57 protein-coding genes (2 of these 57 only partly in view) are annotated in these 57,671 nt (G+C 41.1%); 21 read left to right on the plus strand and 36 right to left on the minus strand.

Annotated features, from left to right (window positions below; genetic code table 11):
- Positions 1 to 521: the beginning of a sigma-54 dependent transcriptional regulator gene (locus MHO82_RS05870; RefSeq protein ID WP_239182921.1), read on the minus strand. It extends 964 nt beyond the left edge of the window; the window shows 521 of its 1,485 coding nt (coding positions 1-521); its start codon is at positions 519 to 521; the stop codon falls past the left edge of the window.
- Positions 522 to 803: 282 nt separating this feature from the next.
- On the opposite strand from MHO82_RS05870, the gene MHO82_RS05875 reads away from it, so the two are divergent.
- Genes MHO82_RS05875 through MHO82_RS05895 form a run of 5 tightly spaced genes read left to right on the plus strand, consistent with a single transcriptional unit; the run spans position 804 to position 5,383 of the window.
- On the plus strand, positions 804 to 1,619 hold the full coding sequence (locus MHO82_RS05875; RefSeq protein ID WP_239182922.1) for a substrate-binding domain-containing protein: 816 nt from the start codon (positions 804 to 806) through the stop codon (positions 1,617 to 1,619).
- Positions 1,620 to 2,318 (plus strand): ABC transporter permease, encoded by a 699-nt coding sequence (locus MHO82_RS05880; protein WP_239182923.1) that lies wholly within the window; start codon positions 1,620 to 1,622, stop codon positions 2,316 to 2,318. It abuts the gene before it with no gap.
- A gap of 11 nt (positions 2,319 to 2,329) precedes the next feature.
- Complete coding sequence (locus tag MHO82_RS05885) at positions 2,330 to 3,040, plus strand: energy-coupling factor ABC transporter ATP-binding protein (RefSeq protein WP_239182924.1); 711 nt, start codon at positions 2,330 to 2,332, stop codon at positions 3,038 to 3,040.
- Positions 3,018 to 3,602 (plus strand): molybdenum cofactor guanylyltransferase MobA, encoded by a 585-nt coding sequence (mobA, locus tag MHO82_RS05890; RefSeq protein WP_239182925.1) that lies wholly within the window; start codon positions 3,018 to 3,020, stop codon positions 3,600 to 3,602. The genes MHO82_RS05885 and mobA overlap by 23 nt, the downstream gene beginning before the upstream one ends.
- On the plus strand, positions 3,599 to 5,383 hold the full coding sequence (locus MHO82_RS05895; protein WP_239182926.1) for a bifunctional molybdopterin-guanine dinucleotide biosynthesis adaptor protein MobB/molybdopterin molybdotransferase MoeA: 1,785 nt from the start codon (positions 3,599 to 3,601) through the stop codon (positions 5,381 to 5,383). Before mobA ends, MHO82_RS05895 begins: the two co-directional genes overlap by 4 nt.
- Positions 5,384 to 5,457: 74 nt before the next feature.
- On the opposite strand, the gene MHO82_RS05900 is transcribed toward MHO82_RS05895, so the two are convergent.
- The 6 genes from MHO82_RS05900 to MHO82_RS05925 all read right to left on the minus strand — a co-directional run bounded on the left by MHO82_RS05900 (position 5,458) and on the right by MHO82_RS05925 (position 12,765).
- A complete protein-coding gene (locus tag MHO82_RS05900) occupies positions 5,458 to 7,086 on the minus strand; it encodes a FapA family protein (RefSeq protein WP_239182927.1) in 1,629 nt (542 codons plus the stop codon).
- Between the two features lie 518 nt (positions 7,087 to 7,604).
- Complete coding sequence (locus tag MHO82_RS05905) at positions 7,605 to 8,024, minus strand: SRPBCC family protein (protein WP_239182928.1); 420 nt, start codon at positions 8,022 to 8,024, stop codon at positions 7,605 to 7,607.
- Between the two features lie 97 nt (positions 8,025 to 8,121).
- The gene (locus MHO82_RS05910) at positions 8,122 to 8,502 is read right to left on the minus strand and encodes a VOC family protein (protein WP_239182929.1); all 381 of its coding nucleotides are present in this window, start codon (positions 8,500 to 8,502) and stop codon (positions 8,122 to 8,124) included.
- Positions 8,503 to 8,710: 208 nt separating this feature from the next.
- Positions 8,711 to 9,619: an N-acetylglucosamine kinase gene (gene nagK, locus MHO82_RS05915; RefSeq protein ID WP_239182930.1), complete on the minus strand. Its 909-nt coding sequence runs from the start codon at positions 9,617 to 9,619 to the stop codon at positions 8,711 to 8,713.
- 185 nt (positions 9,620 to 9,804) lie between these two features.
- On the minus strand, positions 9,805 to 10,554 hold the full coding sequence (locus MHO82_RS05920) for a tRNA-uridine aminocarboxypropyltransferase (protein WP_239182931.1): 750 nt from the start codon (positions 10,552 to 10,554) through the stop codon (positions 9,805 to 9,807).
- Positions 10,555 to 10,725: 171 nt separating this feature from the next.
- Complete coding sequence (locus MHO82_RS05925; RefSeq protein WP_239182932.1) at positions 10,726 to 12,765, minus strand: methyl-accepting chemotaxis protein; 2,040 nt, start codon at positions 12,763 to 12,765, stop codon at positions 10,726 to 10,728.
- A gap of 149 nt (positions 12,766 to 12,914) precedes the next feature.
- Here MHO82_RS05925 and MHO82_RS05930 point away from each other — a divergent pair, with 149 nt between their 5' ends.
- On the plus strand, positions 12,915 to 13,400 hold the full coding sequence (locus tag MHO82_RS05930) for an NlpC/P60 family protein (protein WP_239182933.1): 486 nt from the start codon (positions 12,915 to 12,917) through the stop codon (positions 13,398 to 13,400).
- 16 nt (positions 13,401 to 13,416) lie between these two features.
- Here MHO82_RS05930 and MHO82_RS05935 read toward each other — a convergent pair whose 3' ends face one another.
- The 4 genes from MHO82_RS05935 to MHO82_RS05950 form a co-directional block, all read right to left on the minus strand.
- A complete protein-coding gene (locus MHO82_RS05935; RefSeq protein ID WP_239182934.1) occupies positions 13,417 to 15,285 on the minus strand; it encodes a response regulator in 1,869 nt (622 codons plus the stop codon).
- A 9-nt stretch (positions 15,286 to 15,294) separates the two neighbouring features.
- Positions 15,295 to 16,134: a phosphate/phosphite/phosphonate ABC transporter substrate-binding protein gene (gene phnD, locus MHO82_RS05940; RefSeq protein WP_239182935.1), complete on the minus strand. Its 840-nt coding sequence runs from the start codon at positions 16,132 to 16,134 to the stop codon at positions 15,295 to 15,297.
- Between the two features lie 272 nt (positions 16,135 to 16,406).
- A complete protein-coding gene (locus MHO82_RS05945) occupies positions 16,407 to 16,745 on the minus strand; it encodes a DUF3802 family protein (protein WP_239182936.1) in 339 nt (112 codons plus the stop codon).
- Between the two features lie 254 nt (positions 16,746 to 16,999).
- Entirely contained in the window at positions 17,000 to 18,130 is a 1,131-nt protein-coding gene (locus tag MHO82_RS05950; RefSeq protein ID WP_239182937.1) for a DNA alkylation repair protein, read from the minus strand.
- Between the two features lie 107 nt (positions 18,131 to 18,237).
- On the opposite strand from MHO82_RS05950, the gene MHO82_RS05955 reads away from it, so the two are divergent.
- From MHO82_RS05955 to MHO82_RS05980, 6 genes are all read left to right on the plus strand, one after another.
- Positions 18,238 to 18,597 carry a glutathione S-transferase N-terminal domain-containing protein gene (locus MHO82_RS05955; protein WP_239182938.1) on the plus strand — a complete coding sequence of 120 codons (360 nt, stop codon included), beginning with the start codon at positions 18,238 to 18,240 and terminating at the stop codon, positions 18,595 to 18,597.
- A gap of 78 nt (positions 18,598 to 18,675) precedes the next feature.
- Positions 18,676 to 20,052, plus strand: coding sequence for a multicopper oxidase family protein (locus MHO82_RS05960; protein WP_239182939.1), 1,377 nt, complete (start codon positions 18,676 to 18,678; stop codon positions 20,050 to 20,052).
- Positions 20,053 to 20,244: 192 nt separating this feature from the next.
- Positions 20,245 to 20,631, plus strand: a complete 387-nt coding sequence (locus MHO82_RS05965; RefSeq protein ID WP_239182940.1) for a DUF2170 family protein — start codon at positions 20,245 to 20,247, stop codon at positions 20,629 to 20,631.
- An 11-nt stretch (positions 20,632 to 20,642) separates the two neighbouring features.
- Positions 20,643 to 21,329 (plus strand): PspA/IM30 family protein, encoded by a 687-nt coding sequence (locus MHO82_RS05970; RefSeq protein ID WP_239182941.1) that lies wholly within the window; start codon positions 20,643 to 20,645, stop codon positions 21,327 to 21,329.
- Between the two features lie 43 nt (positions 21,330 to 21,372).
- Positions 21,373 to 22,398: an ion channel gene (locus MHO82_RS05975; protein WP_239182942.1), complete on the plus strand. Its 1,026-nt coding sequence runs from the start codon at positions 21,373 to 21,375 to the stop codon at positions 22,396 to 22,398.
- 3 nt (positions 22,399 to 22,401) lie between these two features.
- Positions 22,402 to 23,037, plus strand: coding sequence for a YjfK family protein (locus MHO82_RS05980; protein ID WP_239182943.1), 636 nt, complete (start codon positions 22,402 to 22,404; stop codon positions 23,035 to 23,037).
- A 111-nt stretch (positions 23,038 to 23,148) separates the two neighbouring features.
- Here MHO82_RS05980 and MHO82_RS05985 read toward each other — a convergent pair whose 3' ends face one another.
- The gene (locus MHO82_RS05985; RefSeq protein ID WP_239182944.1) at positions 23,149 to 23,844 is read right to left on the minus strand and encodes a transporter substrate-binding domain-containing protein; all 696 of its coding nucleotides are present in this window, start codon (positions 23,842 to 23,844) and stop codon (positions 23,149 to 23,151) included.
- Between the two features lie 382 nt (positions 23,845 to 24,226).
- Between MHO82_RS05985 and MHO82_RS05990 the strand changes: the two genes are divergently transcribed.
- The gene (locus tag MHO82_RS05990) at positions 24,227 to 25,126 is read left to right on the plus strand and encodes a DMT family transporter (protein WP_239182945.1); all 900 of its coding nucleotides are present in this window, start codon (positions 24,227 to 24,229) and stop codon (positions 25,124 to 25,126) included.
- Positions 25,127 to 25,248: 122 nt separating this feature from the next.
- On the opposite strand, the gene MHO82_RS05995 is transcribed toward MHO82_RS05990, so the two are convergent.
- On the minus strand, positions 25,249 to 25,929 hold the full coding sequence (locus MHO82_RS05995) for a DJ-1/PfpI family protein (RefSeq protein ID WP_239182946.1): 681 nt from the start codon (positions 25,927 to 25,929) through the stop codon (positions 25,249 to 25,251).
- Between the two features lie 127 nt (positions 25,930 to 26,056).
- On the opposite strand from MHO82_RS05995, the gene MHO82_RS06000 reads away from it, so the two are divergent.
- Positions 26,057 to 27,007, plus strand: a complete 951-nt coding sequence (locus MHO82_RS06000; RefSeq protein WP_239182947.1) for a LysR family transcriptional regulator — start codon at positions 26,057 to 26,059, stop codon at positions 27,005 to 27,007.
- Positions 27,008 to 27,133: 126 nt separating this feature from the next.
- Here MHO82_RS06000 and MHO82_RS06005 read toward each other — a convergent pair whose 3' ends face one another.
- The 4 genes from MHO82_RS06005 to MHO82_RS06020 form a co-directional block, all read right to left on the minus strand.
- Complete coding sequence (locus MHO82_RS06005) at positions 27,134 to 28,135, minus strand: GTP-binding protein (protein WP_239182948.1); 1,002 nt, start codon at positions 28,133 to 28,135, stop codon at positions 27,134 to 27,136.
- Between the two features lie 124 nt (positions 28,136 to 28,259).
- On the minus strand, positions 28,260 to 29,594 hold the full coding sequence (locus tag MHO82_RS06010; protein ID WP_239182949.1) for a dihydroorotase: 1,335 nt from the start codon (positions 29,592 to 29,594) through the stop codon (positions 28,260 to 28,262).
- Between the two features lie 106 nt (positions 29,595 to 29,700).
- Positions 29,701 to 30,153, minus strand: coding sequence for a transcriptional repressor (locus MHO82_RS06015; RefSeq protein ID WP_239182950.1), 453 nt, complete (start codon positions 30,151 to 30,153; stop codon positions 29,701 to 29,703).
- Between the two features lie 124 nt (positions 30,154 to 30,277).
- A complete protein-coding gene (locus MHO82_RS06020) occupies positions 30,278 to 30,922 on the minus strand; it encodes a hypothetical protein (RefSeq protein WP_239182951.1) in 645 nt (214 codons plus the stop codon).
- A gap of 123 nt (positions 30,923 to 31,045) precedes the next feature.
- Here MHO82_RS06020 and MHO82_RS06025 point away from each other — a divergent pair, with 123 nt between their 5' ends.
- Complete coding sequence (locus tag MHO82_RS06025) at positions 31,046 to 32,218, plus strand: quinone-dependent dihydroorotate dehydrogenase (RefSeq protein ID WP_239182952.1); 1,173 nt, start codon at positions 31,046 to 31,048, stop codon at positions 32,216 to 32,218.
- A gap of 90 nt (positions 32,219 to 32,308) precedes the next feature.
- Here the strand turns inward: MHO82_RS06025 and MHO82_RS06030 are convergent, their stop codons facing one another.
- The 7 genes from MHO82_RS06030 to brnQ form a co-directional block, all read right to left on the minus strand.
- Positions 32,309 to 33,004: a VC0807 family protein gene (locus tag MHO82_RS06030; RefSeq protein ID WP_239182953.1), complete on the minus strand. Its 696-nt coding sequence runs from the start codon at positions 33,002 to 33,004 to the stop codon at positions 32,309 to 32,311.
- A 740-nt stretch (positions 33,005 to 33,744) separates the two neighbouring features.
- Positions 33,745 to 34,008 carry a hypothetical protein gene (locus tag MHO82_RS06035; RefSeq protein WP_239182954.1) on the minus strand — a complete coding sequence of 88 codons (264 nt, stop codon included), beginning with the start codon at positions 34,006 to 34,008 and terminating at the stop codon, positions 33,745 to 33,747.
- A gap of 20 nt (positions 34,009 to 34,028) precedes the next feature.
- Positions 34,029 to 34,676, minus strand: a complete 648-nt coding sequence (locus tag MHO82_RS06040; RefSeq protein WP_239182955.1) for a hypothetical protein — start codon at positions 34,674 to 34,676, stop codon at positions 34,029 to 34,031.
- Between the two features lie 71 nt (positions 34,677 to 34,747).
- Positions 34,748 to 35,038 (minus strand): hypothetical protein, encoded by a 291-nt coding sequence (locus tag MHO82_RS06045; RefSeq protein ID WP_239182956.1) that lies wholly within the window; start codon positions 35,036 to 35,038, stop codon positions 34,748 to 34,750.
- 95 nt (positions 35,039 to 35,133) lie between these two features.
- Positions 35,134 to 35,670, minus strand: coding sequence for a DUF6882 domain-containing protein (locus MHO82_RS06050; RefSeq protein ID WP_239182957.1), 537 nt, complete (start codon positions 35,668 to 35,670; stop codon positions 35,134 to 35,136).
- A 459-nt stretch (positions 35,671 to 36,129) separates the two neighbouring features.
- Positions 36,130 to 36,597, minus strand: coding sequence for a hypothetical protein (locus MHO82_RS06055; protein ID WP_239182958.1), 468 nt, complete (start codon positions 36,595 to 36,597; stop codon positions 36,130 to 36,132).
- A gap of 223 nt (positions 36,598 to 36,820) precedes the next feature.
- Positions 36,821 to 38,140, minus strand: a complete 1,320-nt coding sequence (gene brnQ, locus MHO82_RS06060) for a branched-chain amino acid transport system II carrier protein (protein WP_239182959.1) — start codon at positions 38,138 to 38,140, stop codon at positions 36,821 to 36,823.
- A gap of 534 nt (positions 38,141 to 38,674) precedes the next feature.
- On the opposite strand from brnQ, the gene MHO82_RS06065 reads away from it, so the two are divergent.
- Entirely contained in the window at positions 38,675 to 39,535 is an 861-nt protein-coding gene (locus MHO82_RS06065; RefSeq protein WP_239182960.1) for an alpha/beta hydrolase, read from the plus strand.
- Positions 39,536 to 39,621: 86 nt separating this feature from the next.
- On the opposite strand, the gene malE is transcribed toward MHO82_RS06065, so the two are convergent.
- The 5 genes from malE to MHO82_RS06090 all read right to left on the minus strand — a co-directional run bounded on the left by malE (position 39,622) and on the right by MHO82_RS06090 (position 44,995).
- Positions 39,622 to 40,800, minus strand: a complete 1,179-nt coding sequence (gene malE / locus MHO82_RS06070; protein WP_239182961.1) for a maltose/maltodextrin ABC transporter substrate-binding protein MalE — start codon at positions 40,798 to 40,800, stop codon at positions 39,622 to 39,624.
- 296 nt (positions 40,801 to 41,096) lie between these two features.
- Positions 41,097 to 42,878 carry an alpha-amylase family protein gene (locus MHO82_RS06075; protein WP_239182962.1) on the minus strand — a complete coding sequence of 594 codons (1,782 nt, stop codon included), beginning with the start codon at positions 42,876 to 42,878 and terminating at the stop codon, positions 41,097 to 41,099.
- 133 nt (positions 42,879 to 43,011) lie between these two features.
- A complete protein-coding gene (locus MHO82_RS06080; RefSeq protein ID WP_239182963.1) occupies positions 43,012 to 43,773 on the minus strand; it encodes a PhzF family phenazine biosynthesis protein in 762 nt (253 codons plus the stop codon).
- Entirely contained in the window at positions 43,748 to 44,491 is a 744-nt protein-coding gene (locus MHO82_RS06085) for an NUDIX domain-containing protein (protein WP_239182964.1), read from the minus strand. The genes MHO82_RS06080 and MHO82_RS06085 overlap by 26 nt, the downstream gene beginning before the upstream one ends.
- An 18-nt stretch (positions 44,492 to 44,509) precedes the next feature.
- Positions 44,510 to 44,995 carry a GNAT family N-acetyltransferase gene (locus tag MHO82_RS06090; protein WP_239182965.1) on the minus strand — a complete coding sequence of 162 codons (486 nt, stop codon included), beginning with the start codon at positions 44,993 to 44,995 and terminating at the stop codon, positions 44,510 to 44,512.
- A 226-nt stretch (positions 44,996 to 45,221) separates the two neighbouring features.
- Between MHO82_RS06090 and MHO82_RS06095 the strand changes: the two genes are divergently transcribed.
- From MHO82_RS06095 to MHO82_RS06105, 3 genes are all read left to right on the plus strand, one after another.
- The gene (locus MHO82_RS06095; RefSeq protein ID WP_239182966.1) at positions 45,222 to 45,638 is read left to right on the plus strand and encodes a DUF350 domain-containing protein; all 417 of its coding nucleotides are present in this window, start codon (positions 45,222 to 45,224) and stop codon (positions 45,636 to 45,638) included.
- An 8-nt stretch (positions 45,639 to 45,646) separates the two neighbouring features.
- Entirely contained in the window at positions 45,647 to 46,285 is a 639-nt protein-coding gene (locus tag MHO82_RS06100) for a DUF1190 domain-containing protein (RefSeq protein WP_239182967.1), read from the plus strand.
- 78 nt (positions 46,286 to 46,363) lie between these two features.
- Positions 46,364 to 47,530: a glutathionylspermidine synthase family protein gene (locus MHO82_RS06105; protein ID WP_239182968.1), complete on the plus strand. Its 1,167-nt coding sequence runs from the start codon at positions 46,364 to 46,366 to the stop codon at positions 47,528 to 47,530.
- Between the two features lie 68 nt (positions 47,531 to 47,598).
- On the opposite strand, the gene MHO82_RS06110 is transcribed toward MHO82_RS06105, so the two are convergent.
- The 5 genes from MHO82_RS06110 to MHO82_RS06130 form a co-directional block, all read right to left on the minus strand.
- Positions 47,599 to 48,609 carry an alpha/beta hydrolase gene (locus MHO82_RS06110; protein ID WP_239182969.1) on the minus strand — a complete coding sequence of 337 codons (1,011 nt, stop codon included), beginning with the start codon at positions 48,607 to 48,609 and terminating at the stop codon, positions 47,599 to 47,601.
- A gap of 309 nt (positions 48,610 to 48,918) precedes the next feature.
- Positions 48,919 to 49,686 carry a DeoR/GlpR family transcriptional regulator gene (locus MHO82_RS06115; RefSeq protein WP_239182970.1) on the minus strand — a complete coding sequence of 256 codons (768 nt, stop codon included), beginning with the start codon at positions 49,684 to 49,686 and terminating at the stop codon, positions 48,919 to 48,921.
- 174 nt (positions 49,687 to 49,860) lie between these two features.
- The gene (gene glpK / locus MHO82_RS06120) at positions 49,861 to 51,375 is read right to left on the minus strand and encodes a glycerol kinase GlpK (RefSeq protein WP_239182971.1); all 1,515 of its coding nucleotides are present in this window, start codon (positions 51,373 to 51,375) and stop codon (positions 49,861 to 49,863) included.
- A gap of 52 nt (positions 51,376 to 51,427) precedes the next feature.
- A complete protein-coding gene (locus MHO82_RS06125) occupies positions 51,428 to 52,282 on the minus strand; it encodes an MIP/aquaporin family protein (RefSeq protein ID WP_239182972.1) in 855 nt (284 codons plus the stop codon).
- A 250-nt stretch (positions 52,283 to 52,532) separates the two neighbouring features.
- On the minus strand, positions 52,533 to 54,989 hold the full coding sequence (locus tag MHO82_RS06130; RefSeq protein ID WP_239182973.1) for a cation:proton antiporter: 2,457 nt from the start codon (positions 54,987 to 54,989) through the stop codon (positions 52,533 to 52,535).
- Between the two features lie 200 nt (positions 54,990 to 55,189).
- Between MHO82_RS06130 and MHO82_RS06135 the strand changes: the two genes are divergently transcribed.
- Entirely contained in the window at positions 55,190 to 56,056 is an 867-nt protein-coding gene (locus MHO82_RS06135; protein WP_239182974.1) for a fructosamine kinase family protein, read from the plus strand.
- Between the two features lie 164 nt (positions 56,057 to 56,220).
- Here MHO82_RS06135 and MHO82_RS06140 read toward each other — a convergent pair whose 3' ends face one another.
- Positions 56,221 to 56,373, minus strand: coding sequence for a hypothetical protein (locus tag MHO82_RS06140; protein WP_239182975.1), 153 nt, complete (start codon positions 56,371 to 56,373; stop codon positions 56,221 to 56,223).
- A gap of 479 nt (positions 56,374 to 56,852) precedes the next feature.
- On the opposite strand from MHO82_RS06140, the gene MHO82_RS06145 reads away from it, so the two are divergent.
- On the plus strand, positions 56,853 to 57,056 hold the full coding sequence (locus tag MHO82_RS06145; RefSeq protein ID WP_239182976.1) for a CPXCG motif-containing cysteine-rich protein: 204 nt from the start codon (positions 56,853 to 56,855) through the stop codon (positions 57,054 to 57,056).
- 119 nt (positions 57,057 to 57,175) lie between these two features.
- On the opposite strand, the gene MHO82_RS06150 is transcribed toward MHO82_RS06145, so the two are convergent.
- Positions 57,176 to 57,671, minus strand: partial view of a riboflavin synthase subunit alpha gene (locus MHO82_RS06150; RefSeq protein ID WP_239182977.1) — the 3' portion only. 116 nt of this gene lie beyond the right edge of the window; 496 of the gene's 612 nt are visible here — the last part of the coding sequence; its start codon lies beyond the right edge, outside the window — the gene reads right to left on this strand; the stop codon is at positions 57,176 to 57,178.

Genomic DNA, 57,671 nt, shown 5'->3' on the forward strand with positions numbered 1-57,671 from the left:
GAAGGGGCTATTTGCGACATGAGCTGTTTCATGGCCAAGGTTTTGGGCGCATCACCAATAATATCGACCGGGTAAGTACGCTCAACATCGCGCTCTAAAGCGAAGTTACGACGCTCCATTAAACGTTTATCCATACAACGCTGCACAGATTGCATCATTTGTTCTAAGTTAAACGGTTTGAGAATGAAATCAGACGCTCCCGCTCGTAAAGCTTGAATAGCCGTATCAAGATCGGCGTACCCCGTCATAAAAATCACATCACTACGACGACCATTCGGTTCAAAAGCTTCATGCCATTCGATTCCCGATCGCCCAGGAAGATTGATATCCAGAATCAACAAATCAAAATGAGAGACTTTTCTAAGTTCTTCTGCCTCTTCGATGCTGCCAGCTGTATCAACTTGTGCAAAACGCTTACCCAGCGCTTTTTTTAAAATGGCCTGCATGCCTGGCTCGTCATCAACAACAAGGACAGAAAACGCGCTCCACGAAGAAGCCGCTGATGGGGTATCTAATGACATATCTATTCTCAAGCTTTAAAAAGAAGTGAGTCAAAATGGTGGGTCAAATTGTCTCAGGCATTGAGTCTATCAATTGTTTATCTGTGTGTGTTGATTAGTATGAGACATTTTGTCCCAGCTCAAGTTTTTCTGACAATTATATGAATAACATTCAAAAAACACGTGACATTAGTGTTTATAAACAGTGATTTATCTTTACTCATTTTATTTCGGAACCAATTGTCACTTGGCATTAATATTGCTCTACGAGGGTAATTAACGATCCTAACAACGGACATTATAATGAAAACAATAACAGTTGGCTTACTTACTCTTACCGCCATCAGCGCGACCAATGTTTACGCCCAAGATGAGCAACAAACCATTCGTTTAGCCACCACAACCAGTACATACCACTCTGGTTTACTGGATTACCTTCTACCTGAATTTAAGAAAGACACAGGTTACGAAGTGCAGGTTTTGGCGGCGGGTACGGGTAAATCACTTCGCATGGGACAAAATGGCGATGTGGATTTAGTCATGACCCACGCCCCAAAAGCAGAAGCGAATTTCGTTGAAAAAGGTTACGGTGTACTGCCTCGCAAACTCATGTATAACGATTTTGTGGTTGTAGGGCCAAAAGCAGATCCAGCAAAAGTGGATGGTTCAAACGATGTGGCTGACGCTTTCTCGAAAATCGCTAAAATCAGCGCCACTTTTGTGTCTCGTGGTGATGACTCAGGCACTCACAAAAAAGAGCTGAACCTGTGGTCTCAATCTAATATCGAGCCAAACTTTGGCGGCTACAAATCCGTAGGACAAGGCATGGGCCCGACGTTGAACATGGCGTCTGAACTGCAAGGTTACACCATGACAGATCGCGGCACTTGGCTGGCTTACCAAAATAAAGTTAAGTTAAGCGTTTTAGTTCAAGGCGATAAACGTCTCTTTAACCCATACCAAGTGATTTTAGTAAATCCAATCCGTTATCCAGACATTAACTACCAAGGAGCAAAGGAGTTCAGCGACTGGTTAGTGAACCCTCGTGGCCAAGCTTTGATCAACAACTTTAAGCTAGCCGGGCAGCAACTGTTTACTGCGAATGCGGAAACCCACTAAGTGGATATTTGGCAGACAACTCAAGACGCCATTCAGCTACTCCTTAGTGGCGATACTGCTCTTTGGGGAATTGTAGGCGTCTCGTTTTCTGTCTCTATGCTGGCAATCAGTCTTGTGCTGTTGCCAGCGTTGCTGCTTGCATTTTTACTCGCCTATTGCCAATTTCCAGGGCGATGGTTATTACTCTCTATTATTCATACTCTGCAATCAGTACCTACCGTCGTCATTGGTTTACTGCTGTATATGATGTTTTCACGTGCTGGCCCACTGGGTGATTGGCAGTTGTTGTTTACTCAAAAAGCCATGATCGCAGGCCAAGTGCTGATCTGTTTCCCTATTCTCGTTTCGATGATGCACGGCGCTTTTCAAAACAGCGATCGCCGCGCCTGGGAAACTGCCTATACTCTCGGCGCTTCAATTCCTCGTGCTTTTTGCAGCATAATGTGGGAGACCCGCTTTCCTCTTCTTGCCGCAGTGATTGCTGGCTTTTCCCGAATCATTACCGAAGTAGGATGTTCAATGATGGTGGGAGGAAATATCTTTAATGCCACTCGCAATATTCCTACCGCCATTGCCATGGAAAGCCAAAAAGGTGCGTTTGCTCAAGGTGTGGCTCTGGGCATGGTTTTACTCTTACTCGCCCTTTCACTGAACTTTTGCCTGTCGGTTGCTCGGGGTAAAGGCCATTTACGTACATAACGGTGACTCTTATGACCATTCAATTGCAAGTAACGAATTTATCTATGCGATTCAAGGATCGAGTGCTGTTCCATATCCCACATTTAAGCTTAGGGCCAAGCGAATCTGTGTACCTAAAGGGCACCAATGGCATAGGTAAAACCACGTTATTAAAGATTTTATCAGGCTTACAAGCACCAACGACAGGCGAACTGAATATTGGGAAAAAAAACTGGTTTAAACGACTGCTTGGCTTATCTGGCAATAAAAATGTCATTTATTTACATCAAAGCCCCTATTTATTTGACGGAACCGTGTATGACAACGTCAACTATGGCTTAAAATACCAATCTCTAACTGCGAGAGAAAGACGCGCAAACATTATTAACGCATTACGCTTAGTGGGGCTGGAAACCCTTGCCGATGAACATATCTCAGTGTTGTCTGGCGGAGAAAAACAACGTGTCGCAATGGCAAGAGCTTGGGTACTCAAGCCCAGTATTTTATTGATGGATGAGCCAAGTGCTAGCCTAGATCAAGAGTCCATCGAGCTTTTAGTCGTGCTCGCGAAAGACTTATTAAAGCGAGGCTCAAGCCTTGTGATCACCAGCCATCAACGTAATGCCTTAACAGATTTATGCCGTCGCCAATGGGTTTTATCAGACAGAAAACTGATTGATTCAACCCCACTGCAACTTGTCGATGAGGAACAACAACATTATGCCTACGCCACAGCAAACTAGCTGGGTTATCTTAGCTGGTGGCCAAGCAACCCGCATGGGTGGAAACGATAAAGGCTTGGTAACACTTGCCGGTCGACCAATGATTGAACACGTGATTGAACGCTTATCCCCCCAAACGGATGCCATTTCAATCAATGCCAACCGTAACCACGATGCCTATGCCAAATACGGTTCTGTTTTTCAAGATGAGCTGGCCGACTTCCCTGGCCCACTCGGAGGCATGCACGCAGGACTAAAACAAGCCAATACCGACTGGGTAGGCTTTGTACCCTGTGACTGTCCACAGATCCCTTTAGATTTGGTTGAACGTATGTGCGCTGCCTGTGATGACAACACCGACATCGCAGTTGCCCATGACGGAAAATACCTTCAACCAGTGATTACTTTGATCCACAAACGCATTTTACCCAAGCTTAATGACTTTCTTGCCAATGGCGACAGAAAAATAATTTTGCTTTATGACTTCTGCAACACCATCAACGTTGATTTTAGTGACCAACCGGACGCATTCATTAATTTAAATGCCCCACATGAATTAGAAAAGTTTGGAACCCTTGTATGAGCCAGCCCCACTCTCAATTACCTCTCTTAGGCTTTGCTGCGTATAGCGGCACGGGAAAAACCACATTACTGGAAGCAATGCTGCCAAAGCTGACTGAACGCGGACTGCGTGTTGGCGTGATCAAGCATGCTCATCATAACTTCGATATCGACCAAGAAGGCAAAGACAGTTACCGTCTACGCAAGGCGGGCGCCTCTCAAATGCTGATTTCATCCCGCTACCGTAATGCCTTGGTCACGGAAACCCCAAACGAAGAAGCCACCTTTCAACAGCTATTAGGGAAGCTAGATCAAAGCCAACTGGATTTAATTTTAATTGAAGGCTTTAAAAAGCTCTCTTTCCCAAAAGTTGAGCTGCACCGAGAAGAAGTTGGCAAACCTTGGCTTCACCCTGAAGATAAGAACATTATTGCTATTGCCGCGAACATTTCAGCCGACTCTGCATTACCTCAATTAGACATTAATGATTTAAACGCCATTACCGATTTTGTTGTGGGCTACTCAAAACAACAAAATCAAGGCAGTGCTGCTGCCTCTTGCGACATTTTGTCCCCTGCTTTTTTATCGGTAGCCCAAGGCCGACAACAAATTTTGGACAGTATTCATACTGCACCAGCCACAAACCATACACCTTTACTTCAAGCCGCCAATAAAATTTGTGCTGAGGATGTTCTTTCTCCGATTCATGTTCCTCAGCAAACCAACTCAGCCATGGATGGATTTGCGATTCGCAGTGATGATCTAGAACATACTCACTACCATGTGGTGGCAGAAGTCATGGCGGGTTACAGTTACGATAAGCCACTGGAAAAAGGCCAAGCGGTTAAAGTTATGACGGGGGCACCTGTTCCTTCCAACGCCGACACCGTCATCATGAGAGAACAAGCTCAAACAAGTGAGCACGGCTCAGAAACTTATGTGTGTTTTGATACCTCAAAAGGTGCAATCAAAGCAGGCCAAAATGTTCGCTTAGCTGGTGAAGATCTCAAAAAAGGTCAGATAACCGTCTCCGCAGGCACTCGAATTACTGCGCCTGAACTGGGAATGTTGGCGTCATTAGGGGTAAATACACTGCCTGTTTATCGTTCATTAAAAGTGGCTATTTTTTCGACTGGTGATGAAGTTCAAGAACCCGGAGAAGATTTAAAAACAAACTGTATCTACGATTCTAATCGCTACTCTTTACACGCATTATTAACTAAACTTGGCTGCGAAGTCATTGACTTAGGCATTATTGAAGACAACCAAGAATCCCTCGAAAACACCTTACTCAGCTCAGCCGAACAAGCCGACTTAATCTTATCATCAGGTGGAGTTTCAGTAGGTGATGCAGACTACATTAAACACGCCCTAAATCGTTTAGGGAACATTAACTTCTGGCGAATTAACATGCGTCCGGGTCGCCCTCTGGCGTTTGGGCATATTAATGATACCCCTTTCTTCGGGCTGCCTGGTAACCCTGTCGCTGTCATGGTGTCGTTCTTACAGTTTGTTGAACCTACTATTCACAAACTACAAGGGGATACGAACTGGCAACCAGAACAATTAACTGCCATTGCTACTGAATTTTTACGCTCACGCTTAGGCCGTACTGAATACAGCCGAGGGTTTTATTCAATCAATGCAAACGGACAACTGGAAGTAAAAACGACAGGGAAACAAGGTTCAGGCATTTTGCGATCTATGAGTGAAGCTAATTGTTTAATTGAAATTTACCCAGAACAAGAAAGCATTGAAGTAGGTGGTAAAGTAAACATCATTCCACTGAGTTCGCGTCTATAGTTAATCATACTAATTAAGAGCTCTTTAAAACAAAACAGCAGCTATTATCAAAGCTGCTGCTTTTGTGGTACCAATCAGTTCAGTAATGGGTCAATGTTAATATCATGGCCATCGAACATGATTCTGCTTGGGCTATGCTCTCTTTTTGTCATGATCCTAGTATCAGCAAAAGACACATTCACCATAGGGTACACTCTGTTTTTTACCGTGATGACTTTTTTACCCAATAGCTCTTTAAGCTTATTTTGTTGCTCTTCCAATTTCTTTTGAGCAATGGATAATGGATCTGAAATGGTGCCCGCCTCTTCATACGATTCCACATCCACAAAGTTAGTATCATCACTCATCACATCTTGCATTTGCTCATAATAAGTACGCTGATACGACACCAATGCTTTTTTGTGTTCGCTGTAATCACTAAAGGCTTTGATGCTGGTTGGGATACACGCCACAGCACCAAGATCGACTAAGGTAATTGCCCCTTTCACCTCAATGTTGCCGCCACACAAGGTGCCACTTTTTTCAAATTCATCAACCACACTTAAATCACCACCACAGTAAATATTACAATTGATGGCATGCAAAGACAGCGCAATGTCTCCACCCGACTTCAAATCTACATACTGGGAGAAACGCGATTTTATCGATCCTTTAGCTTTAACATAGCACGTCATTTCTTCATCATGATCAACAACATGGCCGATAATACCCTGCCTTGATATGACATCTCCCCCAGCTTGAACATGAGCAGATTCAATAAAGCCACACACCAAAATAGAACCTGTTGCTTCTACTTTCATACCGTAGGTCACATCTCCAAACACGACTACACTGCCAATGTAATTAATGTGCCCAGAGCCAATATCCACTTTGTCTAAAAATAACACTTCATCCACTTCTGCACTGTCATTTTTAATAAATGGGGTGCCATTAATAGCAGCGACCAAAAGGTTTGGATCAGTCGGGCTAAATATGGTGCCTTTGCCTGCTTTCAGCGTGAACTTTTTCCCATCTTCTGCCTCTAACTCTGTGCCCGTAATAGTAAAGCCGGGTATTCCTTTTGTTTCAGGAATACGCTTCATTACAGGGTCACCTTTTGCAACCGTGATCGTATCCCCTAAATCCCGCATATCAACCTTATCTCCCGCTCCTTCTTCTAGTTGAGGGCATAAGATTCGCTCATGAATTTTATCCACTAAAGGCACCAATTGGGCATCTGTGCCATCAATTGGTAGGCGACCTTGGGCAATTTCCACTGAAAAAGATTCTCCAGGCAACAAGGTTTTACTCCAAGGTAAAAGCTCTTGTAAAGTCGATTTCTGAATACCTTTGCAGATTTGATTGGTAGAAAGAAGTGCTAAGATCATTTTACCATTGATCCCTTGACCACCGTATGCGCCCGTCACCGTCATGGTGGCAGACATTTCATCATCACGAATGTCTATTTCAATCGTAGCATTTAGCTGCTCAGCAATAACCACATACACATCCATAGAGAATGGTACATTATAACTGGCCGACTCATTGATCGATGTTAAAAACAACTCAGCATCTTCTTCATTTATTAAATATTCTCCGGCTCCCATTGAATTAAGGGTTTGAATTAAATCAATGTATGAATAAGTTTGTTCGATAATGGCTCCCGCTTTTACCTGCGCGACCACTCTTTTTTTATCCGCGGACAACTGTATGAATTCATGCACAACATAACCTCCCTAATCCAACAGTATTTCTAATAGTTATATTCACTGCTTTGCACTACTTCTTATATGGAAAATTGTAGAAGTATATTAAAGGTTATGCATAGGATTTTATGAAATTAAGCGCATTATCTTTGTGGATATATGGAAGGCAATATTTTGAGTAGGTGTGACCGATAAGAAAGCAATTACCTCAATAAGAAGTAGTGCATTGAATTTAGAATAAATTTTATATATTTGATAAAACTAAACTATACGTAAGTGGTATAAAGTCACCCACTGATTGATGAACGAAGCACTGTTCGAGTTCTTATCTTTTTTCATTAATTCAACCCAATAGATTGGCACTATATACACCAATACATGACCTAGTATTTAACTGTTCCCGCTTCTATATAAAGAAATTATTATTGCCAGTATATATTCCACCTCCCCGTTAATTCACCTTGGTTATATATCTTCAATATAGTGATATTTTATTATAGGAAACTCACCCAATTACATACTGTTCTTTAGCAGAACTAAGACAACGTTTGCTTTAATGCCGTTAACAGCGCTTGATAAATTGGATCGCAAAACTCAACTACCTCAGTTGGATTTGAAGTATCAAATGTTGAACTCCACTCTACTAAAGTCCCATTACCCTTCGCTGTTAATTTAACCATACCAATATAATTACTGACCACTTCTTTAGATACTGGACCCGGTCCATCATCAATAGAATAAGAAAATGTAAAGTTGTCTGAGTCCACTTCCGTCAGTGTTTCATGAAAAACATCATTTAATATGCGTTTTGCGCCAACTTCATAACCCGAATGCGTCCCAATAGCGTCAACTGAAGTAATAACTTCAGGGGCCCAAGACATATCATGGAAATTGGAAATAGTCGCCCACACCTTTTCAGGTGACACGTTGATCATTATGGTATTTTGACAACCCATGCTATTGTTCCTCATGTCATTACTATTGATATAACATAACATCGCGAGTGAGATTTAAAATGACGAGTAAAATAATATAAAAACTCGACTAACAATATTATTTCATTGAATGAAGGCCTATCATATTCCCTTCCGAATCACTGATCATGCTGATAAAACCATAGTCACCAATCGCCATTTTGGGCACTTGAACTTCACCACCACTACTTACTACTCGAGACTCCTCTATCAAACAATCTTCACACGAAAAATAGACAAGAGTACTATTGCCACCTGCTTTCACGTGGCTCATGTGAGCTAAAGCACCATTTGCCCCGTAGCGTTCCATATCATGAGGAAAAGTCCACATTTCAATGTCTATTTTCGCAGGACTTTCTAGCTTTTCTAACTTTACGTCAAAAACAGATTCATAAAACTTTTTAGCTCTCGCCATATCATCAACATAAATTTCAAACCATCCAACTGGATTTAACTGCATAGTTTTACCCTTAGCTATTTAACATGCTCTATTAGCATAGCTTAGGGTTTACTAGGCAGTTTCTAAAGAATGATTTTATGACTCAAAAGAAAAGTAACTGTATGATAAGAAGTGAATTAAAAATACTTTCCAAACGTTCAAGTAGTGACAAAGAAAAATAAAAAAACCCAGAAGTGCACTGTCTTCTGGGCTTAAGAAATACGTTTGGTTACTTAATGTTTAAGAATGCCGCACCACGAACACCACCTGAATCGCCGTGTTTTGCTTTTACAATTTTAGGCGCTTTTGCAACCGACAATAAGTGCTTTGGAATACGCTTAGGCAACTCTTCATAAATCAAATCATAGTTTGATAAACCACCACCCAGTACCACAACATGCGGGTCAAATGCCGTAAATAAGTTAGCGAAGCAGATAGCCAGCAGCTCCATAAAGCGTTCTACATGCTCAACCGCTTTTTCTTCACCTTCCGCTTGACGTTTAATCAGCTCAATCGCTTTAACCTTTTCACCGTAGTAGTGCTCATATAACTGTTCAAAACCACGACCAGATAAGTAATTATCAATACAACCTTTTTTGTCACAACCACAACCAAACAAAGGTGCTTTTTCACCAAGGTGGAACCAAGCGTCAATCGGCATGCGTGTATGGCCTAACTCACCAGCAACATGGTTACGACCCGAGAAAACTTGGCCTTCATATACCAAACCGCCACCAAAGCCCGTGCCCAAAATTAACCCCATAACGGAGGCTTCTTCTTTCAGCTCATCATCCCACGCTTCCGATAAAGCAAAACAGTTTGCATCGTTATCAATGCGAACTTCACGACCAATTTTAGCCTCTAAATCTTTACGTAAAAATTGGCCTTTCGCAGCAGGAACATTAGTGGTTAAAACAGCGCCAGTATCTGCGTCTTCCATACCTGGAATACCAAGGCCAATTTTGCCTTCCACACCCAGTTCTGAGTCATATTTCGAGACTAATCCGGCTAAAGTTTCAACCAATAGATCATAATCGGTGCCCGGTGTAGGAACTCGTTCAGTTGCAACACGCTCTAACTTCTCATTAAACGCGCCAAACTCAATCTTAGTGCCACCTACATCAAAACCGTAATACATGAATTCTCTCCCTAAAATAACAAACTACATCCTTAACGACTCAAAGCTAAGCTGTTTGATGTAAAAATGAAAAAATTTTATAACGATTATCCATATACCACCCTCATCAGACTGTGACCTAATACCAATTTAGCCCGACAAAGTGCGTGTTCAATCTCAAATGATGAAAGATTAAACAGCTTTATCTATGTGCTTGTAGGAATATTACTTTCAAATTGTGCTTGGTAAGCCTGCATCTTCTTAATAGCTGCATTTCGTTCAGACATTTTCAGAGGCTGCTTGCTGCACAGGTAGTGTTCTTTAAACACATCAAACCATAATTCCAGCTGCTTTGAAGTATGTTCTTCCCCATACAAATCCAGCACCATGGCAGCCACTTCTGCAGTCGCCAATTGATAATCTTTCGAAGCTTTGCGCACAATGTAACTAGACACTTGCTCAGCATTAATCGACAACACAGGGAAAGAGCTCAGATATGGGCTTTTACGGAACATTTTACATGCTTCACGCCAGCTTCCATCCAACATAATAAACAATGGCTTTTTGCCTTCAACCATCTCTACGTTATGCACGACACGCTCTTTTTCTTCAACATTATGCTCAGGAAAAACGATGAATGGTTGGAATTGCTCATCTTCCAATAAAGCAAGCATCTCTGGGTGTGGCTCTGTGCGAGACCATAAATACGCATACGTTTCAGGGATCACATCTGCAATTAGGCGGCCAGTGTTGCTCGGCTTTAAAACTTCCGTATCAAACATCATTAATAAAAATGCGGCGCTAGATTCTGTACTTGGTTGATGGGCACAAAAACAAAACTCAAGACTTACCTGACAATACTGGCAACGCTTAAGCTTAGCACCACGCGCGTTAAAAGGTTTAGAAGCTCGGGCTAAGCGCGCTTGTTGAAGGTGATGGACCGCATGAATTCGCATAATTGATCGTCTGTTGAAAAAAGCAAACGGGCATTCTACTCACCCGCTGCTTTTTTACAATATCTGAAACCAGTTAGCGACAACTCTAAGTGCGATCCCCTTTTTGATCAGAGCTCTTTCTGCACAGATCTAAAGTGCCCAAGAGAATGAAAAAATACAGCCTACAAAGCTCTACAAGGTATAGCGAGACAATAGCGCTTGCTGTTGCTCGGCAATTAGCGCAACTTGCTCGGCACTTTCCACCAGTGCGCCCAATTGCTGAGCCGTATGCGTCGCTTGATCCGAAATACCATGGATATTGCGACTGACATTACTTGTGGCTCGTTCTTGTTCACCTGCAGCGTCTGAAATCAGATTAATTTTGCCTTTGATTTCGCTCACCACCGACTCTACATCACCAAACGCACCTTTCACTTCCGTACTGAACGCCATCGCCTCTGTCATTTCTTTTCTGCTCTGATTCATCGCGACACTGGCTTCTTTGGCTGCATTGTGTAAAGTATCCATCATGGTACGTATGGATTCTGTCTGTTGATTCGTATCACTGGCAAGCTTGCGAACTTCATCCGCCACAACCGCAAAACCTCGCCCTTGTTCACCTGCCCTCGCCGCTTCAATGGCCGCATTTAATGCCAGTAAATTTGTATTACCCGCGATAGAGCTGATCAAATCCACCACTTCCGTAATCTGCATAACACTATTATCCAACTCTGTCATGCGGGCCTCATTCACCTCAAACATGCTATCTAAACGCTGTAAACGACGAGTACTGCGTTCAATCACATGGGCTCCATTTACTGTATGCTGAAAGGCCATTTCAGATTCCTGTTGTGAATCTGTGGTGCCACGGGCAATCTCTTTAATGGAGGCTTCTAGCTCCGTTACCGTCGAGACAATGGCTTCCAGTGCTTCATTTTGGCTTTGCAGGGTTTCTTGAGATTTAGAAGACGCGTCATGACTTATTTCCGCAGCTTGATAAAGTGATTCACAATTATTTTTAAACGTTGCCATGGCATGACGATTGGCCTCATTCAGTTGATTGAGGCGCTCTGCTAACTCAACGAACTCAATAGGCCCCGTTTGAACCGCCGCTTTAGTAAAGTTGCCAGCCGTCATTGCACTGACCAGTTGAGCCACATTATTCAAAGAACGTTGAATCCAACTTTTTAACCACCAGCCAGACAATGCCGCCAAAACAAACATAAGACCACCTAAAACGGTGATCACTTGAGCCACACTTAGCATCGTGTTTTCGACATTTTGCTGGCTCTGATTGATTTTCTTATTAATATTGCTCGAAAAACCATTAAGGGTAGTAACAATACGTTCAACCGAAGCACTAACCAACATCAGCTCTTGCTGCTGATTTGTTTTAATTGCTAACGAGTCGATGTACGTTTCAATAATATTTCCAGAACCAAAACCATGTTTAATCATCTCAAAAGGCATCGTTAAACCTGGAAATTCCTTAATTTCTGGATTAATTTCAACAAGCTCTTGAAACGCTAACTCCATGCCAGCCAAACGGTTTTTCATTGTTCGGAACAATTTATTAGCTTTAACTTGATCAGATTCTGCAAAAAGAGTCAGCGCTGTGCTCTCAAGAGAAGTCGCATTGGTCATAAAACGAGAGGCAGCTTCCTGAGCTAAATGATCATCCGAATTAAAAAGAGAAACATGTATACGCCCCATCTCTGAACTGGTTGAGCTTAAACCATATCGAAATCCAGCCATGTCCTGTGCAATCATCTGCTGCTGCTTTAGAATTAACTGCTGCTCTACAACAATGTTTGCTCCCACTTTTTCCAATTGTTTAATTTCTTGTTCTAACTGAGAAAGATGCGTTTGAATAAACTCAATTTGGAATTGCTGACTCAGTGAAAACGTAACTTGTAATGCCTCTCGCGTTTGCTTTTGTAAACGTACGATATCGGCATTATGTTGTTCAAAGGTATTGCTATCCTGTGAACGAACACTATTGTTAATACTACGAAGTTGCTCTAGGGTTAGCTGTGTTAACGTGGCATTATTAAACGCTACAGGGAGAGCTTGTTGGCTTAAACTTGAAAACTGCTGACCAACTTTACTAAGACCCCTATTTCCAACCAAAGAAATAGTAATTAACATGAGTACCAACAGGGTAAAAATCACTGCAATAGCAGAGACGATGGAAGGTGTGAAAAATATAGCTTTCTTCTTCGTGTTAGACATTTTCAATTCCACTTGGAAATAAGATCGATACTTCAATAACTCAACATTGAGCTCATCGATGGTTTCGATCCGAGAAACTACAGAAGAAATATGTCAATTTTATTTCACCTTTCAGAATAATCATTGATTAACTGAACAATGGACTGATTATGCATAAGCACATAAACCAACCACCTTTTCTCTTTTTTATTGGCATGATGGCGCTATTCATGCTCAATGGCTGTGCGAATAAAAGTACTTCCCCATCAAGCGGTTATTATGCTGATGCTGAAATGTCTTACCCTTTACAAAACCATTATGACAATTGGAAAGGTACCCCTTACCGACTTGGGGGAGACTCAAAATTTGGTATCGATTGTTCTGCATTTGTTCAAATTACAATGCAATCGGTCTACAACCAGTCCTTACCAAGAACCACAGCGCAGCAACAATATTCTGGAACTCAAATTGCGTACAATGAACTACAACAAGGAGATTTGGTTTTCTTCAAAACAGGGAAAAAAATACGTCATGTGGGAGTGTATGTGGGTGGCAGGAAATTTATGCATGCCTCAACATCAAAAGGGGTAATTGTCTCTCGGTTAGATAACCCTTATTGGGCTGATGCGTATTGGCATGCTCGTCGAGTTTTGTAGCTTCATCAAATAGACATTATAAGCTCAAATTAACCATACCGTTTTGGTGATGATGGCGATCAAACCAGTGATTAATTACGTTCAGCATTTTACCTTTATTAATTGGCTTGGTAAGAAAATCATCCATACCGACAAGTGCGCACTCTTTTCTGTCAGAATCGCTAACATTCGCTGTCATCGCAATAATAGGCACATCGGCTTTCTCATCTTTTAGCTGCCTTATCGCTTTACATGCATCTAATCCATTCATTTCTGGCATTTGTAAGTCCATTAAAATCAATGAATATTGCGCCTTTCTTACTGCTTTTAATGCTTCTAAACCATTATTCGCCGTTTCTACTTTATAGCCTGAACGCGATAACATGGTTTTAGCAATAAGTTGGTTCGATGGACTATCTTCCACCAGTAAAATAGTACTTTCTCGGTGTTCTTTATCTATTGGCAAATCAGTTGTGCTTAGCTCTACTGTCGGGACTGCAACAGGGAACGTAATCGTGAAGGTAAACTCAGAACCTTCTCCTAATTCACTACTGATATGAAGGCTTCCTCCCATTAGCGAAATCAATTCATGGCTTATCGCCAGCCCCATCCCTGCCCCACCATAACGTCTAGAGAAAGAAGGGTCGCTTTGCACAAATGGGTGATGAATCGTCGCTACTTTCTCTTTCTCGATACCAATACCGGAGTCTTTAATCATAAAAGTAATGGCTGAGTGCTCTGCCGTCGTTTCACCACTCATCTCCACTAAAATGGAGCCCTGCTCGGTGAATTTTATGGCATTACCAATTAAGTTAGTTAACACCTGCGATACTTTACCAACATCACCAAGTACATTTAGATCTGTGTTTAAATCTGTTTTTAATGACAAAGCCACCCCTTTCTCTTCTGCTTGTTGAGAGAAAATGGCAATGACATCTTGGCTGGTTTGCACTGGTGAAAAAGACTCTTTTGCCAAGCCTGTTTTACCTGAATCAAGACGTGAATAATCTAAAATATCATTCAGCTGATTCAGTAAAACCTTCGCTGCGTTTAATGCTGTATCAGTAAACTGCTGTGAGTTATTGTTTAAAGGCTCATCTTTCATGATCTCTAAAGAGCCTAAAATCACATTCATTGGTGTTCTTATTTCATGGCTCATTGTGGCAATGAATTCTGTTTTCATCTTATTTGCGGCTTCCGCTTTTTGCTTAGCCAGTTTCAGTTGAGCTTCTTTCTGCTTTTGCAGTATCAATGCATCTTGCAGCAAATCAACAGAGCAGCTAAGCACTTCCAATTCAGAAGACGCTGAGTGACTCACCTTTTTTGGCAAAGGTAAGTCATGAATAGATAACAGCTTTTTGTTGATTTTGTCGAGAGGTGATAAAAACAGATATTGAGACACAAAATAACAAAGCACCCCAAGAAGCAATAACGAGATCGCGGAAAAATAGCGAATTTGCTCAACATGTTGAGCGATATCTTTAAAAAATGGCGTTTTACTGATCCCAATTTTCATGTAGCCAAAAATTTCATTTTCTAAGGCGATTTTATTTTGATACACCGCCATTGAAGGAGGAGCTTGTTCTGGTTTTTCTCCCCAAGCAACCAAATGTTTCTTATCTTCATTACAAATCAAAATGTATTGAATATCAGGCGTATGCATGACCACTTGATCAACAATCGTTTCTAAACGAGGAATATCTTCCGTTAGTACATCTTCAATCGCGATGGATGACAATGCACTGAAGTGGCGCTCTAGCTGCGACTCTACTTTGCTTTCTAAATAACGGGTTTCATATTCACGCACGACTTCCCCAGCCGTAAAACTCAACCCAACAGTTACAATTGAAAGAATAGCTAAGTATTTAATCCATAATAATGAATAAGGTTTATGTAACGCAGCCATAGTCACCCCCTAGTTAGAAAAAAAACGCTTGTCCGACATGGCTAAACGAATTTTTTCATAATCGCTATCTGTTCCTTCTAAAAAACCATCTTTCTTAATTGCTTTCAGTGCCTTAGGATCGGATAATTCCAGTAAGCTTTCTTGTAATGCTTGAGCTAGTTTGTCATCTAGCATTGAACTTGCAATCCAAGGTTTCGTTACATTTTGAAAGCTTGCAATGATACGTAAAGAAGCGCCATTATTTACCAGCTTTTTATAGGTACTTTCTTTTAATGCTCCAGCATCAAACTGTTTATTTGCAACGGCTGAGCCAACTTTGTCATGCCGACCAAGATACTCAAAATAGTTCAAGTCTTGCGACGTAATTTGATGATCAGCAAGGTAAGTCTGTGATAAATACCTACCTATGGTGGAGTTTTGGTCTCCAAATGCAAATGTTTTCCCTTCCAACTGCGTCACCGACGTTATCTCACTGTTTTTCTCCACACAAATCACGCCATTAAACGTTTTACTGCCTTTGTTGTTCTCCATTGCCAGCAGCTTAATATCCGGATCTTTTTGTTTTGCAAGCACATAAGAAGCAGGACCAAAGCGAGAAAAATCAACGTCTCCCTTAATTAAACTATCTAAGCCTTGTTCGTAATTTTTTGAAATTTGCATCTTAATTTGCACAGGTTCGCCGATCTTGTTTGCTATTTGCGATTCAAGTGCATTCAGTACGGGTCGGAACTGCTTCACCATGGCGGTGGCTTTATCTGAAGTATAGATACCAAAAGTAAGCTTAATATCTGCGGCCACAGGTAAGCTGATAAGTGATAACAAGATAATGGATTTAATCGACTTTTTCATAAAACAATCCTTATTTAGAAAAATTGATTAAGGATTGAAACGCAATAACCACGCCAATGAAACAACTGGCAAGAAAAGTACCTTTGCGCATTCACATGGTTCTCCCTTAATCAATCCGTGATAAAGCGGTGATATTGAACCATTTATGAAAGAGAACTTAAGAAAAAACTTACTTCCATATGTAAGATTCTAGACAAAAAACGGCGCTAAAATTACAAAGCGCCGTATAAAAATAACATAATTTGAAATGCTGTTTACTTAGCTAAAGAGCACTACTGGGCAATTTCACTGTCGAACAGGTTTTTAATCAAACCAATGTAGTCTTCTAGAAAGCTGATTTGCTCATTGGTCGCTTTTGATTCCCATGTTTTCGCTAGCACTTCACCTAAATCAGCAACGACTGCGTCTGCTTCTTTAAGCAACTGGAAGCGAGTATCACTTTCTAACTCAGGATTTTGTTCAAACACCATCATAATATTGGATGCAATCATATCGGTGACAACATCTTCGATGGTTTCTTCCCCTGTATCACCCGTTTGAGTAATAAATAAACTCAGATGCTCTGTTAAATATTCAATTAAAGCCAAATAGCCTTCTTTATCAACAACCATATTCAATGCCGTAGTGTGTAGAATGGATCATAGTACGTAATCGCAAATTCTTGTGATTTACTAATTAAGTAGTCTATAGAGTAACTCCTATCATACTCTTAATCTAGTACATAATTCTCACCTAATATCGGAAAACATGACGGTCAGCCAAGTAATAGAAATAACACCCGATTTCATATCAAACCAACCATTGTATTGAATACTGAAAACTTTATGAAATTGCAACCAGTGAAACCATGCAAAATGATCCCAAATTACACGCTCAAATTGAAACTAAGTGTCTGACTTCCCTTCCCGTTAACGAGTATGCTGATCAAATGCTCGCCAGAATAATAACGACGTGTTGTGATATTTTTAAACAAATGCGACTTGGAAATCTCTAAGGTTTCTGCGGCTTTTAGTGTGACTGTTTTCAATTTAAATACCTTCTCACTGTGCTTACCATTGGCTTTCATGTGATGAATAACATAATCAATGATCAATTTTTGGTCATCATCACTCGTGGAAGTCATCGACACGGTAAAATCCAACGCTTCTCCTAACTCAATCGCCTGATTACCAACAATTCGATGTTCAAGTATCATGTCTGGGGTAGAAGAATAACCCAACACTTCAAAAGCAGGTGGGTAGCCAGATTTAATGAGTGTTCTTAGTGCATGTTTAACCAGCCACGTTCGGTTTTTTGTTGTATTTGATGTCGCATTACTCATCCACTTTTGGCATAGCTCGCTCACTAAATGTGGGTGATCCTTTGATATGTCATTTAAGTTATTGGCAACTGATCGGCGAACATACTCAGATTCATCATCCACTAGTTGTTCCAGTATGGGAAAAATCGGCGTAGGGTCTTGAATCAAAGACGGTAACTGCTGGCCCCAAGGTAGCTTAGGTCGGCAGCCTTCCGAAGCTAATCTTCTGACATGATCATTTGAGCTAACCGCCCAAGTTTTCATCACCGCTAAAGTCTCATCTTGGTTATTGATAATAAAGGGACGAATTGCAAACTCAGCCGAGAATAACTCTGTTACTTGTTCTAATAACGGTAGAGCTAATTCAGGAGCATCAATCCCATGCACCGCAACATAATCCGTTACTGGCCACGCCGCAAAACCACTCAGCGCATCATTTTCCTCACCGCGATCCCACACATCGATTAATGGCATTAACTGCGGCTGCAGCTCTTGGAAAGAAACATTAAAGCTGGCGTGTAAAGCGTCAATCAAATGAGTAACACGCTGCTTAAGCTCTAAATTTTCTAGGCCGTTGCTGGCTTTTTTTTCAAATAAAGCAGTGTCAAAGCTTGGTACAAGCTGGCTCATGGCATGACTTATACGCTGAATGGCAACGCCATCGATTCCATCTTTCATTAATTTTTGCTCAGCCATGTTCTGTCCTTTATGTGCCAAATTTTCCAAAATGCTATATTACGAATGAGAATGAATTGTGATATTTTCCTTCTACACAATAACAAAGCCGTATAGGAATTAAAGTCATGAAAGTCATCCGTTGGGTTCTTGGTCGTATCATTTTATTGCTCAATGCTATTTTCTCTCCTTCTGGAATGAAACGTTCAGAACAAGAACAAGCGAAAGTGAATCAAGATGCCGAAGGACTTAAATTATACCAGTTCAATGCTTGCCCATTCTGCGTGAAGGTTCGACGTTCAATGAAACGTCTGTCTCTTCCAATTGAAGCGCGTGATGCTCAAAACGATAAAAAATGGGAACAAGAACTCATCGAACAAGGTGGTAAACGTAAAGTACCTTGCCTTCGAATTGAAGAGAAAGGTGAAGTCACTTGGATGTACGAATCAAATGACATTATTAATTACCTAGAAAAGCGATTCGCATAATAAAAAACGCTTTCTTATTCTATTAGCCCGAGTTACTCGGGCTTTTTTGCTTTAGCAACTTGCTACTATGGACACACTATGAATTTAACTCGTCGACAATTTGTCACAACAGCCCTAAGCACCACGGCTATTTCCATGATCCCTGGGTGCAGTGTCACCCAACCGAAACCAAACGATCCTTATTACTATAAACTCACCGCAGAGCCTTCTTCGCATCAACTTGTTTCCGGTGTCGATACGGATGTGTTAGGTTTTAATGGCCAAATTCCCGCACCCACTTTAATCGCCAGACAAGGCGTCCCAATCACCATTGAATTCACGAACAAACTCAATGAGCCCACCACCATTCACTGGCACGGCTTACGTATTCCAATTGAAATGGATGGCGTACCTTTTTTAAGTCAGCCACCTATCATGCCCGGTGAAACCTTTATTTATCGTTTCACACCACCAGATGCAGGCACTTTTTGGTATCACCCACACATGAACAGTGTGGTTCAATTGGGTAAAGGGCTGGTGGGCGCCATTGTGGTTGAAGAAGCAACGCCAGTGAAATTTGATGATGAGCACACCTTAATTCTCAAACACTGGCACATTAATAAGCAAGGACAATGGAAAGATCTCATGGTACCTCGCTTAAGTGCACGAATGGGTACTCCGGGAGAATATGGCACCGTAAATGGCGAGCACAAACCAACGTATACCGTTCCTGAAAATGGCAGTGTTCGATTGCGTGTGGCCAACGTTGATAACACCATGACGTACCCGCTTGCTATCGAAGGCGCGGAGGCTTGGATTATCGCCATTGATGGAAACCCAATCACCACCCCAAGATTGCTCACCCAGCATAAAGTGGGGCCAGGCATGCGAGTTGATTTAGCCATTATTGCACCTACGGCAAACTCCAGCTTTCAGCTCGTGCAGAAAAAAGGGAAATACAGTTTCACCTTATGCCAATTTACAGCGATCGCTTCTTCAATCACTTCTCCTGCCACCATTCCCGCTTTACCATTAAACCCAGTGCCGCAACTGGATATTGATAATGCCATTACCGAGCATTTTGTTTTTGAATGGGAAGGCGCAGTCACACCCGCAAACAAAGCAGGAAAAGGCAAATATCAATTTTGGCTTACCAACCGTAGAGCATGGGAAGGCATGAGCGCCAATAATATTCCGGCCCCATTAGCGACTTTACAACTAGGTAAGACCTATATTTTCGATTTAAAAAACAACACGCAATACCATCACCCTATTCACCTTCATGGCCATACATTTACTGTATTGGAGCTAGATGGTAAACCAGTCGAACCTTTCCACACGGATACGGTCTTACTTGGAAAATACGGCAGAGCCAAAGCCGCGTTTGTTGCCGATAATCCAGGGCGCTGGATGTATCATTGCCATGTCATTGAGCACATGAAAACGGGACTTATGGGCTATATCTCCGTGGTATAAAAAGTCGCCACAAAAAACACTGTTCACACAATTATGTAATATTAAGAAAAAACAATAGACATCAAACACTTTGTGTCCCATTATTTGAGTCTATTAAGATTTTGTTCAACCTTTATTGATAATAATCTATAACACCAGTCCGTTTCTGGTTAGTTAACTTCTCTACATCAATAATGAGGAATAGGAACCACTATGAGTTGGCAATTAAACGAACTACAAACACTCCTAGCACAACACCAAGGTTGGGAGGTTAAGCTTTCTGAACAATCTCTTGTTATTAGTAACGAAGATGGTATCGATGCTTTCCTAGCCGTTGCAGGAGAGCAAATTCTTGTCGAAGTGTTGCTTTTTGCACAGACAGAAGTGAAAGACGTTCAAACACTGAATGAGACAATTCTACGTACTCATAAAATGTTCCCGCTTTCGACTATTGGCATCAACGATGTGAATGGTCAAAGCTACTACACAGCATTTGGCTCACTTTCTTCTCAATCTAAAGCAGAAAGTATTGTCATTGAAGTCGCGACGCTGTTCCGCAACGTTGAAGCCTTCATCGATCTTTACCAAGAATACCTATAAGGAGCCCAATAATGAGTGTTTGGAAAAAACTGTTTACTGCAATCAAAGGCGGCGCGAACGAAGCAGCAGAAGCTGTGGCTGATAACCAAGCTCTGCGCATCTTAGATCAAGAGATCCGAGAAGCAAAAGAAGAACTGCGCAAGTCTGATGAAGCATTAGTTGGCATTATTGCAAAGCGTAAAATGTCAGAGCAAAAGGTCGCTGGGTTTGATTCTGGTATTGCCGAGTACGAAGCGCACGCTCGTTCAGCAATGGAAAAAGGCCAGCAAGAACTTGCTCTAGAATGTGCAACAAAAGTAGCAGCACTGCGTAACGAACAGCAAGCAGAAGACACTTACCTGCAGCAGTTCAAGAAATCAGAGCAAACCATGCGCACTAACATTGCTCAAGCAAAAGACAAGCTACGTCAGCTAGAGCAACAAATTGATGTGATAAAGGCAAATGAAGCGGTACAAAAAGCACAAGCTGCCGTTTCAACAACAAATGTTGGTGCAAACGCAAAAATGCACACGGCTGTTGAGTCTTTAGACCGCATCAAGCGTCGCCAAGATGAGCGCCAAGCGCAATTCGAAGCAGCAGAAGAAATGCATGAAGAGCAATCTGGTAGCAGCCTAGATAAGAAGTTAGCAGAAGCTGGTATTACCCCTAACTCTGCAAACTCAGCAGAAGACGAGCTGGCGCGTATCTTAGGTAAATAAACGCACGACAGCGAAAAATAATAAAGGTTAAATGGAAGTATCTATGCCGATGTGGTTACTTTTACGCCGCTGGATAGCCGCTCGATTTAATCAACTAACTGGACGTAACCTGCTACTCACCGTAGCAGGTTACGTTGTTATTTGCTGGGGGCTTCTCTTCATTGCAGGAGAAACCAGCATGACCTCAAACATCACCGATTTTGTCTACTACCTATTTGTTACCGCATCCACTGTGGGTTATGGCGATATGTCACCTGTCACCCCACTTGGTAAATGGATTGTAGCCTTATTTGTTATCCCCGGTGGGTTGGGGTTATTTGCGATTACAGTTGGTCGATTAGCAGCAATAGCTATTCAATATTGGAAAAGCGGTTTATTAGGAAGACGGAGAGTGAAAGTGAAAGAGCATATTCTTGTTCTTGGCTGGAATGAACAACGCACAATGCATTTGCTCAAAATGCTGCTGCATGAAGAAAAAAAACACCGCCCTATTGTGTTATGTGTACGCCCTGAAATTGAAAACCCAATGCCAAATGACATCGAATTTGTCCGGGTAAGTAGCTTTACAGACAGGGAATGCATGAAAAAAGCGAACATCTCAGACGCTAGCTGCATTATTATCGACAACCCTGAAGACGATATTACCCTTTCAGCTGCCCTCTTTTGTGCTAATCAAAACCCCAATGCCCACCTGCTAGCTTACTTTAACGATGAAGCACTCAGTGATCTACTTAAGCAACATTGTCCGAATGCTGAATGCATTCCCTCTGTTGCGGTCGAAATGCTGGCCAAAGCTGCCATCGATCCGGGGTCAAGTGAACTGCATCATGAACTATTAAGCTCACACAAAGGCATGACGCAATATTCTGTCTTCTATCCTGAATCAAAACAAGCAATTACAGTCGGTGATGTCTTTGAGCAATTTAAAAGCCAATACCACGCTACTTTAATTGGCATTGATAATGGTGAAGGCATACAACTTAACCCAGACTTAACTTGTAGTATTAACCCCGGTTGTCAGATTTTTTATATTGCTGATGAGCGAGTAGAAAACTTCCAATGGAGCTAAATTATGTTTGACTGGTTTAAAAAGAAAGAACCAACAGAGCCGAGTAAACCTCAATCTCCAGAAGTACTGGGCTTACGATTAGGTGGCGCATTTGAACTTGATGATCTGAAATTAAAAATCATTGAGCCAAGCTTAATCATTGAAGGTGCTGCGCGTACTCACCTTATTAAGGCAGTAGGCGAAGTTCAGCTAGATAGCCAAAGTCGTTTAATTCGCTATTACACGGATGATGATGGTTATATACAGATTCTGCAACAAGGTAATACCGACGCAGACGTTGTTGAAGTGAAACTATGGTACTTCTATGAAACCAAACCTGTAGACACCCAAGAGCAATGGGATCAGTGGATTAACCATGACATTGTACAATCAAAATGGGAGCTAGAGGGTCATCAGTTTAATAAGGTATGGGAAAACATCAAACCCGTTCCGATGACGGAAACCACCTGGGATCAAGATGGTAATACGTCAATTACCGATCAATTTGTGATGATTTACGATCGCGAAGCAGATACTAATTTATATGAATCTTTGCTGGTTTGTGGAGAAGAAGTGATTGAAAACAACCGTGCTGAGCGCTGCATTGTACTCAGTACTGGCATAGATTTATCCCCTACCGACTTCAAATTAATGGGTTAATATTTTCTTTGCTTCTGCATAAAATAGGCATTCATTGTAATGGTGTATGCCTAACCTCACCTATCAGTAGGGCTATTTCTAAACACACTCAACAAAAATAAGTAACACTACTCAGTTAGAATAGTAACCAGTAAGCAAATCATCATACATTTTTTCATAAGTACCATCTTCTTTAATTTCCTTTAGACCCTTATTAAACGCCTTGTGTAACTCTTCGGAATCTTTGTTGTTCTTAGGGAAAAGCAAATAACCAGGACGGATAGATATTGCTCGGGAATGATACTCCACTTGATGGATGATACTCGGGGCAAATTGTGAGCGTAACAACTCCACGCCAGCCACCGAATTCATAGGAAAAAGGTCGATACGTCCCTTTAATAGGCGCTTAAAGTTCATTTTGTCATCATTAACGGTTTCAAAAATAGCTCTGTCTGTCTTCATATAAGCTTCCATCTCTTCAGATAAGTAGTAACCACGTGTAACGCCTATTCTGAAACCATCGAGATCATCGACAGTCTTCCAATCAAAATCGCCATTACGGGTTTTCAGGAAGAAAAAATGAACACTCACTTCAAGAAGAGCATCACTATATAAAAACTCTTTAGCCCTGTCTTCATTATACGCCCACCAACTAGTGGCATCATAACTTCCTGATAGACTTTGTTTTATTGCCCTCTTCCAAGGATAAAAATCAAATTCAACATCGTAACCTTGCCGAGAAAAAGCCGTAGAAATTACATGACTAACAAAACCTTTTTCTCTAATTGCACTAGAGCAATAAGGTGTAAATTCACCAGTGGAAATCAAAACTGTCTTAGCCTGAACACTAACGCTTAAGCAAAGTAACATGAGGCAGAAAAAGCATTTCAATATCATATACCTGTTGTTGGATTGCTTAATAAGTATAGTTCACAGCACAAAACTCCCCATACTCCACCAGCCATAACTAAACCAATTAATACAAGTGGAGTAACGCCATGTATTTTACTTTTCATAATTGTCTCTCTTATTGCTTGAATTTGTTTTATGGTCTCAAAAACCAAATAAATAGTGACTGAGATATCAATTTATTATCAGCAGCTATAAAATTATAGTGCATTAGCGTATTGGAATTTATAATACAAACACTTAGGTAGAGCACACCAAATTAAGCTATGATTCTTTACCCCATAACTTTATTAATACTCTTATGCCCTCTTTCTCTTTTTCACTGATCCCTGTTGGGGTTAGATTTATGCTTCTGTCTGCCTTTGGTTTTGCGCTCATGTCCACTTGCGTGAAATACATCAGCAATTACGGTATTCCCTTATTTGAAATTGTGGCAGCAAGGGCTTTAGTCTCTCTGATCATCAGCTATTTAGATGTGAAACGAAAAGGTATCTCCATATGGGGGCATAATAAACCACTGCTTTTTGTTCGCGGGGCGGTAGGCACTGCGGCATTAATGTGTGTGTATTACTCAGTAACGACATTACCTTTAGCCGAAGCAACCATTTTACAATACGTACATCCCGTTTTTACGGCTTTACTTGGCGTACTCTTTCTCAAGGAACGAGTTCAGCAATCAACCATGCTATGCATTGCCTTTTGCCTCGCGGGCTTATTCGTTATGGTGCAACCAACTATAGGGAGCGAGATTAACAATGAATTGCCAATGTTCAGTATTATGATTGCACTATTCGGTGCTTTTGGTAGCTCTATCGCTTATGTCATTGTCAGAAAGCTAAGTCAGACGGAAGACAGCTCAGTCATTATCTTTTATTTCCCGTTGGTCGCTCTGCCTATTTCTACCCTACTGATTTGGGACAACTTTGTTTGGCCAAGCTTATTTCTAACCCTTATGTTGGTTTTAGTTGGTATCTTTACTCAAATTGGTCAGTACGGTTTGACTAAAGCAATGCAAACCCAAGCCGCGGGAAAAGCGTCGGCTTACTCTTATGTCCAAATCGTATTTTCCGCATTGTTAGGTGTTTGGGTGTTTAATGAAATCCCTTCTGTTTGGACCTACCTAGGCGGCGGATTGATAGTAACCGGCGCTCTAATCAATGTGTTTGGCAAACAGCTTTTGGCTCCATTCCAAGCAAGATAAATTTTCAGTTGTTCGCCTAGCACAAAGTTAATGAAGGCAAAGCCCTAACCTTAGAGCTTCACCTTCATGACTATTGATATTTATCACTAAAGTGATGGCACAAGCAATTTGGGGGACACAACCTAGAAAGGTTGATGAGAAAAACGCGAATATTGCAGAGCATTGGCAACCTCTTGAGCCTTAGATTCAGAGCTCATCAGATTCAATAGTTTCAAAGCGGCTTGATAGCTCACTAAACTGCCATTCGAGGTGACAAATTTATCGTCTACCACAAGATTTTGGTCTGTTAACACCTTTACTGCGGGGTAATCTTTTTGAAAATCTCCTTCACCACCAGCCCAAGTTGTGGCTTTCTTCCCATCTAGCAAACCAGCTTCTGCTAGTAAATAAGCACCAGAGCAGTTACTCGCCATCCAATCCGCTTTTTGTGACGCTGACTTAATAAAACCAATCAGATCGCTATTTTCAATAAGAGGCTCCATTTTATAGCTGGAGGTCAAAATAAGGGCATCCAATTCTGGTGCATCTCCTATCCAAGTATCTACCCCAATTTTTAACCCCTCTTCGGTAGTAATATTCTGTTGGTCTTTAACTGACACTGTAATGGCTTCATAGTCACTGAACCATGTTAACCGACTCGCAACACCAAATACTTCCAATGGCGCAGTCACATCGGACGTAAGCACACCATCATAAACAAGAATACCAATGCGTTTATCTGCTGCTTCAGCATTAAACATCATAAGTGTCATTAACAGAGTGAACAGAGAAAGTGACAGAGCTTTAAATTTTCCTTTGATCATGGTTTTACCTCGTAAATTAGAGAGTAGAAAGATTTAGCACCATTCTATTTCGGCAATTTCATGATTGAAGACCATTTTTATACTAGCTATAGTGAATAAAATTCATGAATAACTGTTCATATGCTTTATGGATAAAATCCGATCGCTCCGTTTTTTCATTACAGCGCTGGATCATGGCAGTTTTGCAGCAGCAGCTAAACGCCACGGTACTGACCCTTCAACAGTCAGTAAAGCGATTCATCGTTTAGAAAATGAATTAGGAATACAACTTTTTCAGCGTTCCACACGACAACTCCACTTAACCGCTTCAGGGCGACATTACGCTAAAACCGCGAGACTGGTTCTAGAAGAGCTTGCCGCATGTGAAAACACCTTAAAAAGCCAAAATAATGCACCATCTGGAACACTAAAAATCAACTTGCCTGTTTCTTATGGTCGTCTCTACATCCGTCCTTTATTAAAAAGTTTCTGCCTACGCTACCCCAATATTACTCTTGATATTCATTACGATGACTCCTACGTTGACATGGTTGAACAGGGTATTGATGTCTCAATTCGCTCAGGCTCAGTACAAGATAGCCAATTGATCGTACGTCAGCTAAGCCCTATTGATTACATCATTTGTGGTAGTAAAGAGTATCTGGATCAGTACGGTGCACCTTGTGTCCCCGCTGAATTTAACGAGCATTCGTGGATCCGCTTTAGGTTTAAACAAACCGGGAAGCTATTACCAATAAAAGTGCCAGAGCTTGAAGGCATGAAGGAATATGATCCTGAGCGGAGTTTTGTTGTGAATGACGGGGAGTCGATGGCTGAGCTGTGTGCAGATGGCTTAGGGCTTACCCAAATCCCACACTTTATCGCTAGGGACTGGATCAAATCAGGCAGCTTACTGCCCTTGTTCCCGAGCGTACGCCAACCCAATGAAGGCGTGTACATACTTTATCATCGCAGAGAGCACATACCAGCAAGGGTCAAACTTTTCGTCGATTTTATTATTGAAGCCATACAAGATCAGAAAGAAACACCTCGAAGTACTTGGGCTGAACAATTGGCTATTTATCACCCTCCTAATTGATAAGAACCAGCAGACTACTTACGTAAAGCGCAGTGAATGTAAATCACTGCGCTGTGCTTGTTAATATTGCCTATAAATTATCAGGTATTATCAAATAGAGCTCTGCTCATCACCATAGACTCTGGTTTACATGCAATTTAACAGCTGGGCTTCAAGGGTGTCATCAATCGTATCTGAAATGAGTTCGATCCGACTTTCAGCACAGTCATCCAACTCTAATTCGGTTAATCCATCAGGAGTAAGGTTATAACCAAAAATGCCGCTTTCCGTAATAAATACCGCTTTCAAGCGCTCTACTTTTAACTCAACCATAAGGACAATGAGCTTCTGGCGACTAAAGACTTTGTCTGGAGAGAAACGCCACCCCACACTCTGGAATCCTTCCCCTTCATTCATCGCTTTTATCATGCCACTCTCCGGCATAGGTGCTTCTGAAGCAAGAGGCTTACTGTGGCCATGATGATGGTGATGATGATGTGCGGGCTGCTCATCAATACTTGTCTTCCCCTCAAATTCAGAAAACGGGATGTCACCGTGTTGTGCAAAGATCACCTGTGTATTGGGACGCCCAAACTTCGCCACATAAGCTTCTAGGTTTTCTTTATCACCATCTTGATACAAATCCAACTTGTTGCCCACCACAGTATCAGCAATTGCAACTTGTTGATTAAAAGTGTCGTGCTCAGTATAGCGAACATCCGATAGTTTACGCGCATCCACTAAGGTGATACTTTTTTGTAAGGAAAGCACCTTACGATAATGTTCAGACGATAACACTTCCAACACTTCTTTTGGGTGGCCGAGGCCCGTTGGTTCAATCAATAAGCGATCGGGCTTCGCTTCAGAAAGCAATTGATTCAACGCGATTTGCATGGGTAAACCAGCGGAGCAACACATACAACCTCCAGGCACTTCGCGAATAAAGACCTGTTGACCTTCACTTTTCTGGCCTTGGAATAAGCTGCCATCCACGCCAATTTCCCCAAATTCATTTACTAGCACCGCCCAGCGTTCGTCGTCTGGTTTCGTTTTAAGTAAATTAAGAATCGCCGATGTTTTCCCCACCCCAAGAAAGCCAGTGATGATATTCGTTGGCACTCCCACAATTTGTTCGTTTTCAGATCCCATCAACCACTCTCCTATGATCTTGAACAAGAATATGTTTACAAAAGCCATGAACGTACAGCTTCTGAATTTTTTAATATATTGATTTAACGATATTCAACTGCTGTTTCAGTATAGAAAACATCACTTAACGTGCAAAAGACAGCCTCATCGCAGAATCCCGGCTCTCTACTCCCCTTTTCTTGGAATACACCAAGTCACCATTTACCCACGTACTTTTAATACACGCGGAAAATTCATGACCAGTAAAGGGTGACCACCCACAGTGGTATAAGCAGTTTTCGTTCGTCACTAAAGTCGGTGAATGAGTATCCACCAGCACGAGATCAGCATAGTACCCTTCTCGAATAAAGCCTCGTTCACGAATAGCGTAGCGAATAGCTGGATTATGGGCCGTTTTTTCTGCCACTTGTTCCACTGTAAGATGGCCTAAGTTCACATGATCAAACAGGCTAAGAAGAGCATGCTGAACTAAAGGCAGACCTGCTGGCGCTTGCTCGTAACCCACCTGCTTTTCTTTCCATGTGTGAGGCGCATGGTCAGTGGCAATAATGTCGATTTGATTGGTATGAAGGGCTTGGATCAAAGCATCACGATCGCTTCGGTATTTAATTGCAGGGTTACATTTAATTTGGTTTCCTAACGCTGCATAGTCTTGATTGCTAAACCAAAGGTGATGAACACACGCTTCTGCAGTAATGTGTTTATTTTGAATTGGCCCAGATTCAAACAGAGCAAGTTCTTTTGCGGTTGTGATGTGTAAAACATGAAGCTGACTGCGGTGTTTTTTTGCCAACTCAACCGCATAAGAAGACGAGGCATAACACGCTTTATCGTCTCTCAAGATTGGGTGATCATCAATAGTAAAAACGGACTTTAAACGTTGTAAATGCGCCGTATTTTTACTGATAACTGGTCCATTCTCGCAGTGAGTCACAATCAGCACCGGAGAGTCTCTAAAAATGGCATCCAGCGCTTGTGGGTTCTCAACCAACAAATCCCCTGTTGATGCCCCCATAAACACTTTTACACCACAATGAATCTTGGGGTCTAAACGCTGAATTTGTTCTATATTGTCTTCTGTTGCACCGAGGTAAAACGAATAGTTTGCCAATGAATTATCTGCTGCAATAGCGTATTTTCGTTCTAATGCTTCAATCGTGGTAGTCGCGGGATTTACATTAGGCATTTCCATGTAACTAGTAATACCGCCAGCTACAGCGGCACGAGACTCTGTCGCTATCGACCCTTTGTGCGTTAATCCTGGTTCACGAAAATGCACCTGATCATCAATCATCCCAGGCAAAAGATAACAGCCTTTAGCATCAACAATATGATCATCAGATTTAGCCGCAATGTCGGCTGCCACCTTTTCAATTCGCTGCCCGACAATTCGCAAATCCGTTTCAATCGTGGTGCCTTCGTTTACCACACGGGCATTCTTGATTAGTGTTGCTGACATAGCTTTTCGAAATCTCCTTTTATTGGGGTTAACAGTTATTTAAATAGGCAGAGTTGCAATGCCATCAATGGTCAAGCGTCAATTTTCTCATTGGTCTCGGTTTAATTTATTTGGCGCATTCGTCGCATACACAGCTAATTTCAAGTTGAGGATTAACAAGAGTAAACCCCTCTTGTCGAGCATTAGACTGAAGACCAGTGATCATTTCAGGGGCGATGGTTTGCTCAATAATTTTGTCGCACTTAGAGCAGATTAAAAATTGAGGAGTTCCGTGTTGATGGCCACAAAGAATATGAGAACACGCGATGTATTTGTTGGATACTTGAAGTTTATGAGCCAGGTGCTCACCTTCAAGAAAATCTAAAATCCGATAAACTGACACTGCTGGAATGATCTGATCAAAATGAGTTTGGCAGTAATCAACTAATTCATAAGCAGAAAGCGCTTTATTTGCATGCACCAAAGCACGAAGCACCAGCTTCCGCTTTGTAGTCAGCTGTTTCCCATTTGCCTTACACTTTTGCTCTACATGCTCAATAATAGCGTTGATTTCGCGCATCCTACTCACTTCATAACCACAACAGCCAACAGTTACGTTATAACATAACACCTACAACATAAAAACCTCAAATTAAAATATGAGGTATGGGTAGCTTGTAGTGAGTACGGGGAAGTTAACGATCCTATTTAGCGTTCATTAACGCCTCTTTCTCAAGTAATTTCTCTAGGAGATGCGATTCTGTCAATGTAAAGACTGAATCAAAATTTTCACTACGAATACCAAGCTTATTCACCAAATTCCGAGGAATACGTGTGTTACAAGCTTCCAAAAATCGAATGAACTCTGCAACTGAAATGTTGTTAATACGTCGTACTGCTTTGTCAAACCCTGCTTGGTTACAAAGAGGAGTTACGCCATCATCAGTCATACGATAAGCCATCTGAAATTTAGCTTCAGAGGCAGAATATTCAATATTTTCAAAACGAATACATGCAGCTTCGGGAATGGCTTTGGTGCGAACTTGTGCTCCAAACTCCTCCCAACAAACACCACAAACAGACAAACTAAAAAGCTCTGGAAGATGTGCCGTCTCTTTCGGAGCAATATACTGTCCCTTCTGAAGCTCAGCGCAAAGTTCATGTAATGAAGCAAAGTTCAGTTTCTCGTAAGTAACACGTCCACAATGGCTTTCGTAACTCAACTTTAATGTATTAAGTAAGTAATAAATATGACCACAGCGCTGCCAATCAGCTTGTTGCGAAGTCTTTTCTGCCCCTTTATCAAACTTCACTGTTCTTGGTACTAATTGCTCTAAGATCTTTTTCATTGTCGCCTCTCATCACATATTGGCAATAACATAGATGATAATGAGAATGATTGCCATTAATATTTAATTTGACACCAAGCATTGCCTCTCATTTTAATAATTACCAATATCTAGGAGAAAAAAATGAGCACCCTTATCGGATTACGTAATTTCTTGCTCAAGATTGTTTATCGCATTGCCCGCCCAGTTATTTTTTTAATGGAACCAGAAGAAGCACACTACATGTTCAAACGTGTTGGTGTATTTCTTGGCAAATACTCCTTCACCCGATCCCTAACCTCTTTTTTGTTCAACTATAAGCACAAAAGCCTAAATACGACGGTTGATGGAATCGAGTATCGCAACCCCGTTGGTTTGTCTGCTGGTTTCGATAAAGACGGTGAGCTAACCAGCATCTACCCTTCTATCGGTTTTGGCTTGGCAGAACTTGGCTCTTTCACTGGTGAAGTGTGCCCTGGCAACCCTGGAAAACGACTGTTCCGCATGGTCAAATCAAAATCGATTCTGGTGTGGTATGGCTTAAACAACCAAGGTGCTGAAAAGATCTCATCTCGCTTGCAAGGTGTCGATTTTGGACCGCTGCGTGTGGGCATCAATGCGGCTAAATCAAACATTACCCCTGAATTTGATCTGCAAGACTCCATTGATGATTATGTAAAGACCTTACGCGCTTTTAAAGACATTGGTGATTACTTCACAATTAATATCAGTTGCCCAAATACCCAAGATGGTGAACCATTTGTTGATCCTAAAAAGCTAGGCGCATTATTGGCTGCCGTTAATGAAAACCGTGTAGAAGGTCGACCTGTTTATGTAAAACTCGCTGCGGACTTAGAGCTTGAAGAGATCAATGTCATCGTCGACACCTGCCTCGAATACCATATCGATGGCGTCGTTTTAACCAACTTAGCAAAACCTTCTCATAACCAAGAATATGTGAAAGACGAGCTGCCTTACCACAAAGGTGCCATGAGCGGCTTGCCATTACAACGCATCTCTACCAACGTAATTAGACATGTTTACCGACGCACAAGAGGTGAATTAACCATCATAGGGGTCGGTGGCGTGTTTAGCGCGAAAGACGCCTATGAAAAAATCACTTCAGGAGCTAGCCTACTACACATGATCACAACAATGATTTTTGATGGCCCACAAAACATCAATGAAATTAATCGTGGTTTAGTAAAACTGCTTGAAGCCGATGGGTTCAAAACCATAGAAGAAGCAGTGGGATCCCGTAACCCACTTCCTAAACTCAAAGAAGAGAAACCAGAAGACATCAAAGACGTCGCCTAGCCCGATGACCAAAAGCGTTCAATTGAGAATTATCGAGTAAAAATAAAGAAGCCCAGCAATTGAGCTGGGCTTCAGGTTATGCGTTAAGCATTATTTAGCGAGGAAGATTTGCCCTGTTTCGAGTGATGTCATTACACGGATTTGACGCCAAACGTAGTAGAACACCCCCATCATCATCAAAAGACTTGGGATAGCAATGATTGGGTAACTATAAAGAGTCAACTTACCAAGTTCCTCATTAAATGCAGCAGTCCCCGCAGGGCTTGTTACAATCCAAGTAGCAAGGAAATAGTTCATCGCAGAAGAAAAAGCAAAAGTACTCGCGAACAAGTAATTTGATGTCATTAAACAACGCTCAAACCGTTCGGTGTTACCTGAGTCCTTTAGTCGCTCTTGAATAAGAGGCATGTTGAATAAAGCGGGTGTGAAGATAAACTTTTGGATAAACGGATAACGAGTGAATGTCGATCCAAGAACGGCCAAACCAATGACACCTGGAATCAGTGCTTCTTTTAGCGCTAACCAGCGAGTATCTAGCTCAAATAAACCGATTCCCCCTGTTAATAACACGCTCACAAAACCAAGTGCAGCAATGAAATTAAAGGTTTTATTGCGGATCAACTCCAGACCGCCGTAAGCAATAGGGAAAGACAGCGCGACAATGAGTGCCAACCCCGTTCCTAGATGTTCGTCTCCACTGAACTTCATTAAGATAAAAGAAGGAAGAAAAACGTTAAAAAGGATTTCGAATAAAGGGCTCGACTTTTTGTTTTCTTTGTTACTCATAATTCTAAATACATTATGTTATGGAATTTATTTTCTGGGATTGTTCTTTACCCAGACCAAGATGTAAAGCTTTAAGATCCCTTGCTATGTAACGACATGTGACATCCCAAAAAACGCCCTGATCTCGCTGCACGTGCAAAGCACCTAAGTGACTCTCATAGTTCAATAAGTATCTACTTATCAAATGGATAAACCGTCTTTTCAACTCCTTTTGTGAAACACTGACCATCCTAAATAACAGGAATGATCACACAACATCAATGTACAAACAACTTAGTGCTCAAAATCTTAAGCAACTACTCCATTAATTATATATGACCTATTCAAAGTTTAGATTGAATCTCACAATGACATAGTATCACTGACTGGATGATAACACTTAACTATACAAGAAGAACTAAAATCATTGTGCGACAAATACTTAACGATCGCTTCACACTGAAGTCACCTAAACATTAAGAATAAGATCATTCAATTAGCCTGAAACATTACTGGCAACCAGCGCAAACCCGACAACAACCATAACAACAAAAATAAAAAGCCAGCCCTCTCAGCCCCATAATCCACAAATACGACCTCGAGTGTTGGCTCAATTCGAATGATTCTACCTTTAAAGTAATTACCTTTTTCGAATAAGCTGTTATCCATACATGCCTCTAATTACTCCAAGTACCACAACCAAAAATAACGAATAAAAAGCATCAACTTGATCGCATTGTTATATGTATTACCACTACGTACTACAAACTAATTCCAAGGTTGTTACGAATATAAGTAGGAATAGCCAGCTTATCATCAAGGCTACTAAATTTAGGTTTAGGCATAGCTTCGATAACTTCATTTAACTCATCGTAACTAATGCCCATTACCCTTGAAGCGGTCATCAAGCCATTAATAAACTGTTTTTTCTCGCGCTTATGCTGAATATCATTCGTTGGAATCAAACAATATTCGTGACACTCTTTATTTAATAAAGCCAACATTTCAGATTTTTTCGATTCCATTTCTACCTCCATAAGCCTACCTAAGCTATGTGTAAACTTTCTTTAAACCCTATAAATTCCTTTGATGTGTCTTCATTATTATACGGAGAATCATACATATGAAGTGTATAAAGGGTTCCACCATGATTGATAATCCATGTTTCATCATCTATATACAAAGAGTCAATATAATCATGTTCGAATAAAAATGTGGCTTTGAACCTAATAGCTTCAAAATTCGTGGCATTAATTCTTGATGGTGGTTCGATACACTCGTAAGCAGTGAGTACTGATTCAAAAACACTCACACTATGATCCACGAAATCATCTAAAGATTTAAATTCTTCCAGCACGTCATTTGGCGACATGAAAAACGTGATTGATGGGCTAAATCTATCACTGTCCTTACCGGGATATTTTTTAATGATTGCAGCAAGTCCATCCGATAACTCTTCGACTACTTCTCTTTCAAACTCACTATCAAAGCTTGACAGACGCTGTTTGCCTCTTAAGTAATCAAAGTCGCCGAACGCTTCTACTTCCCAAGCATCAGGAACAATAAATCCAAATCCCAATTTTTGATTAACAAAATAATTTTGATTTCTTATAACTGAAGCTAACGGATCAAGAGCTACACCTGCAACAGCTAACCCAATAAATTTTAGAAACTCTCTTCGCCCTATCTTCACTCTTTGCTACCTTAGCCACTTAAACCAACGCATAATCAAAATGCCACGCGTTATGAATAAAGCTTACGTTTTTAGTTAAAGTTAACAGCTTTTCTAGCCCATATGGCTTCAAACTCAGTGCTATTTAAAGCAATACAGACACCAAAACTTTTGTCGTTTAAGTTCTCTTTGGTCATAACACCCTCTGGCAGTTGTCCATACGAATCTGATTCATGAGTTTCACAATATTTTAATACGTCACCATTTGGCTTTATTTCTATACATCTAGCAATATAGCCTTGTGCATCAATTTCCCAATACGATTCGATATTGTCGTCAAGACCAACTGAATTTCCTTTTGATGTATACTTTATAAATTTCATATAAACTACCGGAAAGCATAATCCCTGTAATAGGATGTGCCTCACTAAACTAGTACAGTGGACTTAACCCATACCAAACTACCGAGTATAACAGGTCACTTTGATTGCTTTTTTAGCTCACTATTCGATAATGTTATCTCACCAAATGTCATGTAAACCTGTGTTCCACCACCAGCATCAGCTCTGTATGCCCCATTTGCTTTACCAAGGCGCATCGCTAATGCCGTATATTCCCATGCTCTTTCTTCTGATAACTTAACAACATGAGTCACCAACTCAGACAACTGGTATTTATGCCCAAATGTTTTCACAAAATTTGCATGTTCGCTCAGTTCACTGGGGACTGATGGATGCTCCCAGCCCCACATGAACGTTCCATTCGGTGAATAAGTACCTATAATTTGAACAGGAGCTTCAGCCACTTTACCATCCGAAAAATCAAACCTAACCTTTCCTAAGTTGAGATCGACACTCCAATGTTTCTCTGAGCCAAGCCCCCAAGAACTTGAATGAGCTTCTGTCGCGTTCTTCAGCCCAGAAAAGCTCTGAGCAATATACTTTTCAGGTTCTACAGTATTAGCTTGCGCTCCCAAGCTAAATATTGAGGCCATTAACAACGCTATTTTTTTCATTCTAATCTCTTTTATAATTATCAACACAGATAAACCCTCTTGGTACACCACATAGCTTTAAAATGTGGCACGCTTTACCAAGGAAAGATTCCATATATTCGGGTCGGTTTGAGTACTTTTTATATACGTACTACATCAACATCGGATAACCTAGAAACTCTGTAATTAGTTGCAAATTCAATTACTTCCTCAACGGTTTCGCTGACATGGCTGGCGACATAGGTGAAAAATCCTTTGGCGCTAAAATTGTAACCTTACCATCAAACTCATTTTACTGAGCTAATACACTAAAAAAACAGCTCTACTAAAGCTAGTAAAAAGGATGATTTTGTTCTTCATCAAATCATCCTTTTTACATAACACCTACAATAATGCATGCTTCATTAAACTAACAAAGCAAGCTGGACCTTATACCAAAATCACCAAGTATAAGACATCCACCTTAATTGCCTTATAATGTTAATTTTCCCGCCTTACCACTGTTCCAAAATACCTAAAACCGATGATTTTAGCTCCAAATTTAGGAGCATCTATCATTGGCTCTCTATATAAATCAATAATCCCATCGCCTCCTTGGGAATAAGCTACTCTTAATAATTCAGCTACTGCAACTTTATCATCTCTTTCCCTTTGGGCTACAACTACATCAGACAACTTAATATAATCCCAATTTGGTGATGATGTTTCACCCATTACGTATAAGTATTTCCAGTTCTGAACCGCATCAGGCCGTGTGAAAGGACTCCAAAAAACGTAATGCAGCTCAATTTTATCCATTTCTGTTCTGGGTTCGAATTTTTCATGTGTTAGTTTGCTAATATAAGGAGAGTCTTCTATCAATTGTTTTGGGTTCTCCACATATTGATTTGAAATACATCCAGTCATAATTAAACTAAAAACTAATACACATGCTAGTTTTTTATACATATACACCTTTCTTTATTAATACAACATCAACCATATAATTAATATCCATGTATCTGCGATTCCTATAGGAATATGCAGATAATGCCTCCCATGCTCCCATGTTATGACTTTTAACCAATCACAAAAAGTCACACCGTCACTATGAAAAAATAGCAAACATGAGATAATTTCCCTGCTTGCTATTTTCTCGTTTACATTAAGTATTGAAATACTGCCCTATCACTTATTCTGCACTGACTGCTTTTTCACAAAATGGCTCGGTTGCTGCTGGCTTTCTGTTTAAAAGTTTACTAATTACAATCGCAGCAAACACAGGAAGGAACCAGCTAGCATGAGCTTCAAATAAAGGTACATATTTTACAAATACACTCATTAAAGATTCTGGCAACATACCTAAAATGCTCAATGCGTCCAAGCTACCAAATACTAAGCTAACCACAGAGATCGTCACATAAGATGGTAAATAACGTTTCGTTGTTGGCAAGATAGATGCTGTTAATACCAATGTAATCGCAACCGGGCATAGGATAAGAATTGCAGGTAAGCTCACCGTTAAGATCTGATCCAACCCGAAGTTTGCGATGATGCCAGTCAAGATAGCAACAATAGTCGCAGTAATGGCAAACGGAGAGCGAAACGTTTGTTGGTAATACTCAGCACACGCATTGGTTAAGCCAACCGTCGTGGTTAAACACGCCATGATGATGATACCAGCCAGCAAATACTGACCTAGTGGACCAAAGATAGCAGCTACATAGCGCGTTAACAGCTCACCACCATTGGTTGCACCTTCAGCTACCGATGCCGAAGTTGCACCAACGTAAGCCATTGCTAAATAACATACCGACATTAGGAACGCGTACACAACAGTAACTTTAAGTGTTGCTTGAAAAACATCCTTCGATGATTCACAGCCTCTATCACGGATCGCTTTAATGATGATCCAACCAAAACCCACCGCTGCGATGGCATCCATTGTCATGTAGCCTTGAATCAAACCACTTGTTACCGCTTTATATTGGTAATCTAGCGTAGGTGTACTCAGTTCCCCTAATGGCGTAACAAACGCGGCAATAGCTAAAGCAGCGAGCATTAACACTAATAACGGTGTTAGAACTTTACCAATATAATCAACAAGTTTACCGCGCTGGAAAGCCAATAACAGAGTAATACCAACAAATACAACAGAGAACACCATTAAGTAATCGCCAGAAACGAACGGCTTGATGCCCATTTCATACGCCACGGTTACTGCTCGTGGCATGGCGAAGGCGGGGCCAACCGCTGCAAATAGTGATACCCAGAAAGCAACAGCTAATGGTTTTGGCAGTGCTCGGGTCAGCTGTGCACTGTCGCTCAGTCGGCCAAAAACAATCAGAGCTAATGCTGGTAAACCTACAGCAGTCACTAAAAATCCCACCATAGCTGGAAGATATTGTGTACCTGCCTCTAAGCCTAGAAACGGAGGGAAAATGATATTTCCTGCCCCAAGAAACATGGCAAATGTCATTAAACCTATTGCGAGTGCATTTTGATTTTTCAATGTACAGTCCTCATGCTATTAGGTTTTTCCTAATTAGCTTTTTTATTATGGACCGTCAGTTTGGCTGGGAGAAAAAGAAGAAATAAAGTGTAGTATCCCTCCGTCAGCCAGGCTGACGGAAGTAGCCGCCAGCCTAGTTAATAATGACTAGAATGACGACAGAAATAGTTGATGTTAGGCACGACATAGCACCACGTAACATTTGGCACGAAGCAGCAAATTGTTGGGCTATAGAAGAAGGCATGAATATTTCCTAGTTATTTATCGTGGTAACAAATTCAATATATAAGTAATGATTTATAATGTAAACACATTATTAGTTAAAAATTTCACAACTAAAACCTTATGCAGTTTTATCATCTAGCAAAGTGTTGCATATCCCCATTGTTCACAGTATATTTCCACTTCCACCCACACTGAGCAAAATAAATCATGAAACTTGTTCGTTGACGCAACTTCTTAGCTCTTTTCTAACCACTTAATACTTCATTAGTTTGAAGGGCTTATTTACAGCCCGACGAAAGGAATTAGTTTATGTTAACGCATACCACAAGCTTCATTAAATCAGGGCATTTTTCTCTGAAAACCATTGAATCTCAGCAAACTGTCGGCGGTGACACGTTGCTCATTATTGGCAGTGCCGACTATTACCACAGAGTCATGCCAAGCAATCTTAGTGATCACTTCCACTGCATTTTTGTGGACCATCGTGGATTTGCCCCTTGCAGCCAAGAAGTCACCAGTGAGGATATTTCACTAAGTCAGGTAACTCTAGACATAGCGAAAATGTGTGACTCTTACGGTATCAAAAAATGCTGGGTACTCGGACATTCGGGTCACGCTTATATGGCTCTGGACTTTGCTGCTTCTTACCCTGATCTTATCTTGGGTATAATTCTTATTGGTGCATCCCCCAACCTATCTAACGATATGCAAGCACTGCAATTTGCTCGTTGGAATAAGGAAGCAAGTTCCTCTCGAAAGCACACATTTGAGCAGAATATTAACCAGCTTCAATCCGATATAGACACAGAGCCAGAGCGAAAATTTGTACACTTATGTAGGCGATTAGGAGCGATGAGGTGGTTCAATGCAGGCTTTGATGAAATGCCACTATGGGAAGGGCTAATTACCCACACCCCACTGCTCGATAAGTTATGGGGGGAAACCTTTGCTGAACTCGATATTTCCGCTTATTCTTCATCCATCAAGTCACCAGTACTAATCATCAGTGGGGAATATGACTACAGCATTGCGCCACTTAACGCTTGGTATAACATTTCTCCTAATTTTGTAGATGTTCGCTACCAAGTCATAAAGAACAGCGCTCATACCCCAATGTATGAACAACCAGAAACATTTCTTAATGCGCTACTGAGTTTCACTCACGCATAGTTCATTCATAAATAACTCGGTTATACATAAAGAAAAGAGGCTCCGGTGAGCCTCTTTATTTCAATATTATATTGCCATACTTTGCTCTATCGCGTGATCTGCTTAGCGGCAGTGTCTAACGCTTCTTTTGTGGTTTGCTTCCCTAACAAGGCATTTTCAATAGCAGCCCCCTGAGCGAACCAATAGGTATTCATTTCAGGAATATTAGGCATGATTTCTCCATTTTCAGCATTAATCATCGTCGCCTTTACACGCTCGTCACTTTCAAGCTTCTTCTGGAAAGACTTTAACGTAACTGCCCCTAACGGCTTGTCATCATTCATGATTTTTAGAGCTTCATCTTGATACAAATAGTTCTCTAAAAATTCAACAGCCAAATCGGTATTCGGACTAGAAGCATTGATCCCCGCACTTAGAATGCCAACAAACGGGTTACCCTTCTCACCACCTAATGTCGGAAACTCAGCAACGCCGTAGTTAACCCCCAGCTTGTCGAGATTCCCCCAGCTCCAAGGGCCATTTATGGTCATCGCCACTTCACCTTTACTAAACGCGGTTTCAGAAATGGAGTAATCCATACTTGGATCCACCACTTTTTGCTCCACCATATCCACAAGGAACTGCAAGCCCTTAATACCCGATGAGTTGTTCACTCCGGTATTACTCGCATCGTATTGCCCATCCACTTTTTTGAATGCATACCCGCCGCCAGAAGAGATGATCGGCCATGTGAAATAGGCATTTTTTACATCCCACATGATCGCTTTTTTGCCTTCTTGCTTCATTTTATTATGAATATTAACCAGCTCTTCCCATGTTTTTGGTGGCTCTGGAATGAGATCTTTATTGTAAATCAGAGATTGAGTTTCAATGGCGACCGGATAACCAACTATTTTGCCATCAACTGTCACAGCATCCCAACTGAAATCGACCAATTTTTCTTTAAACGCTTCACTTGGGTGAAGTTCATGTAATAAACCCGCTTTGGCGTAGCTACCAAAACGATCATGAGCCCAGAATACAATGTCTGGCCCTGCCCCAGTGGACGCTGTTTGCTGGTATCTCGCTTCCATCGATTCCGGATGCTGAACAATCACTTTTATCCCTGTGTCTTCCTCAAACTGCTTACCTATTTGAGCTAAACCTTCATAACTTTTATCCCCATTAATCCAAATGGTCAGTTCGCCCTCTTCCATTGCCATACCAGGTGTTGTTAGTAAAGCAGCTAAAGCACAGGCTGATAAAACATTGATTGCAAATTTCATAATATCTATTCCATCATCAATATGTTTGTACGTTTGCGGCAATATAAAATGCCCGATATTGCGGCAAGGTAAGCTCAAAAGTTAATAGAATTTCATCTTACTCGGCATAGCTTTCCATCAGAAATAGGTGAAGAATGAACTGATATAGATAAAAGCTATTCCAGTGTTCTTATTGGTGATGTTGTTCAAAATATATAGGAAATCACACTCATATTTGATCGTGAAAAATATGAATAAGCACAACATTAATAGTTGTAAAAAGAGGCACAACTGCTTGGTGCCTCTCTGCATAATATTTAACGATTTAGTACAAACGCCAAACCCGCGAGCGGTTTTAGCAATAAATTAAAATGTCCCACTCCATTTTCAACAATCAAAGATAAATCAGGATCACTGCCAATATGCTGCTTAAAGGTATAAACCCCATCAACCAACTGCCACTTATTCACCAAGCTCGCTGGAACCTGACCATAAAAATCAATACTTTGCTTAGCGTCAAAGTTAACCGCACCGATGATCACTTGCTCAGAGTTACTTCGTGCAAACACATACCCTCGGTGCTGCATCTCTCCCATCGCTTGACGATTAATATCGTACAAATCATCAAAGTCGCCAGTTAATGCCGAGTGATTAAGTGAAAAATTCATTAATTGTTGGTAGAAATAGCGCAGTTCTTTTTCGTTATCAGACGATAATGCACCGTCAAATTTACCTTGATTCATCCAGCGCTGATGATGAGGAACGCCAATATAATCAAAAATAGACGTGCGAGATGGTTGACCAAAGCCCGCCATTTCTGACCCCGGCTCACCCACTTCCTGACCGAAATAAATCATGGTTGGCGCACTACTCAGTAAAGCACTCACCAACATGGCAGGTCGCGCGAGATCAGGGTTTCCGGCAAATTCAGGAGAGGCAATACGCTGCTCATCGTGATTGTCTAAAAAATGCAGCATGTGATGTTCAATATCCAACATCTCTTTTTGTATTTGAGCAATTTTTTGAGTAGATTCTCGTTGTTGGATAATGGCTTTTAATGAATCATACAGATCAACTTTATCGTACAGGTAATCCATTTTCCCTAAATGAATGTAATCTCGATAAAGATCTGGCTGATACACTTCTGCCATCAAGAAAGCGTCTGGGTTAGTCATTTTAATAAAGGAGTTCATGTAACTCCAAAACTCAACGGGCACCATCTCGGCCATGTCATAGCGAAAGCCGTCGACCCCTTTCGCTAACCAATATAAGGCAATATCTCGAAACTTCACCCAAGAGCTCGGCACCTTTTGCTGCTGCCAAAACTCAAAATGAGCATGATGATCTTGTTTATCAAACCCTTGCGGCAGTTCCGGAAAGTCTTTGCTGCCATCAGGTCGAATACCATAATTAACTTTTACCGTTTCATACCAATCGTCAAAGTCTGGTTTCGCTAACCGTGAGCCATTACCAGTCCATTTGGCAGGAAATTCTGCATAGGGTTCGCTATCCGAGTGCTCATATTCTCCACCTAACGGAGCAAACTGGACTGGAATGTCAGGCAGCTCGAAAGCCTGCTCTGGGATGTAGTAAAAATTATTGTCCTGATGGTACTCCACACTTGTATCATCTTCCGCCCCAAAATCCGTGATACCTTCAGGGTTGTTCATACCTTGATATTTACGAGCCACATGATTTGGAACAATATCGATGATCACTTTTAAGCCGTTCTCATGGCTTCTTGCCACTAGGGCTTCGAATTCTTGCAGTCGCTGATTCGGATCATCGGCTAAATCTGGGTTAACCGAATAGTAATCTTTGACTGCATATGGAGAACCTGCTCTGCCTTTCACAACCGATGGGTGATCATTCTCAATACCAAATTGGCTATAATCGTTAATCACAGCGTGATGAGGAACACCGGTATACCAGATATGCGTCATCCCCAATGCTTTGATTTCTGATAACGCTTTATGAGTAAAATCACTAAATTTACCAACACCATTTTGCTCTATGGTTCCCCACGGCTGATTGGTGGTATTAGTATTACCAAATAATCTCGTAAACACTTGGTATACAGCGTATTTATTTTTATTCATGATGATCTTCTTAGCACTAGTTTCACAATATGCATAGGCTAGCGTAAGTTAAGGTTGGCAGCCTCCTCCCTGTTAAGAATTAAAGGGGCGTAGATAAAAGGGTTAACTCCATGAAATATAAAGATCTTATATATCAATTACTAAACACATTTCCACCCACCCAAACACCCTCATTAGTATGTTGAATATACAGCTCATTATCAAAGCTTGGGGAACCCATCAAGACAGAGAAACTATGCGTATCCATCAAGATATTGAGCGGAAGCGCTGCACAACACACAGCGCACGCAGAATCTTCAGGCACATTAAACAAAGGATTAGAAGCCCGAGCATAAATCTTGCCTTCTTCTACTGTATAAAGAATATAACCACTGAAGTTTTTTCCTTCGTTCCATGTTGCCAAAGCGTCCACATCAAATATCAGTGCATTTAGCTTTTCCAAGCTGGAGACCTCGATAACCAACTTAGCTTTTCCTGCGCTAAATATGCCTTTCACATCCATGTCCGTTTTCTCTAGACCGAACAAGCTTGCCTTTGGCTCTTCGGTAAAATTTAAATCAATGGATGAAAACGCACTGAGTTTAACGAAGGTTTTCTGCCCCTGCTTCTTCACTTCATAAGCACCAGCCCCTGTTTCAACATAAAAGTGATCTTTTTCGATGGTTTGAGCGGCACCTAATAAAGCATGACCACACAACGGCGCTTCTAAACTATCCGGGTAGAAAAAACGAAATTTCGTATCACAGCGTTGGCTATTTTCCACCAACACCGTGACCGGAATACCAGAGTCTTGCGGGTTCATGGGCTGCTCAACAACAGCCATCCTATTCCCGCCGTTCGAACTGGTTTTGCCAAATACTTTATAGCTGTTAGTTTTCGATAAAAAAGACTTCATGTTTTGCACTCGCCCCTCTGTTATTCTCCAGTTCGAATTTCTTAAGCCCAACTCCCGATGCCGCTGTTCGTACTATCTCTCGGTTAAATGGGCTGTGCCTCTCATCATTAATGTACGTGGTGAGATCAATCCATTGAGCATCAACAATTTCATGTGTATCTTGAATGTTTATCCGATTCGTTAATGGCGTTAAACGACACACAAAGTACATGTTAGATTTACCAAACTGGTACGGATGCTTGGTGGCAAAACCTGCGATATGATCAAACTCTGCTTCAATACCTGTTTCTTCCAGTACTTCTCGAATAACGGCTTCTTCTATTCTTTCACCCAATTCAATGTGCCCGCCCGGTAACTTATACCCAGCACCTTTTGACCAACGATCTTTCACCATCAACACTTCATTGTTGTCATTAATAACAAGCGCCCCACCACCTAGTGTGTAAGTGGGAACAAAAGGCGCATAGGCATCCTCCACCAGCCTTAACACTAGAGTGATTTGAGTTTCTAAGCAGTTATGAAAAACAAAACCAAGATCGGTAGCCACATCGATTAAGTGTGATTTTGTTATTGGTAGTGTCAGCCAAATTAGCCGTTTATGGCCTGAGACGAATGTGAGTAAATCCTTAAGGTGAGACAAGAAACTGGTTTTATCTTCATGAACAGAACAAGTATCTATAATCACTCCATTAAAATCATCAAACTGATAGGTAAGCAAACGTATTCCTCATCGTTGTTATAACGTTTTTAGCATCCATACATCACAACCACTGTGAATGGTGCCATCTAATGGTTTATCTAGGTGTGTAAAGCCTAGCTTTTCATACAAAGACACCGCCGATGTCATGCTGGTTAAGGTATCTAAATAGCATTGCGTATACCCTTTCGATTTAGCATACTCTAAACACTGTAAGGTAAGTGCTTTACCAATTCCAAGGCCACGGCTTTCAGGTAATAAGAAGAGTTTTCGTAATTCGCACACTTTATCACTGCCGTTAAAAGCCGCAATACCACTGCCCCCCACAATTTTGCCATTAATGGTCGCCACTAAATACAAACTGCGAGTTTTATCACTATAGTGTTGGCTCATACAACTGACTTCAGGATCTGAAGGACCAAACCCTTCACCAACAGCACCATATTCTTTCCCAACTTCTTTTATGATATGACATATTTCTCCATCATATTTTGAAGCAATGTCTTCTATTTTATATTTGCTCATTTTTTACTCCAAACAGATTATTCCAAATAATTAAGTGTTTTTAATGTCAAAAAAATCATCGATATATATTAACTAAAATATCATTAAGGCCATATTGTAAACAGTAATAAAAACAACAAGATGATATGTTCTAATAAATTTAATTGATTAAATAAACGTTATTGATTAAGCTGCAACCGCTTGATTTTATAAGGTATGGGTAAGTTTAAAACCATAAGGAAATACTATGTCCCAGTTTGCTCTCTCTCTGGCCGGCCTCGGCTCATTTGCTCTTTATTTCGGTCTATCTATTGTCTTTCTGCTTATCTTTAAGTTTGTATATATTCGTATCACACCATACGATGAATGGAAACTGGTAAAAGAAGAGCAAAATATTGCGGCTGCACTTACGTTATCCGGTGCATTTATTGGTTATAGCTTAGCGATTGCGAGTGCTGCTTCTAACTCTGTAAATTTAATTGATTTTGCTATCTGGGGTGTTGTTGCGTTAATTGCCCAAGTTATCGCCTACGCTATTGTTCGATTTGGTTTCATGCCTAAATTAGTTGAACGCATTAAGGGCAACGAAATCCCTGCTGGCGTAGTCATGGGCTCAATGTCTATTGCTATTGGCCTTCTAAACGCTGCCTGCATGACGTACTAGGAGGGCACATGAAACGTAGTCAAAACGTTGTTCTTCCACAAATGCGAAAAAATTGGCGCACTTTTAGTGTAGCGCCAGTGTCCATCGCCGTTGCTAGCGCCATGTTAGCTGGATGTAGTGATAACAGAACAAAAACAACCATCTACAGCACCATTGATGATTGTATTGATGATCACCCTAACTATGCTTACCAATGTCGCTCAGCATATCAGGATGCATTAAAAGAGGCGGCAAAAACCGCACCGAAATACAAAACATTAGAAAACTGTGCTTATGAGTTCGGTTATAGTGGCTGTGTTGAAACGCCAAATAATAACTGGTTTATGCCAGCAATGAGCGGATTTATGTTTGCTCGCGTACGGCATAATAATCAAAGCTATTACTCTCAGCCAATGTTTAGTTCTACTAACTCAAGCAGTGTGTACTATAACGATTGGATTACTTCCGACGGCCGCAAGTACGGAACTAAATACAGCAAAAGCACTGTACTGATTAGTGAAAGCGAGATGAAACCAAAGCCTGTGGTTACACGCACCATTTCTCGTGGTGGCTTTGGCTCAACAGTTTCAGCAAAATCGAGCTGGAGCAGCTCAAGCTCTAAATCTAGCTCAAGCTCTAAGAGCTGGGGTTCTAGCTGGGGCGGCTAAAAACTCACTCCCTTATGATACAGGCCAGCAACACAACGCTGGCCTTTTCTGCTGTTAAGAAGACCTTCAGAGATCCCAATGCTTCGTATTGAAAGTACCCCAAGAAAACACTGGCAACAGCTTGCTGCTGAATATGGCTTTGGCTTCCACACCATGTATGGTGAACCCTACTGGGATGAAAGCGCTTATTATCAATTTACGTTAAACCAGATCGAAAAAGATCTTGAAGATCCAACCAAAGAAATCCATGAAATGTGCCTCGACGTTGTGGATATGGTTGTCAAAGATGATTACTGGCTAAAACGCTTTCAAATTCCAGAAGCCATGTGGCAAAACGTGCTTGACTCATGGAAACGTAAAGAGCCTTCTCTCTACTCTCGTATTGATTTAGCCTACGACGGCACTGGCCCTGCAAAATTTTATGAGAACAACGCCGATACACCAACGTCACTGTACGAAACGGGTTTTTGGCAGTGGTTTTGGCTAGAAGACTTAGTAAAAAGTGGCAAGATCCGACGAGATGCTGATCAGTTCAACTTACTTCAAGAATTAATGATGGCTCGCTTCCAAGAGCTTGCTCGCCTACAGCCAGGCCAGACACTTCATTTTTCATGTTGCAAAGACACTGAAGAAGATCGCGGTACAGTTCAATACATGGAAGACTGCGCTAAAGAAGCTGGTTTGAATACCGCATTTGTACACATTGAAGATATTGGTGTTACCGCCGACGGTGAATTTACGGACTCCGATGATCGCCTTATTCGCTGGATGTTTAAACTCTATCCTTGGGAGTTCATGTTCCGTGAAGAGTATGCGCAACATTTGAACAGTGCCAAAGTAAACTGGTTAGAGCCGATGTGGAAATCCATTATTTCCAATAAAGCTCTACTGCCAGCATTGTGGCAAAAGTTTCCTAACCACCCTAATTTGTTGCCTTCTTATTTTGCTGATGATCCAAAAGCAAAGCAGCTCAAAGATTACGTAATCAAACCATTATTTTCACGTGAAGGTGCCAACATTCAGGTAGTGCGTAATGGAAAAATAGCCTTAGATACGGAAGGCCCTTATGGGGAAGAAGGTCATATTATTCAAGCTTTCCATCCGTTACCTAAATTTAAAGATAACTACACCTTAATTGGAAGCTGGCTGATTAACGATGAACCTGCGGGCATTTCACTTCGTGAAGACAGCTCACTCGTGACGCAAGATTTATCTCGCTACTTGCCTCATATTATTCTTGATTAAACGCCGAACACTCAGACCATCATATAAACCATATGATGGTCTTCACAGCTCATCTTTTTATATTTCTACTACTTCAGGTAACCATCTAACCAACGAAACAGCTCGTAATACACTTGGTCTCGAACACTTTGTTCCGATAACACTAAATCATGTAACCCACCGTCGACGCGAATTTTAGTTACATGATCGCCTAAATAATCCGCATATTCATTAATTTCATCTACCACCAATACCGTATCCATCGTGGAAGCTTTGTCTGTATAAAAAAGTGGTTTATAGCTGTATTTAGAGTGCATAACCAAAATTGGCACTTCTATATCTAACCCCTCTTTCACTTTATGTTGAGCCATGTACACAGCACGCAGCCAACCAGCATAAACAGGGATATCTCCTCCGTCTCTACCTACAGGCTTCCAATCAAGGTTAAAATCCCACTCACCGTAATATTGATCGCTAATGGATTGACCATACACTTTTAGGTTTGGTGGTGTTGGTAGCTCACAAAATGGGCACGTTAAGCCCAACGCCATAATCGCAGAGGCTCCTGTGGGCACTTTGTTTAAATACGGGCTATTTAAAAAAACAGCATCTATTGTTTTATCTGCCTTAAACTTATTGGCATACGTTGCACCGATCAATCCACCAGTGGAATGACCAGCCAGTAGTAACTGTGTATTCCCCTCTTCGCCACGAATCAATGTAATTGCTTTCGTAATTTCCTCATCATATTCGCTGATGTCTTTCATCATATTTGGATGAAGGGTATTTTCCGATATCGAACGGCCGTATTTACGAAGATCAATAGCGTAAAAATTATACCCATTGTCTAGATATTTTTGAGCCATCTCTTCTTGAAAGAAATAGTCTGAATAACCATGAATGTACAACACGGCTTTTTGACTATCTTCGGAATTTCTCTGCCTGATCACAGTCGCGATCGCTACCCCATCGTAGTCATCTTGCAACGACAATGTTGTTGTTTCAAAGCCTGATAATTCGCTGTCTTCTACCCAATCCGTTGCTTGTGCAGAACTCAGAAATCCACAGCACAGTAAAAGTGCAATCGATGCTTTTTTCAAAATGAATCTCCTTTTATGAAAGCGGTTAGTACTACGTAATAAAACCAACTTAGCATAGAGGTCAGACCACAAAAAGCTCGAACGAGCATATTAAACATTCAAAGTTAAACAAATGTGACTAAGGTTACAAGACGGATAAAATAAGAAACCAGTGGCATTTATATTGAAATGAAATGTCTTTCTTTTAAAAGGGATTTGTGTATATAACAATGATGCAAATAATTAAACGGTTTTCTTAGATAAAAAAAGCTGGAAGAGTGTTCCAGCTTTGTTGTTAATCAAATCTATAACTAAAGAGATAAGTCGGTACTAAGTTCTAATTACCTCATAAGCAATATCGTGTTCATTCAATACTGCAGTGATCTCAACAGGTGGCTCTTCGTTTGTGATCAACAAGTGGATTTCTGAAATATTGCCTAAATTCACCATAGCATTACGGCCAAATTTAGTATGATCAACTGCAAGGAATACACTACGGCTGTTTTCAATAATGGCTTTTTTCACACGCACTTCATGGTAATCAAAATCCAGCAATGAGCCATCGTAGTCGATACCACTAATACCCAATATACCGAAATCTAAACGGAACTGAGAGATAAAGTCGAGGGTAGCTTCCCCCACTATGCCACCATCTTTATTACGAACTTCTCCACCAGCTAGAATTACTTTGAAGTCGTCTTTACCCATTAATATGCTGGCCACATTAATGTTGTTGGTCACAATACGTAAATCTTTATGGCTTTCTGCCAGCGCTCTTGCCACTGCTTCTGGTGTTGTACCTATATCAATGAACAGGGTTGCACCATCTGGGATGTGTTTTGCCAAGGCTTGAGCAATGCTGTCTTTTTCACCTAATTGCATGACTTTACGTGCATTGTAAGCGGTATTTACTGAGCTTGAAGGAATGGTTGCCCCACCATGATGACGACGAATTTTATTTTCATCAGCAAGCTCATTAAGATCACGGCGAATGGTTTGCGGACTAACGTTAAAACGTTCAACAAGATCATCAGTGCTAACGTAACCGTGCTTCTGAACAAGATCGATTATTTCTTGGTGTCTCTTGGTTTGTTTCACGAACCGTATATCCTTATTCCAATTACTTCTTTGGAAATTAGTTTACCTAGCAAGCCATGAATAGCAATGTAACAAGCCCCCAGCTACGTGATTTAAATCATAATATGTTCGAATAGAAACAAAAAGAGCGTCCGAAGACGCTCTTTTAATCATATAGGTGTATATTCGAGATTGTTAGTCTTCATCGTGCATATCAGCCCAAGATTGCGCACATTTAACCGCACGTTTCCAACCTTTGTAGCGTTTTTCACGTTTTACTTCATCGCACTGCGGCTCAAAAGAACGATCAATCACGGCTTTATCTGCCAGCTCATCTAGGCTATCCCAGAAACCAACCGCTAAACCGGCTAAGTAAGCAGCACCTAACGCGGTTACCTCCGTCACTTCTGGGCGGTGAACCTCTGTATCTAGAATGTCTGATTGGAACTGCATCAGGAAGTTATTCGCTACTGCACCACCATCAACACGCAGTGCCGACAACTTAATGCCAGAGTCCGCTTGCATGGCATCCAATACATCACGGGTTTGGTAAGCAATACCTTCAAGGGTTGCACGAATAATATGGTTAGAGTTAACGCCACGAGTTAGGCCAACAATCGTACCACGAGCGTATGCATCCCAGTATGGTGCCCCTAAACCAGTAAAGGCAGGAACAACGTACACACCGTTAGAGGTATCTACTTTTGTGGCAAAATATTCTGAGTCTTTTGCATCCGCCAGCAACTTCATTTCATCACGAAGCCATTGAATAGACGCCCCCCCCATGAATACCGCGCCCTCAAGAGCATACGCAGCTTCACCTCTTGGGCCACACGCCAGTGTCGTTAGAAGGCCATTCTTCGAAGTAACTTTCTCTTTACCTGTGTTCATTAATAAGAAACAGCCAGTACCGTATGTGTTCTTCGCTTGCCCCTGCTCTACACACATTTGACCGTAAAGTGCCGCTTGTTGATCACCCGCAATACCTGCAATTGGAATACGCGTTCCGCCTTTACCACCAATGTTTGTTTTGCCGTACACTTCTGATGACGATTTAACTTCAGGCATCATGGACAATGGAATATCAAACGCTTTCAGTAGTTTCTCATCCCACTCTAGAGAGTTAATATTAAACAACATAGTACGAGATGCGTTGGTATAATCCGTTACATGCACTCGGCCTTGCGTCATGTTCCAAACAAGCCAAGTATCTACCGTACCAAACAGCAGTTCACCCGCTTCAGCTTGTTCACGAGCACCTTCAACGTTATCTAAAATCCACTTAATTTTTGTGCCTGAGAAGTATGGATCCACAACAAGGCCTGTGTTTTCACGAATGTACTCTTCTAGGCCGTCTTCTTTTAGTGTTTCACAAATATCCGCAGTACGGCGACATTGCCAAACAATAGCGTTATATACAGGTTTACCCGTATTTTTGTTCCAAACAATGGTGGTTTCACGTTGGTTCGTGATACCAATGGCAGCAACTTCGTCAGAATGAATCCCTGATTTTGCTAACGCCTCTACAAGCGTTGAGCTTTGAGTCGCATAAATTTCTAATGCGTCATGTTCCACCCACCCCGCTTGAGGGTAGATTTGAGTAAATTCACGCTGAGAGACACTCACGATATTGGCATCGTGGTCCAAAATAACAGCACGAGAACTGGTTGTACCTTGATCCAATGCTACGATGTATTTTTGCTCAGTCATGGGAGATTCCTTATTGTTTCAACGATAAATTGTTTTATTAATAATTTTAGTTTTAAACACGTACTTCTTGTTGTTCTTCCGATTCTTCACACTGATTTGGAATCGTACAGCCAGTTCCTACGTTAGGTAAAAATTGTGCGATGGCTTTTGGATATGCCCAAGCGCCAAAACATGCACCAGCAATTGGGCCTAAGATTGGAACAATGAAGTATGGGATGTCTTTCGCGCCTGTAAGTGCATGCTCCCAACCCGCTAAATATGCGAAGAACTTAGGACCAAAATCACGTGCTGGGTTCATAGCAAAACCAGTTAGTGGGCCTAAAGAACCACCAATTACTGCGATAAGAATACCGATCAGTAATGGGTTCATTGCTCCACGAGACGCACCGTTGTTCTCATCACCTAATGCTAAAATGGCAAACATCAATACCGCTGTAATTATAAATTCAACTGCTACCGCACCAAAGAAGGATAAAGAAGGATGTGGGTAAGTAGAGAAAATACCAGCCGTTGACAGTGCCGCTTCACTGCTACGAACAAAACCATTCGCAACCTCATAATCAACAAACAAGTTGCTGTATAAACCATATACCAACGCCGCTGAACAAAACGCCCCCGCCAGCTGAGACACGATATAAGGGAGTACTTTCTGCTTATCAAATCCGTGGAAAGCAGCAAGTGCAATAGTAACAGCAGGGTTAATATGAGCGCCGGACACACCCGCAGTGCAGTAGATGGCAATACTTACCCCTAAGCCCCACATGATGCTAATTTCCCATTGGCCAAAACTGGCACCAGTTAACACTAACGCTGCTACGCAACCAACACCAAAAAAGATCAGTAAGCCAGTTCCTATAAACTCAGCTAGACACTCTCCCAACAGAGTATGTTTTTTTGTGTGAGTCATTATTTCAGTTCCTTTGTTTTATTTTTGTGTAGGGTTCACTTTGATTGTGCGAAAGAGAATGTACCCTTTTAAAACAAAAACGAAACAAAAACGAACTAAAACTGAGCGTTCGAGCACACTATTTATTCACACGAACTAACATAAAAGAAACAACATGAAATGAGGTAATTAGGAGCAATCAGGTCAGACCAGAATAAAGTAACACAAATATCAGCAGGAAAAAATGAACTGGATCGAGTTGTGGAAAGGATTACAGCATCAATTTAGCAATCGCTTGAGATAATTTAACATCTTGAGTCATAAGTGTTTTTAATTGTTCACCTTGTAGCCAAACAATATTACAAGTATTTTGAGCTTGATAATTAGCCGGGCTGATGGTCGAAAGTAATGACAGCCCAGCGAAATTTTCACCCGGTCCAATCAAACGAGTCACTTTTTCATCATCTTTTATTTCGCTCACAATAACGGTTCCCTGCGCGACAATACCCAAAGCACACAGGTTTTTTCCTTGCTCTGCAATAACATCACCATCGTTATAGATACTGTGCTGCATCATACTCACTAGCTTAGTGCGTGTTTGCTCGCGGGTATCTTTCGTCCATGGCATTAAGCGCTGCCATTGCTCAATTTGAACCGGATTTTTACTGAGCGGACTTTTTTGTAAGGCTTCCATGCGAGTTTCAACATCATTGATCATACGAACCGCTTCAGGCATATCTAATACGGCTTGCTTTAATTGCTGCTGAATAACCGCACGCTCACGATTGAGCAACAAACGTGACGCGGCCTGTGTTTCCAATGCATTGACCACTTCAGGAAAGCTTTCTCGGATCTGCTGAATGTGTTGCACCGTTAACTTTTTATTTTGTTCCACTTGATCATGCACCAGCTCTGCTTGGCTTTCACAAGGAGCTAACGTTTTAATGTGAGAATGAAGCTCATCTTGCGCTTGAATAAAACCACGCGCAACGTCATAGCCCAGTGCTAAACGCTCGTACAGTGCAGATAAAACCAGTCGTTTAATGCCGTATACTTGGCGCAGTGAATCTAAAATAGGCGGCGTTCTCCACACTCGATACAGTGCCTGTCTCGGTCCAATTTGCGGTTCACCGTCTAGTGCTTTTTCTACTGCGCGAACCAAAATATTGGTCGCTTGCTTGCCCAATGTACCTTGTTCAAATTGAGTCCAGTAGTTTTTACGCTCTGTTTCTAACAAACGCCGCTGAAACGCTATAGCCAATTCTTCATCACTGATGGTTTCCGTTTCATTTTCTAATTCTTTCGTGATCGACCCTAGCTTTGCTGCCTTTTTAACATCTTGCCAGTCAGCCCCTTTTAAAAACTCACTCTCCATCATACCTGGCAGTAAATCATTAAGAGCCTCATGAATTTTTGAACTCGCTTTGTCGACAGTCGCTTGTTTCGCATCAGGCAACTTATTTAGCCCTAGCCACTTTAATAACAACCCCATACTGGAACCGTTCACCAAGATCGTCAGTACTACGATACCTGCACATAAGAATAAGATCTGATCACCAATCACTTTTGGAATCAAATCATCGGCTGCAATAGTGAGCGCTAAAGCCAACGACACCGCTCCTCTTAATCCTCCCCACAATAGAACAATGGCTTTTTCATTGGTAATCCCTATGCCAATGCGTTTTAAAATCGGCATAAACACCACAATGGCAAAACCTCGAATGAAGAAAATACCGATATATAAAATGAACAACATTTTCCAAAGCTCAATGTCATTCAATGGAACACGAGCTGCAATCAATACCCCTACCAACAAGAAAATCAAGGTATTGGCTATGTGCGCCATCATTTCCCAAAAGTGATGTAAGAAACCAGCGACTTCGGGCGAGACTCGTGTCCGGCCAATACTGGCAAACATCAAAGCAAGTGCGACAACCGATACAACACCAGACACATGAATGCTTTCCGCAATAAAGAACACTAAATACGCCGCAGCAATAGAGAGCGTAATTTCAATCATTGGATCGTTGAACACTCGCCCAATCCATATGATGCTTAAACCGCCCAGTGCAACCCCAATAGCCAATCCTATTGAAACCACCCAAGCAAACTGCCCTGCAACAGCAAATGCATTCACATTTATATCGGAAGTTGAGATCACCCAGCCATAAAACAGAGAAAAGAACACAATGGCCGTACCATCATTAAATAACGATTCCCCTTCAATTAATGTTTCCAGTCGTTTACGGGAACTCACCTCTTTGAGTAACGCCACTACTGCCACAGGATCCGTTGCGCTGATCAACGCACCAAAAAGAAAGCAAAGCGCCCAGCTCCAATCCCAAGGGAAAACCCACTTAGCCAAGCTTGCCGTTAATGTTGTTGCCAGTAATAACCCGGGAATAGCCAATAAAGCGATTTGCGTGAACATTCTTCGAAAAAGGTGCACTTCCATCGCAAAAGCACTTTCAAAAATCAAAGTAGGAAGAAAAACAAACATAATAATATGGGGGCTAATATCAATAACCAGATCAAGCGTATTAGCCAATAGTGGGGTGTAGGCGTCGAACCACTCTGTTCTGTGCAAGAGACCAAGACACAAACCAATAATTAATAGAGCGACAGTGTAAGGTATTTGAAGATTTTTAAGACCATGTCGAACAAAGGCACCAATAATCAGTGCAAGAATGACAAAAAATAAGGTCAGCAGACCAGACTCATAGTGCATCGTATACACCCTACATAGACGACTACAGATAAAACTATAGATGCTTTTTATTCAGCATGCTTTCCAACCATTTCCCATCACTTTGCGCCTAAGAATGCTAGGTTTGTGGTAGAGATAACAGTTCACCTTCATAAATATGAACTAAGATATTGATGAGGCGTAATAATCTATGATCCATTGCATCTATGGAGATCCCTTCTATGTGGCAGGCTATTTCTCAGCAAGTTTCTAACATTCTTGAAAAACCTTTTGTAATCACAGAACACGAGACCATTGATGGTGGTGAAATCAATGAGTGTTATGTCATTTCAAATGGTGAAGAACGCTATTTTGTTAAGATCAATAAAAAATCCATGCTCGGACTGTTTGTCTCAGAAGTGGAAAGCCTCAATCATTTAAGAAATGCTGACTGTGTGGATGTTCCTGAAGTGATCCATGTCGGAACCACCAAAGAGTGCTCTTTTTTAGTATTGAATTACCTCCCGACAAAGCCTCTCCTTAATGAAGAGCAATCTGAAACCCTTGGTATTCAACTGGCTAGGCAACACCAATGGGGAGAACAAGCAGAATTCGGTTTTGACAGCGATAATTACATTGGCTCAACTTTACAGCCCAACGAATGGCACCGGAAATGGAGTACATTTTTTTCAGAGCAACGCTTAGGTTGGCAATTACAACTCGCCGCCGAAAAAGGCATCAAACTCGGCAACATCAATACTATTGTGCATAATAGCCAGAAAATACTAGCCCACCACCACCCACGCCCTTCCCTTCTTCATGGTGATCTATGGCACGGAAATGTGTCCGTCTCCGTATCGGGGCCAATCATGTACGATCCAGCCTGCTATTGGGGTGATCATGAATGTGATATTGCAATGGCTGAACTATTTGGTGGTTTCTCTGAAGCTTTCTTTAACGGCTATTTATCTGTTCAAAGTCTAGATAAAGGCTACCCTGATAGACGTGATCTTTATAATTTGTATCATATTTTGAATCATTGCAATATGTTTGGTGGTGACTACCTAGTCCATGCTGAACAAATTATTGCCAAGCTAAAACTCAACTAGATCATCTACCTTTAGCTACGTACAGAGTACTGATTTGCCAGCACTCTCCACAACACTGCAACATACGTAGCTTTTAAATACTGAGTGCCACTAGGTGACATTGTCACTTGGCGGCACTTTTCCACTGCTCTGTATCAATAAACCATCTCTCTTCATAGATCTTTTCACCATTGAATTTGAACAAAACGATAAGTTGAGAGGCTCTGCCTCGGCATAACAAACTTCATATCTTCAACATAGTCAGTAACTAAAGCATCAAAATCACCTGCGCCAACGGCTTCCCAGCCTCTTTGAACGGTATCAGATAAATTCATCACTTAGCCCTCATCACTTGGTTTATTTTTATAAAATTTAATTATAGGAGCAAAATAGAGTTTGATGATAAAACAAACAGTAACTTTAATTGGAAAGAAAGGATCCTATACTTTTATCTAATATTAATTAAAATCCACCTATCAAAGGTATATAAAAGCTAAACTTTTATTTCAGTTAAAAATAACTTTTAGGAAAATCGAGAACAATCATTTACATTCTGAAATCAAATGATAAATTTAAAGTAAATTCATCGACCTTATTTAATAATAAATTTACATATATGATATTTGATTCATTATTGATAATTCTGTCGCATTAGATTTTTACAATTTAAGTCTTATTTTATGATTCATAATCATAATACTTTGGGAACAATCAACTTTTCCACTTAATTTTCGGCAAAAATAATTTTTGCACTCTACTATAATTTCAACAGGGACGAAAAAGTTATAAATTGGCTTTATATTTAGGAGTTGAGCTTGTGAAAAATTATGTTGAGAAAAGAGTTTCTTGCCCTCATTGTGGTCACAAAATTGGTATCACATTAGACTCAAGCAATGGTAGCCAGGATTTTTATGATGACTGTCCTGCATGCTGCAGAGCCATTCATTTAAATATGCAGGTTGATGAGCAACACAAAACCATCAACCTTTATATTGATGCCGATGATGAGCAAATATTCTAAGCGGGAAACGCAGTTTAAACTCATGTAGACACCCCAGTTATGAAGCTTTTACTGGGGTGGCTTATAGTGATAGTTCCTTGAAATAGCAAGGATTCAGTAAAACAACAGCTCAGCAAACATTAGCTAACTTGATTTGCTAATACTCGCTCAACGGTTTCAACTACCGCTTGTGTTTGTGGATCAATTTCAATATTAATTTTATCGCCAACAACTCTGGAATCAATGTTAGTGCGCTCTAATGTTTCAGGAATTAAGTTCACTGAAAAAGCATTACCTTCCACATCACCAATAGTTAAACTAATTCCATCAATACCAATAAATCCCTTTGCAAAAACATATTTCATAAACTTAGCTTCAAGTTCGAAATATATTTTGCAATTATTTGGTGTTCTAATAATTTCTTTCACTGTAGCCATTGTCATTATATGACCTGACATAGAATGACCACCAATTTCGTCACCAAACTTTGCCGCCCTTTCAATATTAACTTCATCGCCAATATTTACGGCTCCTAAATTTGTTAACTTAAGTGTTTCTTGCATTAAATCAAAGTGCACCAACCGTCCATTCACTTTCGTTACGGTTAAGCAACAACCATTATTTGCAATCGAAGCA

The organism is Vibrio sp. Of7-15 (assembly GCF_022347565.1).
Classification (GTDB): Bacteria; Pseudomonadota; Gammaproteobacteria; order Enterobacterales; family Vibrionaceae; genus NORP241.

Excerpts from the sequence above, each read along its gene's own strand:
- MHO82_RS05875 (WP_239182922.1), top strand. The coding sequence starts at position 804 with ATGAAAACAATAACAGTTGGCTTACTTACTCTTACCGCCATCAGCGCG.
- MHO82_RS05885 (WP_239182924.1), top strand. The coding sequence starts at position 2,330 with ATGACCATTCAATTGCAAGTAACGAATTTATCTATGCGATTCAAGGAT.
- mobA (WP_239182925.1), top strand. The coding sequence starts at position 3,018 with ATGCCTACGCCACAGCAAACTAGCTGGGTTATCTTAGCTGGTGGCCAA.
- MHO82_RS05895 (WP_239182926.1), top strand. The coding sequence starts at position 3,599 with ATGAGCCAGCCCCACTCTCAATTACCTCTCTTAGGCTTTGCTGCGTAT.
- MHO82_RS05905 (WP_239182928.1), bottom strand. The coding sequence starts at position 8,024 with ATGGGTTGTCAAAATACCATAATGATCAACGTGTCACCTGAAAAGGTG.
- MHO82_RS05910 (WP_239182929.1), bottom strand. The coding sequence starts at position 8,502 with ATGCAGTTAAATCCAGTTGGATGGTTTGAAATTTATGTTGATGATATG.
- nagK (WP_239182930.1), bottom strand. The coding sequence starts at position 9,619 with ATGTATTACGGTTTTGATGTAGGTGGCACTAAGATTGAGTTTGGCGCG.
- MHO82_RS05920 (WP_239182931.1), bottom strand. The coding sequence starts at position 10,554 with ATGCGAATTCATGCGGTCCATCACCTTCAACAAGCGCGCTTAGCCCGA.
- MHO82_RS05925 (WP_239182932.1), bottom strand. The coding sequence starts at position 12,765 with ATGTCTAACACGAAGAAGAAAGCTATATTTTTCACACCTTCCATCGTC.
- MHO82_RS05930 (WP_239182933.1), top strand. The coding sequence starts at position 12,915 with ATGCATAAGCACATAAACCAACCACCTTTTCTCTTTTTTATTGGCATG.
- MHO82_RS05935 (WP_239182934.1), bottom strand. The coding sequence starts at position 15,285 with ATGGCTGCGTTACATAAACCTTATTCATTATTATGGATTAAATACTTA.
- phnD (WP_239182935.1), bottom strand. The coding sequence starts at position 16,134 with ATGAAAAAGTCGATTAAATCCATTATCTTGTTATCACTTATCAGCTTA.
- MHO82_RS05945 (WP_239182936.1), bottom strand. The coding sequence starts at position 16,745 with ATGGTTGTTGATAAAGAAGGCTATTTGGCTTTAATTGAATATTTAACA.
- MHO82_RS05950 (WP_239182937.1), bottom strand. The coding sequence starts at position 18,130 with ATGGCTGAGCAAAAATTAATGAAAGATGGAATCGATGGCGTTGCCATT.
- MHO82_RS05955 (WP_239182938.1), top strand. The coding sequence starts at position 18,238 with ATGAAAGTCATCCGTTGGGTTCTTGGTCGTATCATTTTATTGCTCAAT.
- MHO82_RS05960 (WP_239182939.1), top strand. The coding sequence starts at position 18,676 with ATGAATTTAACTCGTCGACAATTTGTCACAACAGCCCTAAGCACCACG.
- MHO82_RS05965 (WP_239182940.1), top strand. The coding sequence starts at position 20,245 with ATGAGTTGGCAATTAAACGAACTACAAACACTCCTAGCACAACACCAA.
- MHO82_RS05970 (WP_239182941.1), top strand. The coding sequence starts at position 20,643 with ATGAGTGTTTGGAAAAAACTGTTTACTGCAATCAAAGGCGGCGCGAAC.
- MHO82_RS05975 (WP_239182942.1), top strand. The coding sequence starts at position 21,373 with ATGCCGATGTGGTTACTTTTACGCCGCTGGATAGCCGCTCGATTTAAT.
- MHO82_RS05980 (WP_239182943.1), top strand. The coding sequence starts at position 22,402 with ATGTTTGACTGGTTTAAAAAGAAAGAACCAACAGAGCCGAGTAAACCT.
- MHO82_RS05990 (WP_239182945.1), top strand. The coding sequence starts at position 24,227 with ATGCCCTCTTTCTCTTTTTCACTGATCCCTGTTGGGGTTAGATTTATG.
- MHO82_RS05995 (WP_239182946.1), bottom strand. The coding sequence starts at position 25,929 with ATGATCAAAGGAAAATTTAAAGCTCTGTCACTTTCTCTGTTCACTCTG.
- MHO82_RS06000 (WP_239182947.1), top strand. The coding sequence starts at position 26,057 with ATGGATAAAATCCGATCGCTCCGTTTTTTCATTACAGCGCTGGATCAT.
- MHO82_RS06005 (WP_239182948.1), bottom strand. The coding sequence starts at position 28,135 with ATGGGATCTGAAAACGAACAAATTGTGGGAGTGCCAACGAATATCATC.
- MHO82_RS06010 (WP_239182949.1), bottom strand. The coding sequence starts at position 29,594 with ATGTCAGCAACACTAATCAAGAATGCCCGTGTGGTAAACGAAGGCACC.
- MHO82_RS06015 (WP_239182950.1), bottom strand. The coding sequence starts at position 30,153 with ATGCGCGAAATCAACGCTATTATTGAGCATGTAGAGCAAAAGTGTAAG.
- MHO82_RS06020 (WP_239182951.1), bottom strand. The coding sequence starts at position 30,922 with ATGAAAAAGATCTTAGAGCAATTAGTACCAAGAACAGTGAAGTTTGAT.
- MHO82_RS06025 (WP_239182952.1), top strand. The coding sequence starts at position 31,046 with ATGAGCACCCTTATCGGATTACGTAATTTCTTGCTCAAGATTGTTTAT.
- MHO82_RS06030 (WP_239182953.1), bottom strand. The coding sequence starts at position 33,004 with ATGAGTAACAAAGAAAACAAAAAGTCGAGCCCTTTATTCGAAATCCTT.
- MHO82_RS06035 (WP_239182954.1), bottom strand. The coding sequence starts at position 34,008 with ATGGAATCGAAAAAATCTGAAATGTTGGCTTTATTAAATAAAGAGTGT.
- MHO82_RS06045 (WP_239182956.1), bottom strand. The coding sequence starts at position 35,038 with ATGAAATTTATAAAGTATACATCAAAAGGAAATTCAGTTGGTCTTGAC.
- MHO82_RS06050 (WP_239182957.1), bottom strand. The coding sequence starts at position 35,670 with ATGAAAAAAATAGCGTTGTTAATGGCCTCAATATTTAGCTTGGGAGCG.
- MHO82_RS06055 (WP_239182958.1), bottom strand. The coding sequence starts at position 36,597 with ATGTATAAAAAACTAGCATGTGTATTAGTTTTTAGTTTAATTATGACT.
- MHO82_RS06065 (WP_239182960.1), top strand. The coding sequence starts at position 38,675 with ATGTTAACGCATACCACAAGCTTCATTAAATCAGGGCATTTTTCTCTG.
- malE (WP_239182961.1), bottom strand. The coding sequence starts at position 40,800 with ATGAAATTTGCAATCAATGTTTTATCAGCCTGTGCTTTAGCTGCTTTA.
- MHO82_RS06075 (WP_239182962.1), bottom strand. The coding sequence starts at position 42,878 with ATGAATAAAAATAAATACGCTGTATACCAAGTGTTTACGAGATTATTT.
- MHO82_RS06080 (WP_239182963.1), bottom strand. The coding sequence starts at position 43,773 with ATGAAGTCTTTTTTATCGAAAACTAACAGCTATAAAGTATTTGGCAAA.
- MHO82_RS06090 (WP_239182965.1), bottom strand. The coding sequence starts at position 44,995 with ATGAGCAAATATAAAATAGAAGACATTGCTTCAAAATATGATGGAGAA.
- MHO82_RS06095 (WP_239182966.1), top strand. The coding sequence starts at position 45,222 with ATGTCCCAGTTTGCTCTCTCTCTGGCCGGCCTCGGCTCATTTGCTCTT.
- MHO82_RS06100 (WP_239182967.1), top strand. The coding sequence starts at position 45,647 with ATGAAACGTAGTCAAAACGTTGTTCTTCCACAAATGCGAAAAAATTGG.
- MHO82_RS06105 (WP_239182968.1), top strand. The coding sequence starts at position 46,364 with ATGCTTCGTATTGAAAGTACCCCAAGAAAACACTGGCAACAGCTTGCT.
- glpK (WP_239182971.1), bottom strand. The coding sequence starts at position 51,375 with ATGACTGAGCAAAAATACATCGTAGCATTGGATCAAGGTACAACCAGT.
- MHO82_RS06125 (WP_239182972.1), bottom strand. The coding sequence starts at position 52,282 with ATGACTCACACAAAAAAACATACTCTGTTGGGAGAGTGTCTAGCTGAG.
- MHO82_RS06130 (WP_239182973.1), bottom strand. The coding sequence starts at position 54,989 with ATGCACTATGAGTCTGGTCTGCTGACCTTATTTTTTGTCATTCTTGCA.
- MHO82_RS06135 (WP_239182974.1), top strand. The coding sequence starts at position 55,190 with ATGTGGCAGGCTATTTCTCAGCAAGTTTCTAACATTCTTGAAAAACCT.